47 protein-coding genes (1 of these 47 running past the window's edge) are annotated in these 57,671 nt (G+C 71.0%); 30 read left to right on the forward strand and 17 right to left on the reverse strand.

Annotated elements, in window-relative coordinates; all coding sequences use genetic code 11:
* Positions 1–280: 280 nt before the first annotated feature.
* Positions 281–1,033, reverse strand: coding sequence for an AMIN domain-containing protein (locus DRB06_RS00645; protein ID WP_111818876.1), 753 nt, complete (start codon positions 1,031–1,033; stop codon positions 281–283).
* A gap of 162 nt (positions 1,034–1,195) precedes the next feature.
* On the opposite strand from DRB06_RS00645, the gene DRB06_RS00650 reads away from it, so the two are divergent.
* Together DRB06_RS00650 and DRB06_RS00655 are read left to right on the forward strand one after the other, a co-directional pair.
* Positions 1,196–2,428, forward strand: a complete 1,233-nt coding sequence (locus tag DRB06_RS00650; protein WP_111818877.1) for a D-alanine--D-alanine ligase family protein — start codon at positions 1,196–1,198, stop codon at positions 2,426–2,428.
* On the forward strand, positions 2,415–3,632 hold the full coding sequence (locus DRB06_RS00655; RefSeq protein WP_111818878.1) for a thiamine-phosphate kinase: 1,218 nt from the start codon (positions 2,415–2,417) through the stop codon (positions 3,630–3,632). Before DRB06_RS00650 ends, DRB06_RS00655 begins: the two co-directional genes overlap by 14 nt.
* Here DRB06_RS00655 and DRB06_RS00660 read toward each other — a convergent pair.
* The gene (locus tag DRB06_RS00660; protein WP_159097644.1) at positions 3,622–4,779 is read right to left on the reverse strand and encodes a LacI family DNA-binding transcriptional regulator; all 1,158 of its coding nucleotides are present in this window, start codon (positions 4,777–4,779) and stop codon (positions 3,622–3,624) included. The genes DRB06_RS00655 and DRB06_RS00660 overlap by 11 nt on opposite strands.
* Positions 4,780–4,973: 194 nt before the next feature.
* Here DRB06_RS00660 and DRB06_RS00665 point away from each other — a divergent pair, with 194 nt between their 5' ends.
* Genes DRB06_RS00665 through DRB06_RS00675 form a run of 3 tightly spaced genes read left to right on the forward strand, consistent with a single transcriptional unit; the run spans position 4,974 to position 8,033 of the window.
* Positions 4,974–6,191 (forward strand): MFS transporter, encoded by a 1,218-nt coding sequence (locus tag DRB06_RS00665; RefSeq protein WP_111818899.1) that lies wholly within the window; start codon positions 4,974–4,976, stop codon positions 6,189–6,191.
* Complete coding sequence (locus tag DRB06_RS00670; protein WP_159097645.1) at positions 6,184–7,026, forward strand: S9 family peptidase; 843 nt, start codon at positions 6,184–6,186, stop codon at positions 7,024–7,026. The genes DRB06_RS00665 and DRB06_RS00670 overlap by 8 nt, the downstream gene beginning before the upstream one ends.
* On the forward strand, positions 7,023–8,033 hold the full coding sequence (locus tag DRB06_RS00675; protein WP_108966479.1) for an alpha/beta hydrolase: 1,011 nt from the start codon (positions 7,023–7,025) through the stop codon (positions 8,031–8,033). Before DRB06_RS00670 ends, DRB06_RS00675 begins: the two co-directional genes overlap by 4 nt.
* Before the next feature lie 118 nt (positions 8,034–8,151).
* Here the strand turns inward: DRB06_RS00675 and rpmB are convergent, their stop codons facing one another.
* Complete coding sequence (gene rpmB, locus DRB06_RS00680; RefSeq protein ID WP_073327266.1) at positions 8,152–8,343, reverse strand: 50S ribosomal protein L28; 192 nt, start codon at positions 8,341–8,343, stop codon at positions 8,152–8,154.
* A 299-nt stretch (positions 8,344–8,642) separates the two neighbouring features.
* On the opposite strand from rpmB, the gene DRB06_RS00685 reads away from it, so the two are divergent.
* Both DRB06_RS00685 and DRB06_RS00690 read left to right on the forward strand, forming a co-directional pair.
* Positions 8,643–10,514 (forward strand): DAK2 domain-containing protein, encoded by a 1,872-nt coding sequence (locus DRB06_RS00685; RefSeq protein ID WP_108966481.1) that lies wholly within the window; start codon positions 8,643–8,645, stop codon positions 10,512–10,514.
* Between the two features lie 6 nt (positions 10,515–10,520).
* On the forward strand, positions 10,521–12,821 hold the full coding sequence (locus DRB06_RS00690) for an ATP-dependent DNA helicase RecG (RefSeq protein ID WP_258522096.1): 2,301 nt from the start codon (positions 10,521–10,523) through the stop codon (positions 12,819–12,821).
* Between the two features lie 70 nt (positions 12,822–12,891).
* Here the strand turns inward: DRB06_RS00690 and rsmD are convergent, their stop codons facing one another.
* Complete coding sequence (rsmD, locus tag DRB06_RS00695) at positions 12,892–13,506, reverse strand: 16S rRNA (guanine(966)-N(2))-methyltransferase RsmD (RefSeq protein ID WP_108966483.1); 615 nt, start codon at positions 13,504–13,506, stop codon at positions 12,892–12,894.
* A 791-nt stretch (positions 13,507–14,297) separates the two neighbouring features.
* Between rsmD and DRB06_RS00705 the strand changes: the two genes are divergently transcribed.
* The 14 genes from DRB06_RS00705 to DRB06_RS00770 all read left to right on the forward strand — a co-directional run bounded on the left by DRB06_RS00705 (position 14,298) and on the right by DRB06_RS00770 (position 27,178).
* Positions 14,298–17,771, forward strand: a complete 3,474-nt coding sequence (locus tag DRB06_RS00705) for a glycoside hydrolase family 2 TIM barrel-domain containing protein (protein WP_181575144.1) — start codon at positions 14,298–14,300, stop codon at positions 17,769–17,771.
* A 150-nt stretch (positions 17,772–17,921) separates the two neighbouring features.
* A complete protein-coding gene (gene coaD / locus DRB06_RS00710; protein ID WP_108966487.1) occupies positions 17,922–18,509 on the forward strand; it encodes a pantetheine-phosphate adenylyltransferase in 588 nt (195 codons plus the stop codon).
* Complete coding sequence (locus DRB06_RS00715) at positions 18,506–19,093, forward strand: ATPase (protein WP_108966489.1); 588 nt, start codon at positions 18,506–18,508, stop codon at positions 19,091–19,093. Before coaD ends, DRB06_RS00715 begins: the two co-directional genes overlap by 4 nt.
* 181 nt (positions 19,094–19,274) lie before the next feature.
* Positions 19,275–19,889 (forward strand): DUF177 domain-containing protein, encoded by a 615-nt coding sequence (locus tag DRB06_RS00720; RefSeq protein ID WP_111818880.1) that lies wholly within the window; start codon positions 19,275–19,277, stop codon positions 19,887–19,889.
* Positions 19,889–20,764 carry a ribonuclease III gene (gene rnc, locus DRB06_RS00725; RefSeq protein WP_111818881.1) on the forward strand — a complete coding sequence of 292 codons (876 nt, stop codon included), beginning with the start codon at positions 19,889–19,891 and terminating at the stop codon, positions 20,762–20,764. The genes DRB06_RS00720 and rnc overlap by 1 nt, the downstream gene beginning before the upstream one ends.
* 4 nt (positions 20,765–20,768) lie before the next feature.
* Entirely contained in the window at positions 20,769–21,797 is a 1,029-nt protein-coding gene (gene mutM, locus DRB06_RS00730; RefSeq protein ID WP_111818882.1) for a bifunctional DNA-formamidopyrimidine glycosylase/DNA-(apurinic or apyrimidinic site) lyase, read from the forward strand.
* Positions 21,798–21,962: 165 nt separating this feature from the next.
* Positions 21,963–22,547, forward strand: a complete 585-nt coding sequence (locus DRB06_RS00735) for a TetR/AcrR family transcriptional regulator (protein WP_111818883.1) — start codon at positions 21,963–21,965, stop codon at positions 22,545–22,547.
* Complete coding sequence (locus DRB06_RS00740) at positions 22,544–23,779, forward strand: glycosyltransferase (RefSeq protein ID WP_146750761.1); 1,236 nt, start codon at positions 22,544–22,546, stop codon at positions 23,777–23,779. The genes DRB06_RS00735 and DRB06_RS00740 overlap by 4 nt, the downstream gene beginning before the upstream one ends.
* Positions 23,780–23,847: 68 nt before the next feature.
* A complete protein-coding gene (locus DRB06_RS00745; RefSeq protein ID WP_073327252.1) occupies positions 23,848–24,501 on the forward strand; it encodes a response regulator transcription factor in 654 nt (217 codons plus the stop codon).
* 573 nt (positions 24,502–25,074) lie between these two features.
* Complete coding sequence (locus tag DRB06_RS00750) at positions 25,075–25,311, forward strand: hypothetical protein (RefSeq protein ID WP_108966499.1); 237 nt, start codon at positions 25,075–25,077, stop codon at positions 25,309–25,311.
* A 54-nt stretch (positions 25,312–25,365) separates the two neighbouring features.
* Entirely contained in the window at positions 25,366–25,842 is a 477-nt protein-coding gene (locus DRB06_RS00755) for a hypothetical protein (RefSeq protein ID WP_108966502.1), read from the forward strand.
* Positions 25,839–26,243 carry a hypothetical protein gene (locus DRB06_RS00760; protein ID WP_111818885.1) on the forward strand — a complete coding sequence of 135 codons (405 nt, stop codon included), beginning with the start codon at positions 25,839–25,841 and terminating at the stop codon, positions 26,241–26,243. The genes DRB06_RS00755 and DRB06_RS00760 overlap by 4 nt, the downstream gene beginning before the upstream one ends.
* A 12-nt stretch (positions 26,244–26,255) precedes the next feature.
* The gene (locus tag DRB06_RS00765; protein ID WP_111818886.1) at positions 26,256–26,546 is read left to right on the forward strand and encodes a WXG100 family type VII secretion target; all 291 of its coding nucleotides are present in this window, start codon (positions 26,256–26,258) and stop codon (positions 26,544–26,546) included.
* A 77-nt stretch (positions 26,547–26,623) separates the two neighbouring features.
* A complete protein-coding gene (locus DRB06_RS00770; protein WP_146750762.1) occupies positions 26,624–27,178 on the forward strand; it encodes a hypothetical protein in 555 nt (184 codons plus the stop codon).
* Here DRB06_RS00770 and DRB06_RS00775 read toward each other — a convergent pair.
* The 5 genes from DRB06_RS00775 to DRB06_RS00795 all read right to left on the reverse strand — a co-directional run bounded on the left by DRB06_RS00775 (position 27,138) and on the right by DRB06_RS00795 (position 36,093).
* Positions 27,138–29,000, reverse strand: coding sequence for a GAF domain-containing sensor histidine kinase (locus DRB06_RS00775; RefSeq protein WP_108966512.1), 1,863 nt, complete (start codon positions 28,998–29,000; stop codon positions 27,138–27,140). The genes DRB06_RS00770 and DRB06_RS00775 overlap by 41 nt on opposite strands.
* Positions 28,993–30,897 (reverse strand): thiol reductant ABC exporter subunit CydC, encoded by a 1,905-nt coding sequence (gene cydC, locus DRB06_RS00780; RefSeq protein WP_111818888.1) that lies wholly within the window; start codon positions 30,895–30,897, stop codon positions 28,993–28,995. The genes DRB06_RS00775 and cydC overlap by 8 nt, the downstream gene beginning before the upstream one ends.
* Positions 30,894–32,645, reverse strand: coding sequence for a thiol reductant ABC exporter subunit CydD (gene cydD, locus DRB06_RS00785; RefSeq protein WP_181575145.1), 1,752 nt, complete (start codon positions 32,643–32,645; stop codon positions 30,894–30,896). Before cydD ends, cydC begins: the two co-directional genes overlap by 4 nt.
* 715 nt (positions 32,646–33,360) lie before the next feature.
* Positions 33,361–34,488, reverse strand: a complete 1,128-nt coding sequence (gene cydB / locus DRB06_RS00790) for a cytochrome d ubiquinol oxidase subunit II (RefSeq protein WP_073327246.1) — start codon at positions 34,486–34,488, stop codon at positions 33,361–33,363.
* Positions 34,489–34,599: 111 nt separating this feature from the next.
* Complete coding sequence (locus tag DRB06_RS00795; protein WP_108966518.1) at positions 34,600–36,093, reverse strand: cytochrome ubiquinol oxidase subunit I; 1,494 nt, start codon at positions 36,091–36,093, stop codon at positions 34,600–34,602.
* A gap of 607 nt (positions 36,094–36,700) precedes the next feature.
* Here DRB06_RS00795 and DRB06_RS00800 point away from each other — a divergent pair.
* From DRB06_RS00800 to DRB06_RS00830, 7 genes are all read left to right on the forward strand, one after another.
* Positions 36,701–39,661: an Rne/Rng family ribonuclease gene (locus DRB06_RS00800; protein WP_111818890.1), complete on the forward strand. Its 2,961-nt coding sequence runs from the start codon at positions 36,701–36,703 to the stop codon at positions 39,659–39,661.
* A 234-nt stretch (positions 39,662–39,895) separates the two neighbouring features.
* Positions 39,896–40,216, forward strand: coding sequence for a 50S ribosomal protein L21 (gene rplU, locus DRB06_RS00805; protein ID WP_073327243.1), 321 nt, complete (start codon positions 39,896–39,898; stop codon positions 40,214–40,216).
* Positions 40,217–40,275: 59 nt separating this feature from the next.
* Complete coding sequence (gene rpmA / locus DRB06_RS00810; RefSeq protein ID WP_073327242.1) at positions 40,276–40,533, forward strand: 50S ribosomal protein L27; 258 nt, start codon at positions 40,276–40,278, stop codon at positions 40,531–40,533.
* Positions 40,534–40,644: 111 nt separating this feature from the next.
* On the forward strand, positions 40,645–42,207 hold the full coding sequence (obgE, locus tag DRB06_RS00815) for a GTPase ObgE (protein WP_108966523.1): 1,563 nt from the start codon (positions 40,645–40,647) through the stop codon (positions 42,205–42,207).
* Positions 42,204–43,358, forward strand: coding sequence for a glutamate 5-kinase (gene proB / locus DRB06_RS00820; RefSeq protein WP_073327239.1), 1,155 nt, complete (start codon positions 42,204–42,206; stop codon positions 43,356–43,358). The genes obgE and proB overlap by 4 nt, the downstream gene beginning before the upstream one ends.
* 123 nt (positions 43,359–43,481) lie before the next feature.
* Positions 43,482–44,807, forward strand: a complete 1,326-nt coding sequence (locus DRB06_RS00825; protein WP_111818891.1) for a glutamate-5-semialdehyde dehydrogenase — start codon at positions 43,482–43,484, stop codon at positions 44,805–44,807.
* Between the two features lie 60 nt (positions 44,808–44,867).
* Positions 44,868–45,287 (forward strand): hypothetical protein, encoded by a 420-nt coding sequence (locus DRB06_RS00830; protein WP_073327236.1) that lies wholly within the window; start codon positions 44,868–44,870, stop codon positions 45,285–45,287.
* A 65-nt stretch (positions 45,288–45,352) separates the two neighbouring features.
* On the opposite strand, the gene DRB06_RS00835 is transcribed toward DRB06_RS00830, so the two are convergent.
* Genes DRB06_RS00835 through DRB06_RS00870 form a run of 8 tightly spaced genes read right to left on the reverse strand, consistent with a single transcriptional unit; the run spans position 45,353 to position 55,359 of the window.
* On the reverse strand, positions 45,353–46,015 hold the full coding sequence (locus DRB06_RS00835) for a response regulator transcription factor (protein ID WP_073327234.1): 663 nt from the start codon (positions 46,013–46,015) through the stop codon (positions 45,353–45,355).
* Between the two features lie 3 nt (positions 46,016–46,018).
* Complete coding sequence (locus DRB06_RS00840; RefSeq protein WP_108966525.1) at positions 46,019–47,584, reverse strand: cell wall metabolism sensor histidine kinase WalK; 1,566 nt, start codon at positions 47,582–47,584, stop codon at positions 46,019–46,021.
* Positions 47,585–48,670: a phosphotransferase family protein gene (locus tag DRB06_RS00845; RefSeq protein WP_111818892.1), complete on the reverse strand. Its 1,086-nt coding sequence runs from the start codon at positions 48,668–48,670 to the stop codon at positions 47,585–47,587.
* A complete protein-coding gene (locus DRB06_RS00850) occupies positions 48,667–49,869 on the reverse strand; it encodes a phosphotransferase family protein (protein WP_073327231.1) in 1,203 nt (400 codons plus the stop codon). Before DRB06_RS00850 ends, DRB06_RS00845 begins: the two co-directional genes overlap by 4 nt.
* Positions 49,856–51,721: an ABC transporter ATP-binding protein gene (locus DRB06_RS00855; protein ID WP_181575146.1), complete on the reverse strand. Its 1,866-nt coding sequence runs from the start codon at positions 51,719–51,721 to the stop codon at positions 49,856–49,858. Before DRB06_RS00855 ends, DRB06_RS00850 begins: the two co-directional genes overlap by 14 nt.
* Positions 51,714–52,835, reverse strand: a complete 1,122-nt coding sequence (locus DRB06_RS00860; RefSeq protein WP_111818893.1) for a glycosyltransferase family 4 protein — start codon at positions 52,833–52,835, stop codon at positions 51,714–51,716. The genes DRB06_RS00855 and DRB06_RS00860 overlap by 8 nt, the downstream gene beginning before the upstream one ends.
* Complete coding sequence (locus tag DRB06_RS00865) at positions 52,835–54,052, reverse strand: glycosyltransferase (protein ID WP_108966532.1); 1,218 nt, start codon at positions 54,050–54,052, stop codon at positions 52,835–52,837. Before DRB06_RS00865 ends, DRB06_RS00860 begins: the two co-directional genes overlap by 1 nt.
* Positions 54,049–55,359 carry a glycosyltransferase family protein gene (locus DRB06_RS00870; protein WP_111818894.1) on the reverse strand — a complete coding sequence of 437 codons (1,311 nt, stop codon included), beginning with the start codon at positions 55,357–55,359 and terminating at the stop codon, positions 54,049–54,051. Before DRB06_RS00870 ends, DRB06_RS00865 begins: the two co-directional genes overlap by 4 nt.
* Positions 55,360–55,621: 262 nt before the next feature.
* On the opposite strand from DRB06_RS00870, the gene DRB06_RS15690 reads away from it, so the two are divergent.
* Both DRB06_RS15690 and DRB06_RS00875 read left to right on the forward strand, forming a co-directional pair.
* Positions 55,622–55,849, forward strand: a complete 228-nt coding sequence (locus DRB06_RS15690; protein WP_146750763.1) for a hypothetical protein — start codon at positions 55,622–55,624, stop codon at positions 55,847–55,849.
* Between the two features lie 94 nt (positions 55,850–55,943).
* Positions 55,944–57,671 carry the 5' portion of an alpha-isopropylmalate synthase regulatory domain-containing protein gene (locus DRB06_RS00875; RefSeq protein WP_111818895.1) on the forward strand. The gene runs 30 nt beyond the window's last position, so the window shows 1,728 of its 1,758 coding nt (coding positions 1–1,728); the start codon lies at positions 55,944–55,946; the stop codon falls past the right edge of the window.

A 57,671-nucleotide genomic window follows, 5' to 3' on the forward strand; every position in this document is an offset into this window, starting at 1 on the left:
CCCAGAAGTCATGAGACTCAACCGTCCCAGAAGTCATGAGACTCAACCGTCCCAGAAGTGTGGAGACAGCACAGTACCCCCACCGTACGAACCGTCACAAGAAGGTGCGAATCGCTGACCAGAACATACGAACCCTGATGCGAAGATACGAACCGTCGTTCGCCGCGAACCGGGGGAGTGGCGTCTGAACACGCTCGTGCTATATGCCCTCATTGCCGACCACGAGCCGGCCGATCGGGCCTCGCTGTTGCGGCACCTCGGCGACGCGACGGAGCCGCCGTCAGTCGTCGTTGGTGTCATCGTCGGCGACGTCGATCACCAGACGGGTGGGGTTGGTGAGCGCGAAGATCCGGTAGGTCTGCGAGTCGGTGCCGAGCACCACCTGGAACTGGTCTTCGAAGGCGAGATCCAGGTAGGCCTCCTCAATGCCCTCGTCGTCGTCGCGCCCGACGGCGTCGAAGTCGAAGCGTACCGGCTCGGTGTAGGCCACGGCCTGCTGCTCCTCGCTGATCGGCATGGTCACGCCGGTGCCGATGACTACCAGGGTGAAGTCGCCCTTCACGGTGATGGGGTCGCCCTTGCCCTGGGTGTGAGCCTGATCGGTCCACTGTACCGACCAGCCCGGCGTGCCTTCACCGGAGAACTCGACCACGAAGCGGGAGTAGTCCTCATCGTCGTGGGAGCCGATACGCACGTCGGAGATGACCAGTGCCGAGCCGTCGGACGCCGCCTGGCCGTCGGCGCCGGTGCCCCAGGCGGGCGCTCCGGACGGGTTGGTCTCCTGCTGGGTGAGCGAGCCGGTGCTGGTGGGTGCCTGCGAGGCACCGGAGGGCTCCGGTGCCGAGGCGTCATCGGTGGACGCGGCGGAGGCAGTGCTGTCGGCAGACTCGGCGGATGTGGCCGGCGCAGACGCCTCCTCGGATGCGGCGCCGCCGCCGGAGCCCGAGCCGCAGGCGCCCAGTGTGAGTGTGCCGGTCAGCAGCAGGGCCAGGGCGGGGACGAGTGTGCGGGGGAGTGGGCTTGGGCGTGTCATGACGGCTCCTGACCTTGAGTGAACCACGCGTGTGACGTCAATCATACGGGGGAGGGGCTGGTGGTGCATAGGAACAGATATTTCGGTACTGGCCGACGGCGCGCCCGACGCCGAGCGGTGACTTGATACTCGATCCGCCCGGGTAGCGGTAGCGTTGCCACCATGTCGGCCCCTCATGCCTCAAACGCAGTAAGCACCGGCGCAAGCACGGATTCCAGCCTCTTCACCTCGTCGGCCCCGGCCGCCTCAACGCAGACCCCGGCCGCCACGCGGCCGCACAAGCCCAGGGTCGCTGTCGTCTTCGGGGGCCGCAGCGGCGAGCACACCATTTCCTGTGCCACCGCCGCCGGCGTGCTGGACGCCATTGACCGGGACCGCTATGACGTCGTGCCCATCGGCATCACCCGTCAGGGCCAGTGGGTGCTGGTGGACGACGATCCCGACGCCCTGCGCCTGGACGACGCCCGTCCCCCGGTGGAAATCACCACCGACGGGCTCGGTCGCGGCGAACTGGCCATGCGGCTGGGGGGCGGGAATCTGACCGCGATCACCCCCGCCGGCCCCGAGGTTCTCGGCACCGTCGACGTCGTCCTGCCGCTGCTGCACGGGCCCTACGGCGAGGACGGCACCATCCAAGGGATGCTGGAGATGCTGGGCCTGCCCTACGTAGGCTGCGGCGTGCTCGCCTCCGCCGCCGGCATGGACAAGCAGGTCACCAAGGTGCTGCTGCAGGCCGCCGGCATTCCCACCGCCCCGCATGTGCTCGTCGAGCCGCACCGTTGGCGCCGTGACAAGGCCGCCATCCTCGCCCAGTGCGCCGACCTGGCCCGCCCCCTGTTCGTCAAGCCCGCCCGCGCCGGCTCCTCCCTGGGCATCAGCCGGGTCGAGGATCTTTCCGACCTGGACGCGGCCATTGAGGCTGCCCGCGAGGTGGATCCGAAGGTGCTGGTCGAGTCCGGCGTCGTCGGCCGCGAGATCGAGGTGGCGGTGCTCGCCGGACACGGCGACGCCGCCCCGCGCGTGGCCGAGCCCGGCGAGATCGTCATGGACGCCGCAAACGGCGCCGGCGAGTTCTACGACTACGAGACCAAGTACCTGGCCCACGACGCCGTCGCCATGGTCTGCCCCGCCCACATCGCCCCGGCCGAACGCGAACTGCTCATGCGCCGGGCCGCGGAGGCCTTCATCGCCATCGGCGGGGAGGGCCTGACCCGCGTCGACTTCTTCCTCACCCCGGACGGCGAGGCGATCGTCAACGAGGTCAACACCATGCCCGGCTTCACGCCCTTCTCCATGTACCCCTACATGTGGCAGGTATCCGGGCTGGCCTACCGCGACCTGGTCACCGAGCTGATCGAGCTGGCGCTCGAGCGCCCCAGAGATGTCAACCGCTGAGGCCGACGACGTCGGGACGCCCCCGGCCGGCCGCGGCGCCGAAACCGTCGATTCCGATGGTGCTGCCGCCGTCGACTCCGTTGCCGGCAGTGGTGCCGCAACCACCGTCGCCGACCTGGGGGAGGAGGCGCTGCTGGCCGCCTTCACCCCGCTGCTGCCGCAGGCGGCCCGCGTGCTGGTGCCCAGTGGGGACGACAGCGCCGTGGTCGCCGCCCCGGACGGGCGTTACTGCGTGAGTACCGACGTGCTCGTCCAGGGCGAGCACTTCCGCACCGACTGGTCCACCGCCCGCGACGTCGGGGCCCGCGCCGCCGCCCAGAACCTCGCCGACATCGCCGCCATGGGGGCGCGCCCGACGGCGCTGGTGGTCAGCCTGGTGCTGCCGCGCACCACCTCGGTCGCCTGGGTGCAGGACCTGGCTCGCGGCTTCGCCGACGCATGTGCGGGCACGGACGCGGGCGTGGTCGGCGGTGATCTGAGTGTCGGGGATCGGGTGGTCATCGCCGTCACCGTCCACGGCGACCTGGATGGCCGCCGCCCGGTGCGGCGCTCGGGCGCGCGTCCCGGCGACATCGTCGTCCACTGCGGCACGCTGGGACGCTCGGCGGCCGGGCTCGCACTGCTGCAGGCCGGTCTGGATGGCCGCTCGGACGGGTGGGATGACGCCGTCGCTGGCGCCCACGCCGGTGCGCGGGGCGACGCGGGCGGAGACGGTGTGACGATCAACGACGACGGTGCCGCGGCCGCCGCGCAATGCCTGCGCATCTACCGGGCGCCGGAGCCTCCCCTGGCGGCTGGACCCGCGCTCGCCGACGCCGGAGCCACCGCCATGATGGACGTCTCCGACGGGCTGCTGCGCGACGCGGACCGGATCGCCCGGGCCAGCGGCGTCGTCGTCGAGATCGCCGACCCGGACGGCGACCCGGAGGCCGGGCTGACGCATGACCTCGCCGCGTTGGCGCCGGTCGCCGGCTTGCTTCGCCCCGACGCCGTGGCCGCGCGTGACCTGGCGCGGGCCTGGGTGTTGACCGGGGGAGAGGACCACGGCCTGCTGGCCACGCTGCCGCCGTCGGCGGTCGAACGGCTGCCGGAGGGCGCCCGGGTGATCGGAGCCGTGCGCGCCCGGCGCGTGGGCGAGTCGGCGGCCGTACTGATCGGCGGGCGCGTACCCGAGCGTCTCGGCTGGGACCACTTCAAAGAGTGATTGGCTCCCGGACCTGGATCGAGCCGCCTGCAATCAGCGGCATCGGGACCAGCAGTTCGCCGGCTTCCAGCGAATCCTCGCCCAGCAGGGTGTCAATAGCCGTGCGTCCCATCTGCTCGTGCGGAAGGGCGAAAGAGGTGAGAGGCGGAATGAACCACTGGCCCATCTGCGTACCGTCGAAGGAGACGATCGCGACATCCTCGGGAACTCGCAGGCCGAGTGCCGCCAGGGCCTGATAAACGCCTAGCGCGAGCGCATCGTTAGCGCACACTACGGCGGTGGGCGGACCATCCTGACGTAGCAGGCGCGCCATTGTGGTCCGGCCGGTGGGAGCATCCCAGAGCGGTGCGTCGAGCTCGGGCGCATGGAGACTTCCCTTTGCGGCGAGCACCCCTTGCAGTCCGGATAGGCGACGTTGAAGTGCGAGCGGACGGGTGTTCGGCCAGTTTGCGGTCGCCGAGGCGTTGCCGGGGAGACGTCCGAGGAAGACTACGTGCCCTTCGCTGCCCGCCTTGAGGATCAGTCTTCCCGCGTCGGCTCCCGCGGCGTGGTCGTCGGGAAGGATGCTCGTGGTTGTCCTGGATGGATCCTTGCAGTTGAGTAACACAACGCGCTCACCGGTGAGAGAAGGAGGAAGTGACACCTCACGACTGAACATCGTGGCATAGACGATGCCATCGGCACGACGGTCTAGGAGGTTGGTAATGAGCTGCTCCTCGAGCTCGGGCTCACCCAGAGTCTCCGCGGTGAATAGCAGCATTCCGTGTGATCGGGCTCCCTCAAGCACGCCGCGCACCATCGCGTGTGCGGCGGCCGTTGTTGTGACCAGGTCGGAGACGAGCGCGATGGTGCCGGACTCGCCTGTGCGCAGGATGTCGGCAATCTTGTTGGGACGATAGCCGAGTTCCTCAGCGGCCTGTTTCACGCGTTGCGCAGTCCGTGCGGCAACGCGCTGATCTGTGCGTCCGTTGAGGACGAACGACGCAACGGTTCGCGAGACCCCGGCACGGGCGGCAACCTGCGCCTGGGTGACACGCGCCGGGTGTGTCGCTTTCGGCTCTGTTTGGCGCGATGCGTCGTTCGACTTCGGGTGTGTTGATGCACGGGGGGATCCAGCGGTCTCCGCTGATGCTGCCGGTTTCGCCACGTTATGCCCCGATCCTGCGCCTGATCTTCGTGCCAACAGGTGTTGACATGCCTCGTTCGCCAGTCTAACGTAGAGGCTGCTAACAGCAGTTAGCTACTTCTGGCCCGCGGGCCTCTATCGCAAGGAAGCGAGAATTCATGAGTACTTGGCGTGGTCATGCCAGCAGTCCGTGGTGGGTCGCCTTCGCTGCCGGTATGGCAACCTTTGTTGACCAGGTTGCCATCGTTGGTTTCGGTACGGCGCTCGTCCTCTATCAGACGTCGGGCGCCCTCAGTCCCGAGCACGTGGGTGTGCTCACCTCTCTGTCGACGATTTCTCTGGCTGTGGGCGCCCTAAGCGGCGGGCGCCTGGGTGACCGATACGGCCGGCGCCGCGTCTTCCTCGTGACGATGGTGCTCATCGTCATCGGGACCGGGCTCTCGGCGGCCTTCACTAGTTTCCCCGTGCTGCTCGTAGCCTTCGTTCTCTTCGGCGTCGGAACCGGGGCGGATATTCCAGTCTCGCTTGCCACGATTTCGGAGTCCGCCGACGACTCGAACCGTGCCAAGCTCGTCATCTTCTCCAACCTCATGGGCACTGCGGGCATCACCACGGCCATGCTGTGCGGAATCGGCTTCGGCGGAATGGGGGTCGCCGGAGGGCGTCTGATCTTCATGGTCGCATGTGCCTCGGGCGTAGTAGGGTTCCTGCTGCGGTTGACAGTTCCGGAGTCACGGTCCTGGCAGGAGGCTCGCGCTGAAGTGGAGCAGGGGACGGCGACAGTACGCGCGACTCGTCGTAATATCGGTGATCTGCTCACCGGTGCCTATGCCAGGCCCCTGTGGACGCTTCTGGCGTACTACACGCTCACCACCGTGGCGGTGCTCGTTTCCGGCCAGTTCGGCACCTACACGGCCGTAAACGTGGCCGGGATGACCGTGAGTTCGTACTCGGCGATCTCAATGCTGGCGCTACCGGCTGCTCTCATCGGAGGTCTGTGGTTCATGAAGGTCGCGGACACACCCAGAAGAATGCCCTACTACGTCGTCGGTGCCATTGGTGTGGTGCTCTCCTACCTCATTCCCGCCGTGTTCGGCTTCACTCCGTTCACCGTCATCCTCGCGCTCGTTGTTGTTACGATCGCGGGCGCATTCTGCTATGAGACGATGATGAAGGTGTGGACACAGGAGTCCTTCCCGGTGCTCCTGCGATCTACGGCTCAGGGCACGGTCTACGCCGTCTCCCGTGTTGCCGCGGCATTGTTGGCCGTTTTCACGCCCTCTCTCCTCGGGGTCAACCCCCGCGGCCTGTACGGTGTGCTCGGGGCTGTTGCCGCTACGGGTCTCGTTATCGGGTACCTGGGTTTCCACCGGACGAGTTCGACGGCCTTCGACGTCGAACGGGATGAGGTCTCCGAGGTGGCTCATGCATGACAACGTTTCGTTCGCTGCTGGAAGCGAACAAGAAGTGGCTCGAGACGTGGTGTTGGAGTCCGTGGAGTTTACGGGGGCGCGGGGAGTCTTGCGAGGGACCCTCTACCGCCCGGACTGCGTAGCGCTCGATGCAAAAGGGATTCCGGCGGTCCTGTTGTCGCACGGATTCGGCTCGAATCGGCTTGAGTCGGGGATTTTCGTCTCGCTGGGGCGCGCCTTAGCCTCTTCTGGAGTTGCTGCGTTCGCCGTCGACCGGACTGGTCAGGGTGAGTCCGATGGCTCGTTCTTCGACGACACTGTCGAGCGCGACGTCGATGATGTCGAGCGCGTCCTCGCAGGTGTGCGTAACCGCGAGGATGTAGATGCCGATGACGTCCACCTCGTTGGGGTAAGCCTGGGCGCCGTTGTGACGACTATTGTCGCGGCGCGGAACCCTTCCGCGATAGCGAGCATAAGCCTGCTGTCGACAGCCTGCTCATTCGCCGACGAGATCCGTTCCGGGTACCTCCAGGGCAAGCCGCTCAGCGTCATCGATGAGCAGGGTTACCTCGACTTCTACGGATGCCGGTTGGGGTCTGCAATCATAGATTCCGCCAACCGCATCGACCCCTTCGGTGCCGCCCGGGGCTACGCCGGGCCAGTGCGGATACTTCATGGCGGGCGAGATTTCATTCCCGTGGAGTATGTCCGCCGGTACGAGTCGGTATACGGGCGGCAGGCTCAATTGACGATCAGACCGACCGCCGACCACGGATGGGCGAACGTGACGGATCGTGAGTTCGCCATCGCCGAAGTCGTCCGCTTCATTGTCGAGCGCAGCAGGAGGAGCGCGTGAGCACCTGGCGTCGTTCCGTCACTGCCGAAGCCTGGTTTGATGAACGGCTCAATCCTGACTATGCCGATGCGCTGACGGCCTTTGAAGAGGGCATGCCTGATAACTACCTCGACCTCGACGCGGCATCCAGGCGTGCGATTCAGGAGCGGTCGCCCGTTCCGGAGCCAGACTGGGTGGCCAGGTATGTCAATTGGCATGAGGTATTCGTTCCTGTGGAAGGTACGGATCGGCAGGTGCGTGTGCGCGTGTATACGCCGCGAACCGGAGAGCATATGCGTCCGTGTGTGCTGTGTATACACGGTGGTGGAATGTGGGCGGGCACCCTGGACTCCGAGCACCACGTCTTCGCGAGAATCGCGGCCATCCAGGACGCGGTCTGTGTCTCGGTCGACTACCGGCTTGCGCCCGAGCATCCGTTCCCCGCGGGGCTGGATGACGTTATGGTCGCGCTGCGTTGGGCGGCGAGTTGCGAGGACTTGGGCGCAGACCGATCAAGGATCGCTTTGTATGGCGGCAGTGCCGGCGGAGGAATCGCCCTCGGTGCCGCGCTGCGTGCTCGTGATGAAGGAGGTCCGGCTTTGTGCTTCGTTCAGGCAATATACCCGATGGTCGATCCATGGTCGGATACTCCGTCGGCGTACCAGCTTGTTCGCTCTGGGTGCGGCACCTGGAACCGAGACAACAACATCGAGGGCTGGCGCTGGTACTTGGCGGGGCAGCCGCCGACGATCTACTCTGCTCCGGGCACCGCTTCTGTCGAAGAGCTTCGGGGACTGCCTCCGGTTTACATGGATGTAGGCGAACTTGACCTGTTCCGCGATGAGAATCTGGTCCTGGCGGCGCGTCTGTGTGCGGCCGGTGTGTCGACAGAGCTCCACTTGACTCCGGGGCTATTCCACGGCGCTGAAAACGTCGTTCCGGAGGCGTCTGCGAGCAGGAGGCTGTTGTCGAGTCGGGAGGCCGCAATGCGGCGACATATTCACCCTGAGCTTCGTCCGCAGTGGTGACTTGCTGCGCTGCATGCTGCGGATAGATAGTCTGAGGGCCGCCCCCTAGGGGGCGGCCCTCAACCGCCAGCGCCCTCAACTAAGGGTCGTGGGTCACGCCGACGGCAAACGAACGCGCTCAGATGTTGCGCGTCACCTTGCCGGCCTTGAGGCAGGACGTGCACACGTTGAGGCGCTTGGGGGTGCCGTTCACGAGAGCACGTACACGCTGAATGTTCGGGTTCCACCGGCGGCTGGTCCGCACATGGGAGTGCGAGACGCTCTTGCCGAAGACGGGGCCCTTGCCGCAGACGTCGCACACAGCAGCCACGGTTCCACTCCTGAATCTTCTTGGTGTAAGCGCGCGGGCCTTTTGCCCGGCGCCGGGTCTACCGCCCGGCGACACGGGTCGCGGGCAACCCCAGCACCTTATCGGAAACGGCCCGCCACCCCAAGTGGAGCGGGTATGGGCTCGCGCACACGCCGCACCGTCCGCGGCAGCACAAAACCCCGTAAACCACTAGTCTGAGGTTAAGTTCGCAGTCGCCGGTGCGCCAGCCCCGGCGGGCGGCCCGCCGACGCGATTCGGCATCGCGTGAGCACAGGCAACGAGCACAGGAAGGGAGCGGCGTGGCAGATCGCACAGACGCCCCCGGCGTCCCCGTCATCACCGCCCCGCTGCTGCACGCCTGGCTGAATGCGGCCCGGGCGGTCTCCGAGTCCACCCGCGAGCTGGTCAACTTCCTCAACGTCTTCCCGGTCCCCGACGCCGACACCGGCACCAACGTCCTGCTTACCGTCCGCTCCGCCTGCGACGCCCTGGCTCTCCTCCCTCCCGGCGCGGACCTCGCCCAGACCGCCCGTGCCGCCGCCGACGGGGCCGTCCGCGGCGCCCGCGGCAACTCCGGACTGCTCATCTCCCAGGTGTTGGCCGCCCTGGCGGACGTGTGCGCCGAGGCTCCCGACCCCACGGCGCTGCGGCCGGTCGAACTGGTCCACGCCTATGAGCGGATCGCCACCACCACCTGGGCTGCCGTCTCCCGGCCGGTTGCGGGCACCCTGCTCACCGTCGCCCAGGACGCCGCCACCGGCGCGCGCACCGCCTTCGAGGAATCCACCGCCTCCGCACCGCCGAGTGTCTCCACCGTCGCCGCCTCCGCCGCCTTCGGCGCCCAGGAGTCCGTGGTGGAGACCGCGGGGCTGGGCCATGGCGCCGTCGACGCCGGCGGGGCCGCCCTCATGCTCATGTACACCAGCCTGTCCGACACCATCGACGCTGGTCATGCAGACGCCGCCCCGGGGGCACTGCCCGCCTCCCCGAGCGCGACCGCCACGTCGATGCCGTCCACCCTGCCCTGCACGGACGTCGCGCGGCAGATGCTCGACGATCTGGTCGCCGCCGCCACCCACGGCGCCGGCGCGCGCGAGAACGCCGGCCCCTTCTCCACCGGTGAGTTCGAGGTCATGTACCTGCTGGAGGCCACCGCCGCCCAGGCCGCCGCCCTGCGCCGCGATCTGGAGGCGATCGGCGACTCCGTGGGTGTGGTCGGCACCCCCGACGCGCTCGGCGTGGGCATGTTCCAGGTCCACGTCCACACCGACACCCCGCGCGCCGCCCTGCCCCGCAGCGGCCGCGCCCGCCAGGTATGCATCCACCATCTGCACCCGACGGCGCTCGCGCTCGCTCCCGCATGGGAGGCCGACGAGCCGCCGCTGCCCACCTCCGCCCCCGCCGACGGCCGCGTCGTCTCCTTTGAGCGCCTCGCCGCCCGCCGCGCCCAGCACGACTCGCAGGCCGCCCCTGCGGCCGCCGGCAACGGTTCGCACGCCGCCGCGAACTCCGCCCCCCGCCGCGTCGGCGTCATCGCCTGCACCCGCGCTCCCGGCCTGATCGAGCAGTTCGCCCGCACCGGCGCCGTCGTGGTGCTGGACCCCGAACGCGACGGCATCGTCCGCGCCGCCGGCGACCTCGGCGCCGCCCAGGCCGTCGTCCTGCCCTGTGACCCGCAGGCCGCCGCCAGCGCCCACGCGGCGGCCCGCTTCCTCGCCGCCCGTTCCGCCGTCTCCTCCGTGCGCGGCGCCGGGACCGGCGAGGCCGCGCGCACCATCCCCGAGGGGGTACGCCTGCTCGTATGCGACACCGATGACGAGGCCGGCGTCCTGGCGGCCGCCGTCGCCGTGGCCGGGCAGGGCGAGCACGCCGAACTCGGCGAGCTGGCCACCCGGGCGGGCAGTGTCGCCGCGGCCGTGCGCACCACCGCCCTGACCGGCCCGGACGCCGAAACCGACGCCGTCGCCGCCGCCCTGACCGCCGCGCTGCGCCCCGACGACGAACTCGTCACCGTCATCCTCGGCCGCGACGCCCTGCCCGACGTCGGCGCCGTCGCGGCCGCCACCGTCGCCCGCTACGCCGAGCAGCAACTCGATAGCCCCGACGCCATCGAGGTCGTCATTCACGCGGGCGCCCAGCCGACCCCCGACGTCCTGCTCGCCATCGGGTGAGCCCCCATGACCACCCCCAGTAGCGCCCGCCGCCCGCGCGGAGCCGTGCCCCTACTCGACCGGCCCCTGGACCGGCTGATCGGCAAGACGACCGCCACCCAGCTCGCCAAGCAGGGCATCACCACCCCGCGCGGGCTGCTGCGCCTGTTCCCGCGTCGCTACGACACCTGGGGGGACCTGACCGACCTGCGCACCCTCAAGGATGGTGAGCAGGCCACCATCCAGGCGCAGGTGGTGCGCGCCGCCGCCCGCCGTACCCGCTCCGGCCGGCCACCGGCCCTGATGGAGGCGACCGTCACCGACGGGGCGACCACCATGGGCCTGGTGATGTTCGGCAATCCCGGCCAGATGCACCACCACGCCGAACAGCTCGCCCCCGGCACCACCGTGCTGCTGTACGGCAAGGTCGGGCTGCGCCACGGCCGCCTGCAGCTGGCCAGCACCCGCTTCCAGGTGCTCGACGAACTCGACGACGCCGAGCGCGAGGCGCTCCTGGCCCGCCCCATGCCCATCTACCCGGGCACCGAGTCCCTGCCCTCCTGGCTGGTGGGGCGAGCCGTGCGCACCATCCTGGACCAGATCGGCCCCGCGGACGTCCCCGAGCCGCTGCCAGAGCCGGTGCGCACCACCGAGCGCCTGGTGGATGCCTACACCGCCTACCGGTGGGTACACACCCCCGAGGACGCCACCCAGTGGCGTGAGGCCCGCCGTCGCCTGCGTCACGAGGAGGCCTTCGTGCTGCAGGCCGCCCTGGTGCAGCGGCGTGTCCAGCACGCCGCCGAGCACACCGCCGTCGCCTGGCCCATCCCCGGCAAGGAGTCCCTCCTGGCGGACCTGGACGCCGCCCTGCCGTACCCCCTCACCGCCGGGCAGGTGCGCGTGGGCGGCCAGATCGCCGACGCGCTGAACTCCACCGTCCCCATGCAGCTGCTGCTCCAAGGCGACGTCGGTTCCGGCAAGACCCTGGTCGCCCTGCGCGCCATGCTGCAGGTGGTCGATGCCGGTGGACAGGCCGCCCTGCTCGCGCCCACCGAGATCCTGGCGGCCCAGCACCGCGCCTCACTAGAGGCCCTGCTGGGTCCGCTCGCGCACGCGGGCATGCTCGACGGCGCCCAGCGCGCCACCCGCGTGCGGCTGCTGACTGGCTCCACCCCGCCCGCGCAGCGCCGCCAACTGCTGGCCGACCTGGCCGCCGGGGAGCCGACCATCGTGGTGGGCACCCACGCCCTGCTGTCCCAGACCGTGCAGATCCCCTTCCTCGGGCTGGTCGTGGTGGACGAGCAACACCGCTTCGGCGTCGCCCAGCGCGACGCCCTGCGCGAGCGCGGTGGCGTCACCGACCCGGCCACCGGCGCCCAGCGCACCCCACACCTGCTGGTCATGACCGCCACCCCCATCCCGCGCACCATCGCCATGACCATCTTCGGGGACCTGGACACGGCCGTGCTCGACGAGCTGCCCGGCGGTCGCCGCCCGGTCGCCACCAGCCTGGTGCCCTGGGCGCGCGAGCCCTGGGTGGAGCGCATCTGGAAGCGCGCCGCCGAGGAGGTGGCCGCCGGCGGACGCGTGTACGTGGTATGCCCGCGCATTGACGCCGATGACGCCGCCGGAGCCGATCAGGAGGAGCCGGAGCTGCCGGGCGCGCTCCTCGACGAGGGCGGGGAACTGCCCCAGGAGGCGGCCCCGACCCGGCCGCCGGCCGCCGTCGTCGACTGGGCGCAGCAGCTGGCCGCCGAGCCGGCGCTCGCGGGCGTGGGGGTCGGCACCCTGACCGGCCGGATGAGCGCCGCGGAGAAGGACGCCGCCATGGTGGACTTCATCTCCGGGCGCACCCCCGTGCTGGTGTGCACCACCGTGGTGGAGGTGGGCGTGGACGTGCCGTCCGCTTCCATGATGGTGATCCTGGACGCCGACCGCTTCGGCCTGTCCCAGCTGCATCAGCTGCGCGGACGCGTCGGGCGCGGTGAGCGGGAGTCGGTGTGCGTGGCGGTGACCGGCGTGGAGGTCGGGTCGCCCGCCTACCACCGGCTCAAGGCCTTCGGGGATATCAGCGACGGCTTTAAACTGGCGGAGGCCGACCTGGAACTGCGCAGCGAGGGCAATGTGCTCGGCGCCGCCCAGTCGGGTCGGCGCAGCGACCTGGATCTGCTGCGCGTGAGCCGTGACGGCGCGCTCATCGCCCGGGCGCGGAAGCAGGCGGAGACGGTCATTGCCGCCGACCCGACCCTGGCCGAGCACCGGGACCTGGCCGCCGCCATCGCCGACCGTCTGGATGAGGAGGCCGGCGCCTACCTGGAGCGGTCATGACGCGTCGGGCGCGCACCGATGCGGGTCGGGCGGGCCGGATCCGCCAGGCCCACGGCTCGGGAGGGCCGATTCAGTGCGCGGCGGGTTCTGCGTCGGCCGCAGCGCCGTCGTTGGAGGGCGCGCCGTCGTCGGGCTCGGCGAACCAGAGCGTGGTCTCCCCGTACTTGCGCATGGAGAACCGGCGCAGGCCCGCGGGCCAGGACGGCTCGGGGGAGCGCGAGGAGCGCTCGACCACGACCACCGCGCCCGGCGCCAGCCACGGGTCTTGGCGGCGGGGGAGCGGGGCCAGCATGGCCGCCAGGGTGGTCTCGTCGACGTCGTAGGGCGGATCGAGCATGACCAGGTCCACGGGCGCACCCGCCGGCCCGGCCAGGAAGGCTTCCACCTTCGCGGTGGCGCTGCGCACCCCGCGCAGACCGAGGGCGCGAATGTTGGCATCGCACACGCGGGTGGCGCGGCGGGAGGCGTCCACCAGGGTCACGTCGGTGGCGCCGCGGCTGGCCGCCTCCAGACCGAGTGCGCCCGAGCCCGCGCACAGGTCCAGCACGCGCGCGTCGGCGATGACGCCGTAGTGCTCGAGCCGGCCGAACAGGGCTTCGCGCACCCGCTCGGAGGTGGGGCGGGTGCCGGCCGCGGGCACGTCGATCCGGCGCCCGCCGGCGCTCCCGGCCACGATCCTGGTCATGGGACGAGCCTACAGGGGCGAGGAATGTCCATCGGTGACCACTTTGGCGGAAAGGAGTGGTTAGTACCTAGAAGAAACTTCCTCAAACCCTTGCAACTACGCCAACGTCGATTCGGACAATACGCGGGTGAAGGTCAAAGTGGTCACCGATGGACACTTCTCCGCTGAAATTTGGCTGGCGAACACGGTCTTCCACTCCTGGGCCGAGGAACTGGACTGCTGGGCGGCCTCAGGTGAGTGGTGGGTGCCCCGGCCGCACTGGACCTCGTTGGCGGCCGGTAGGTGGCCTGAAGGACGTCGTGGCATGTTGCCTCCAGCAGTGGCAGGTACTCTTCTGATTCCAGTCCGTGCGTTAGTGCGTAGAAGCCGGCTTGGCGGCCATCGGTACTCCGTCGATCTGATGTGGTTGAGGTTGCGGGACTCCGCATCCAGAATCAGCACCAACAGACCTGCCGTGCCAAGACAAGTCCCGACAGTCGTTGGAATCACGCGGTTGTGCTGTCGGGCCGGAGCGCCGACTCCGGCGTTTGTGCCGATTCCGGACATGCGTCGAATCGGCCCTGTCTGAATGGTGACGACCGACCTCGAAGCGTTACTGGTGCCCGCCTCGATGAGGGGCGGCGGGCAGCTACGCCACTGCATGACGCTGCCAGTAGGCTTGGCGCTACGCCAGGGAGCAACGAGTGACCGGCGGCGCGGCACCGCGGCCGCCAGCCGAGGTCGGGAGGGACACACACATGCCGAATACGTCAGCGACCACTGCCGGGGCGTCAGGAGCGCAATCAGATGCTGTGTCGGACTCACGGCCGGATGGAGCGCCTCGCGGCCCACTGCCCGGCCCCAACCCCGCGCAGAGTCGGCAGTCAAGCAGTACGCGCGAACCCTCCTACGAGTGGCTGCTCCCCACCGCGCCCGGACCCGGCCGTGGGCGCCACCTGCCACCGCGCGCCTGGGTCGCCCCCGAAAACACCAGCGCCCCCAGCCTGAGCCTGAACGGCACCTGGGCCTTCCGCCTGTATCCGCAGGCGCACCCCGAAGGGTTGGATGAGTGCGGCGAACCCATTGCCCCGGTCTTCGACACCGCCGACGCCTCCCTCGGCCCCTGGGGCGAGATCGACCTGCCCGCCCACTGGGTGCTCACCGGCGACGGCCGGCGCGGCCTGCCCTGGTACACCAACGTCCAGTACCCGATCCCCGTAGACCCGCCGTACGTGCCCGACGAGAACCCCACCGCGGACCACGTGCGCACCTTCACCCTCCCGACCGACTGGCCGCTGGACCAGGCCGGCGCCCGCCAGGTGCTGCGCCTGGACGGGGTGGAGTCCTTCGCCTCCGTGTGGGTCAACGGCACCTGGATCGGCACCACCCAGGGCTCGCGCCTGCCCTCCGAGTTGGACGTGACTGGCCTGCTGCGAATGGGGGAGAACACCGTGGCCGTGCGCGTGTCCCAGTGGTCGCCCGGCACCTACGTGGAGGACCAGGACCAGTGGTGGCTGCCCGGTATCTTCCGTGACATCACCCTGCTGCAGCGGCCCGCCGGCCGGATCGGCGACGTGTTCGTCCGCACCGACTACGACCCCGCCACCGGCGCGGGCGCCCTCGAGGTCGACCTGGACGCACCGGCCGCCGCCTTCCCGGTGCGGGTCGAACTGCCCGAACTGGGCCTGAGCGCCGAGCTGGCCGGCCCCGGCACGGCCCGCCTGGCTGTGCCCGCGGTCGAGCCCTGGAGTGCCGAGGTGCCGCGCTTGTACGAACTCGTGGTCACCGCCAGGGAGGAGACCGTGCGCCTGCGCACCGGCTTCCGCCGCCTGGAGGTCGTCGACGGTCAGGTGCGCGTCAACGGCACCCGCCTGATCATCGCCGGCGTCAACCGTCACGAGGTCAACGCCCACCGCGGCCGCGTATTCGACGCGGACTGGGCCCGCGCCGACCTGGCCGCCATGAAGGCCCACAACGTCAATGCCATCCGCACCTCCCACTACCCACCCCACCCGCGCCTGTTGGACCTGGCCGACGAGATCGGCCTGTGGGTCATGGACGAGTGCGACCTGGAGACCCACGGCTTCGAGGCCCACGGCTGGCGGGGCAACCCCACCGAGGACCCCGCCTGGCGCGACGCCCTGGTGGATCGTGCCCGCCGCATGGTCGAGCGCGACAAGAACCACCCGGCGATCCTCTTCTGGTCCCTGGGCAACGAGTCCGGCACCGGCCGCAACCTGGCCGCCATGAGCCAGTGGATCAAGCACCGCGACCCCGGCCGCCTGATCCACTATGAGGCCGACTTCGCCGGCGCCTACACCGACGTCCACTCACGCATGTACCCGACCCTGGAGGAGGTCGAGGCCGTCGTCGGGCGCGGCGCGGAAGCCACCGCCGTCGACGGCGCTGCCGCCGCCGCTCCCGTCAGCACGCCGGTGGCGGTGGCCGGGCACGCCGCCGCCCGGCTCACCCCCGCCCAGAACGCGCATGTGCGCACCCTGCCGTTCATCATGTGCGAGTACCTGCACGCCATGGGCACCGGCCCCGGCGGCATCGAGGACTACACCGCGCAGGTCGAGCCCAATCCCCGCCACCTGGGCGGATTCGTCTGGGAGTGGCGCGACCATGCCCTGGTCGACCCCCGCCCCGAGGCGGCCGGCGCCCTGCGCTACGGCGGCGACTTCGGCGAGAGCGTTCACGACGGCAACTTCGTGTGCGACGGGCTCGTCTCCGCCGACACCACCCCCAGCGCCGGCACCACCGCCTGGGCCAACGCGGTCGCCCCGGTCCTGGCCACCTGGGTCGGCGACGCCGCGAGCCCCGGCCGGGGCGACGGCACGGTGCGGGTGCGCAACCGCTTCCACACGCGCACCACCGCCGGACTCACGCTCGCCTGGCAGGTGACTCTGGAAGCCTCCACCGCCGACGGCGATACGGCCACCGCCGGGACCGACCCCGCCGCAGCCGCTGGCGCCGCTACCTCGCCCGGGATCACGCGCCTGGGTGCCGCCGACTCCGGTGAGTACCCGCTGCCCGAGCTCGCCGCGGGGGAGGAGAGCCTGCTCGACGTGCCCGGACTGGCCGACGCCGTCGCCCGCGCCCGCGCCGCCGGCCGCGCCGTCCACGTGCTCACCGCCGTGCTGGACCCGCTCATCCTCGGACTGGCCGACGCCGGCCCCCGCCAGATCAACCCGGCCGACGGCGCCCCGCTGCTGCCCCAGGTCGCCTGCGCCGACGCCTCCGGGCGCCGGGTCATGTCCACCCGGGAGGTGGCGGCTGCGGCCCCATGGGTTATGCCCACTCCGACCGGGCCGGCACTCGGGAATGCGCCTGCGGGCGGCCACGCCGAGGCCGCGAGCGCCGCGGGCCGGGAAACGGCCACTCATGGCGGGGCGCCGGTGCGCGTGCGCGGCGGCATCCAACTGGGTCCCGCCCGGCTGTACGAGCGGGGCCGGCTCGTCGACCTGGGCGGGATCCGCGTCGTCGGCCCGCTGACCACGATCTGGCGTGCCCCCACCGACAACGACGAGGGGCACGGGCCCATCGACTACTGGCACGTGCCCCCGAGCCGCGCCAACCTCGGTGCGGGCGCCGGACGTCCCGGCCCCTCCGCGGCCGACCGCTGGCGCGAGGCCCGCCTGCACCTGATGAGCGAGCGCCATGTGGCCACCGCCGTCACGGGTGATGCCGTCGTGGTGCGCACCCATTGCGGCGCGCCGGAGATGGCCTGGGCGCTGGAGACCACCACCACGCTGACCGCCGAAGCCGGCGGGCTGCGGCTGCGCACCGAAATCATCCCCACCGGGGACCTGCCCGCCGTCCTGCCCCGGCTGGGCGTACGGCTGGGACTGCCCACGGGGCTGACCCGTGCGGTCTGGGCCGGCACCGGCCCCGCCCCCGCCTACGCGGACCTGTCCGGGGCCATGCGTCACGGCGTCTTCACCGGCGACGTGCCCGCGCTGTGGCAGCAGCCAGTCCGGCCCCAGGAGGGCGGTACCCGCCCCGGCCTGCGCCGGCTGCACCTCGACGGCGACGCCGGCCGTCTGAGCGTCGTGATCCCGCCCGCGGTCCCGGCGGCCTTCTCACTGAGCCCATGGAGCCTGGAGAATCTCACCGCCGCCGAGCACGTGGAGGAACTGCGCCCGGACACCCGCCTGTGGCTGCACCTGGACGCCCTGCACCACGGCATCGGCACGCGCTCCTGCGGCCCGGACGTGCGCCCGGAGGCCGCCGCCGCACCCCGGCCGGTCGTCGTGGAGGCCTGGCTGGGCGTGCAGCCCGCCTGATGTCGGTTCCCGGTCGCCGGCCGAGCGCTGCGGCGTCCCGGCTGCCGACGCTTCGGCTGCGGTCTCCGGCTGTCGGCGGCGCGCTCGTGTCGGCGTCCCGGCCGCGGCGCGCGTCCCCACCCGCCGGGGTCGTTCCGCTAGCCTCACAGCGTGACGCTCGCCGTATACCCCGGAACCTTCGACCCGATTACCCTCGGGCACGTCGACGTCGTGCGCCGCGCCGCCACCCTGTTCGACCGCGTCATCCTCGGCGTCGCCCACAACGCCGCCAAGGACTCTTCCCGCCTGTTCACCATTGACGAGCGGGTCGCGCTGGCCCGCGCCGCACTGGCGCACATCCCGGGGGCGGAGGTCGCCGTCGTCCCCGGTCTGCTCGCCGACTTCTGCGCTCAGCGGGGCGCCGACGCCATCGTCAAGGGCCTGCGCAACGGCACCGACTTTGACGCCGAGGTCCCCATGGCGCTGCTCAACCGGGAGTTGGGCGCCCCCGAGACCTTCTTCCTGGCCGCCGCCCCCACGCACGCACACGTATCCTCCTCGCTGGTCAAGGACGTCGCCCGCCACGGCGGGGACGTCTCCGCGCTCGTGCCCGCGAGCGTCGCGGCCGCGCTCGCCCGCGTCTTCGCCACCCCGGCACCCGGCACGGCGAGCGCCCCGGCCCCCGCGGCGACCACCGCGCCGGCGGCCGACCCCAGCACCGCAACCCCTTACCCGCAGAACCGAAGGACGAACCCGTGACCACCCGCGCCGACGCTGGAGACGACCTGCTACGCATCCTCGATGAGCTGGACGAACTCGTCTCCACCGCCCGTTCCCTGCCCATGAGCTCCTCCGCGATCGTGGGCCGTCAGGAGGCCCTCGACCTGATCGACCGCGCCCGCGAGGCGGTCCCCACCGCCGTGCACCGGGCCGAGGAGATCGTCGCCGACGCCGACGCCGTCCTCGCTCAGGGCCGGGAGGAGTCTCAGCGCATCCTCAACCATGCGCAGGAGGAGGCCGAGCGGCTCGTCGCCGGGGAGAACATCGTGCGCATGGCCAACGATCGCGCCGACGCCATCATCTCCACCGCCGAGGAGCGCGCCGCCCGGCTGCGCCACGGGGCCGACGACTACTCCGACCGCTCCCTGGCCGCCCTGCAGGCCGAGATCGACAAGCTCGCCGAGCAGGTGCAGGCCGGCCGCGACGCGCTGGCCGCCCGTCTGGAGACCGCTGCCAACGATGCCGCGGCCGCGGAGCGGGAGCAGCAGGAGGCCAACCGCCACTTCGCCGGCTGGTCCGTGGACCCGGCCGCCACGCGCAACTGGTCCAAGGGCGGCCGGTAGGGCCGACGGTTGAGCTCCGTACGCTCCCCATGAGTGGGTGGTGGGCCCTTCTCATAGCGGCCGGTGGGCCGGTCGCCGGGGCCGCCGCTAGGTTGAAGTGCCCGCCCGCGAGTAGATTCGCCTGCGCTGCGCCGCTTCGGGTGCGCGGCTCTGCGACTTCAGACCATCCAGGAGGAATGCCATGGCTCCCACGGCCGGACTCGTCGTCGACATCATCGACCTGCCCCAGCAGGTCGGGTCGATCAAGAACATCCATCTGGAGACCCCCGCCCCCGCCGACCTCGGCGCCGAAATGATCGGCGCCCGCGAGGGCAGCCCGCTGGTGCTGGACGCCGAGCTGACCAGTCTGGACAACGGCGTCCTGGTGCGCGGACACGCCGACGTCCACCTGACCGGCCAGTGCGTGCGCTGCCTGCGCGACCTCGAGGATGACACCACCATCTCCTTCGACGAGCTCTACTTCACCCCCGAGGCCGCCCGCGCCCAGGCCGCCGAGGGCGATGAAGAGGCCGACGAACTGTTCATCCTCGGCGAGTCCACCCTCGACCTCGAGCCCGCCCTGCGCGACGCCCTCGTGCTCGCCCTGCCATTCCAGCCGCTGTGCCGCGAGGACTGCGCGGGGCTGTGCCCGCAGTGCGGCGAGCGCCTGGATGATCTGCCCGCCGACCACCACCACGAGCAGCTCGACCCGCGCTGGTCCGCTCTGGCGAGCCTGCTGCCCGACGGCGCGGACACCGATGCGGCCGACTCCGAGGCCGCCGGATCCGCCGTCGACGACGAGGAGGCGCAGCGCTGATGAGCTCGCGGCGCAAGCACAAGCAGAAGCGTGCCGTATCCGCGGCGCGTGAGGACGTGGACACGCTCGTCTTCCGCTGGGGCGAACGCATCGACGCCGACCTGCTCGATCTGGCGCTGACCCACCGCTCCTGGGCGCACGAGCACGGCGGCCTGCCCACCAATGAGCGCCTGGAGTTCCTGGGGGACTCGGTGCTCGGCATCATCGTCACCGAGAACCTGTACCGCACCCACCCGGATCTGCCCGAGGGGCAGCTGGCCAAGATGCGTGCCGCCACCGTCTCCGAGCCGGCCCTGGCCGCCGTCGCCCGCGACTTGGGGCTGGGCGAATTCATCAAACTCGGTCGCGGCGAGTCGCTGTACGGCGGCCGCGACAAGGACTCCATCCTGTCTGACACCGTTGAGGCCCTCATCGGCGCCACCTACCTGACCACGGGCCTGGAACCGGTGCGCGTGGTGGTGGAGCGCCTGGTGTCCCGGTTCCTCAACGACGCCTCCATGCGCGGGGCGGGCCTGGACTGGAAGACCAGCCTGCAGGAGCTGACCGCCGTGCACGGCCTGGGCAACCCCAGCTACGAGGTGGAGAGCACGGGCCCCGACCACCAGCGCGTGTTCTCCGCGCGCGCCCACGTGGACGGCCGCGTGTACGGGGAGGGCTCCGGCTCCTCCAAGAAGATCGCCGAGCACGCCGCGGCCGAGGCCGCCTACGCCGCCATCCTGGCCGAGCGCGGCGACGGCGGACTGAGCCTGCCCGGGGTCAACGACGCCCTGCGCGCCGACCTCGGCGCCGCCGCCGGTGTCCCCGGAGCGGAGGCCGCCGGGGACACCGCGGACTCCGCGGCGACCGGTTCCGCCGACGCCGCGACGAGGGCCTGAAACCTTGCCGGAACTGCCCGAGGTCGAGACCGTCCGCGCCGGCCTGGCCCGCCACCTGACCGGCCGCATGGTGGAGCGTGTGGAGATCTTCGATCCGCGGCCGCTGCGTCGGCAGGAGGGCGGCGCGGACGCCTTCGTGCAGCGGCTGACCGGCCGCACCTTCACCGCCGCGGTGCGCCGCGGCAAGTTCTTGTGGCTGCCGCTCGACGACGGGGCCGCCCTGGTTGCCCACCTGGGCATGAGTGGGCAGCTGCTGGTGCACGGCACCCCCGGCGCGCTCGCCGCGCGTGAGTCCGGCGACGACGCCCACGCCTTTCTGGGCGACCCCGACGCGCCCCGCGTGGACCTGACCGCCACGCGCGCCCCGCTCCCGGCGGAGGACCCCGACGCCCGCCCACGGCACCTGCGCGTGCGCCTGCACCTGAGTCCCATCGCCGGTGACGCGCCCGGAGGCGCGGTCCTGGACCTGGTGGACCAGCGCATGTTCGGCGGCCTGCGGGTGACCGACATGGTGCCCACCGCCGACGGCGCCCCCGGGGGCGCCGGCAGCCTCGCGCCACTGATACCGGCCGACGTCACGCACATCGCCCGCGACCTGCTCGACCCGCACCTGGACCGTCCCGCCGTCATTGCCAAAATGCGCCACTCCAACCGGGCGGTCAAGACCCTGCTCCTGGACCAGGGCATCGTCTCCGGCGTCGGCAACATCTACGCCGACGAGGGGCTGTGGGCCGCCCGCGTCCACGGCCTGCGCCGCGGCAGTGCGCTGGGACCGCGGGTGACCGCCCGCCTGCTGGATGCCACCGGGGAGGTCATGGAGCGGGCCCTGGCCGCGGGCGGCACCAGCTTCGACGCCCTGTACGTGGACGCCGACGGCGCCGCCGGCTTCTTCGCCCGCTCCCTGGCGGTCTACGGGCGGGCCGGACAGGAGTGCCGACGCTGCGGCGCGCTCCTGCGCGCCGAGACGATCGGGGGCCGCAGTCACGTGTTTTGCCCCCGCTGCCAGACCCGGCCGCGGTCGGCGCACGCCTGAAGTCCCGACCTCGCCGTCCACTCGTAGAGCGCGATTTCCGTTGCGAGTCGATGGGGTCGGCGTCACTCGGCCGAACCCCCGACCCTTGCCAGGCGCGGGATATTCACATATTCTGAACGTGTTCAGAAGTGAACGTGTTCAGAAGTGGGTTGGAGGATCCGAGGGATGCAACGACGTATCGCCACTGAAGCCGCAGTCCGCCGCCATGCGCGGCGTCTGTTCCTCAAACAGGGGTATGCCGACACCTCGGTGCGGCAGATCGCCGCCGCCGCACGAGTCTCCGCGGGCACCGTCGTCTCAGTGGGGACTAAGGATCAGTTGTTCGTTACCTGCATGGAGGAGGTGGCGACCGAGGCGGCGCTGAGCGCGCTCGCCGCTGAACAGGATCCTCGCGCGGCGCTGCGCGCTTTCGTCGTCGCCACCCCCGGCCTGACCGCCGAGGGGACGGAGCTATCGCGCGACTATCTACGCGCCCTCATCGCAATTGGCTCGGACCCCGGCAATGAGGAGCGCCTGGGACGTGTCCTGGCGCTCATCACCTCCCGCTGGGCGGAGCTGCTAGGCCTACCGGACGAGCATTCCCGGGTGGTCCTGTGCGCCGGAAACTTCTACATGAGCCTAATCGGCTGCGTTTACGCCGTCGCCGCGGGACAACTACGGGCGGATGATGCGGTCGTGCTTCTGCACGGCATGATCGACGGCGCCACGGCGGAGAACGCCGTGAACGCCCCGAGCGGGTGCGACCAATGAGATTCGTGCATATCGCCATCGGATCCATGGGGGATCTGCGGCCTCAGCTGACACTCGCCGCCGCCCTGAAGGAGCGGGGCGACGACGTGCTCGTGGTGGGACTGGAGGAGTACGCGGACACCGCCACCGAGGCGGATGTACCCTTCCGTGGCCTGGGCGCCCACACCATCGGACCAATACGGCCGGCGCCGCTGGGACGCCTGGTGGCGGGCAGCCAGACGGCCGGAGCGCTGCTCATACGCCGGTGGATGGCCCGATCCGCCGAACCGATCGCACGCACCCTCCTTGACGTCGTCCGGCCGGGGGACCGGATCGTGACCGGCGTGCTCGGGCTGGCCGCAAGCCGACTCCTGGCGGCGCAGCGCGGCTGCAAGACCTTCGAACTCATGCTGGCGCCCACCCTGCCCACCGCCTACGGGCAGTGCCTGGTCGGTGCCGTGCGGCCCGACCGCTCCGCACTCAACCTGTGGGCATCGACCCTGGTGCGCCGGGGCTCGGTTTCCATGGGACGCCCTATCGCCCGGGCGATGCACCGCCTGAACACGGCCTCCTCCGCCACCTGCGCGCCGTCCACGTCGGAACACGTCATTCTGGCCTGCTCATCACTTCTGGTCCCACAGGCCCCCGACTGGCCGGAAACCGTTGCCTGTACCGGACATTTGGCGGCGGCGTCGCCGCAGTGGGAGCCTCCCGCCCGCCTGCAACGCTTCCTGGACGCCGGCGCGCCGCCGGTGTACATCGGCTTCGGCTCGGTCCCCTTGCGCGATCCCGTCGGCGCGGTCGCCATACAGGCGGAGGCGGCGCGGCGCGCCAAGGTACGCGCAGTCCTGCACCCGGCCGCGGGTTTCCAGGAATGGGACCGCGACTTCGGTCCACACGTACACCTCATACGGGACACCCCCTTCGACTGGCTGCTGCCCCGCATGGCCGCCGCGGTCCACCACGGCGGAGCCGGCACCACCCAGGCGGCCCTAGCGGCGGGCGTGCCGCAGGGCATCATCCCCTACACCCTCGATCAGCCCTACTTCGCGCGCCGCGTGGCCGCGCTCGGCCTGGGGCCGGAGGCCCTCAGCACGCGTGACCTGACGCCGCAGCGCCTGGCCCGCGTTATACGCCGGCTCACAGCGGGGGAATCCGCCGACGCGTATCGCGCCCGGGCCGCACAGCTGGCCGAGTCCTATCACGATCGTGGAGGCCTCACCGAGACCGTTGAGTTCGTCCACGGTTGGTGAGTGAGGTGTTCCCGAACGGCCGGCACCTAACTGTGACGTAGGTCCCCGCTGCTGATAGTCTCCGGTCTATGCAGAGTGCTCCCGCGCCCGAAACGGTCCGCGTCATGATCGTGGACGACCATGAGATCGTCCGCCGCGGCATCGCCGAGATCATTGAGCGCGCCGACGGGCTCGATGTGGTCGCCGAGGCCGGCTCCAAGGCGGAGGCCATCCGCCGGGCAGAGCTCATGCGCCCCGACGTGGTACTCGTAGACCTGCAGTTGCCCGACGGCACCGGTATCGAGCTCATGCAGGCACTGCGCGAGTCCGTGCCCGAGGCACTGCCGATCGTGCTGACCTCCTTCGACGACGACGAGGCACTGGCCGAGTCCCTCGACGCCGGCGCCAGGGCATACCTGCTCAAGACCGTTCACGGCGCCGAGATCAGTGACGTGGTGCGGGCGGTCGCCTCCGGGCGGGTGCTGCTGGACGAGCGCACCGTCACACGCCGTCGCGCGGATCACGACGATCCCACCGCAGACCTGACCAATGCCGAACGCAAGGTGCTCGAACTCATCGGCGACGGCCTGTCCAACCGGGAGATCGGCGAGCGGCTCGGGGTCGCTGAGAAGACCGTCAAGAACCACATCACCTCCCTGCTGGCCAAGATGGGCCTGCAGCGGCGCACCCAGGTTGCCGCCTGGGTGGCCGGCCAGCGCGCCTCCGGCTGGCGACGCTCCTGAGGCGTGGCTGTCACAGCAAGCCTGTGGCCTTGGGATATACGTCTCTTTTCGGGATGTACTCTTTCTCTAACGCTCTGGTGGCGGTTAAGTTACGGAAGTTGTGGTCAAGGCGTAACTGAAGGGAGTCACGCTGACGCAGGTAGACTACGAGGATCTGTCCCTCGCGGGAGCTACGCTGTCCAGGCAGGGCACAGAGCACCTGTCCACCATGGAGCAGTTCATTGAGCAGTGGGCGCGGATAGATTCTGCCGACTTGGGAGACCTCCTCAAAGCGCTCAAGCCGATCAACGACGCGGTGGTGGAGTTGGGCAAGCTCACCGTGCGCCAGCTGGGCGAGGCCCACGAATGGACGGGCAAGAAGCTAGACGCCACTCTGGACACCTACGTCGAGACCGACCGGCAGGTCTATGAAGAGGCCGCCCGCATCCTCCGGGAGCGCGGCCACACCGTCCCTCCTTTCACGGACCCGAGAATATATCTTCCCGGGCTGGGCACGGCGGCGCGGGCGGCAGGCCCCGACTACGGTGGGGAAAACCATCGGTCATCGAGCAGGTCTACGGTTCTGGTGAAGCCTTGCGAAGGTATGACGAGGACCAGTTCTATCGAGCCGAGAACCGTTACGCCCAGGCGAAGTCGGCCAACCGGGGGATTGAGGAGGCCCAGGACGCGAGTTCCTACCTCGTGCCGCCGGAGCCTCCTACCTCTGAGATTGATAATATGCGCTGGAGCGCTGGCGTCCTGCTCGGCTCTGTGGACTGGGTGTTTGAGCAGCTCTTCGGCTGGTCGCTGCTCAATGACCTCATCTATTAGCCGTTCGCCGGTGATTGGCGGGTCGTCGATGGCGCCTCGACCGCCTGGTCCTATGTGGACAAGGCGCTTGTTGCTATCGGCGAGAACGACTCCGCAGTGCTGCCCGCCCTCTCGGAGTGGACGGGGGATGGCTCCGAGGCCTGCAACGCCTTCATCACCGCCCTCAGTGGAGCCACGACGGCGCTCAGCTACGCGGCAGGCTACGTGAGCGGGATCGTTGGCAAGGTGGCCACGGTGGCGAAGCTCGCTGCTTGGGCGGTAGGTGAAGCGCTTAAGTTCATCAGCGAACTATTATGTGAATTAGCTCTTGATGCTACCGTCCCGGTGGCCGGCTGGATTAAGGCAGGCGCTGCGATAGCGCTAAAGCTTGACAAAGTCCTCGCGCTCGTCCGAGCAATCAACCTCGTCCTCAATCTGATATATGAGGCGATCGCCGGGGCGGTGCAGGCCAAGGCCAAGATTGTCGAGGTCTCCTACACCGTAATCAACATTGGCGAAGCTGCTGTGCGCGGGACGAGGGCGCGGGTATGAGTTATGAATTCGGCTCGGAGCCGCAGCGTCGGGCCGGGCAGGACGTCGATCTGGACGCGATCATCGGCAGGCTTCGTTCATTAGGAAAAGACTTTGAGCGCCAGCGGGAGGCCGAACAGGAACGGGTCGACCAGCAGGAGGAGGAGCGTGCGAGGATGGCGCGCTCAGGCGAGTTGGGCGAGGACTGGCGCAGGATCCAGAACCGGATTGATGCCGGCCGGACGACTGTCATGGATGTCCTCTCCGGTGCCGACCGCTCCCCGGAGGCCCGCCATCTGCGCGAACAAGCGGAACGCAACATGCGATCCCTACGCTCCCAGTGGCGCGAGCAACAGCGCTCGGGGAGAGCTGATACACCCCTTGACCAGATGGACGAGATTCGTGACAGCCAAGGAAGATAAGGAGTAAGAGTAATGAGCGACCTGGTGGTGAAGGATGGTGTGCTGGACTGGCTGGCCCAGGATCTTTCCCGTGCGCAGGGGGAGTGGGAGTACTCCTGGAGCCAGCTCGATGGAGGCATGGGTGCGGCACAGGCCGAGTGGAGCGGCCAGGCTGCCAGTGCGGCGGACTCGACTTATAGCTCAGCGTCCCAGTCGGGGCAGGATTTGAGCTTGATGCTGATGGAGCTCATCGCCGCCGTACGTTATGCCGATGATCTCTATGCGACGGCCGAGCGTCAGGTTGCCAGCATGTGGTCGCTGTGAGAAGCAGCGGGAGTTAGTGGGCTTGCTGCCTGTGATACGGAACGGCTGCGCGGTCAACGGGTGGGGAGGAGTGGGCTGTGAGTTCGATTGGTAGCACGTATCCGGCTCGCCGGTTTGTTGTGGCACTGCCTGCTCGGGAGGCGGTGCGGGTGGCGGTTGATGTGCTGGGGCGGGAGGGCTTCTCCCTGGAGGCGTGGGATGTTGATCCCTTCTTGCGCGAGTACGGTCCCTGGACCGGGGCCGCGCTGCGGCGGGGGCATGCGATCAAACTCATTCTGCTCACCCCCGTCGTGTATATGGTTGCTCCACTGGCTCTGCTGTTCCCATGGGTCAGGCGGAGCCTCGGCGTGGTGAAGATGGTGGCAATGGCGCGGGATATCGGCCAGGGCAGGTCCGAGTTGCTGGTTGGAGCCTATCGCATCGAAAGCGAATGGATTAGTTCTGGAGCCGTGGCCGCTGCCAAGATGCTGATTGCGACCAGAGAGCGCATGGGCGATCTGGGCGTGCTGTTGGTGGCGGACCCGGAACAAGTTGACAGGTATGAAGGTCTTCCTGACGACCACCCGTTCCAGATGCAGCAGTGGTGGCGTATCAGGAGGGCGGCGCAGAAGGCTGCCCGGTCACGCCACTGAGCATGAAATCAGGCAGCCCGCTTCGGCTACCCCGATGGAGCGGCACCCGCCAGGTGAAGCAGGTGCCCCGCCGCTCGCCGTCGGAACGGGCCCGCGGGCCGATCACGAAGCTGCCGGCGTGGCGGCGGGCCCGCTCGGCCATGTTCGCGGTCCCCGAGCGGCGTGTCACCCGCGGGTCCACACCCACGCCGTCGTCCCGGCACACCACCTCCACCACCGGCGCGCCCCGGAAGGGCTCGGCATCCCCGGACGCCGCCCCGTCCTGCCCGGCGGGCGGCTGGGAGGTGAGCAGCCCCTCCACCTTCACGTCCACCGTCACCGAGGAGGCCTTGGCGTGGCGGGCAACATTCGACAGGCCCTCCCGCACCACGGCCACGATGTCGTCGGCCAGGTCCGGCTCCACCGCCGCGTCGATGACGCCGATCAGCTCGTCCTCCCGGTCCCGTTCCGCCTGCGCCAGGCCGTGGCCGTCGACGGTGAGGATCAGGGACGGCGCGAAGCCGAGCGAGGTGCGGGCCAGAGAGGCCTCCCGCCGCAGCCGCTCCACCAGGCTGACGTCCTCATCCCGGTCGCGCAGCGAACGCACGATCGAGCGGATCTGCCGCACCGAGTCGTCCACCGCCGCCAGGGAGGCGTCCAGCGCCTGGCAGGCCACGGACATGTCGGTGCCGGAGGCGGTGCCCTCGGCCTGCAGCCGGTCGCGGGCGGCGGACAGCTGCATCCCGGTGGCGAACAGCTGCTGGATCGCCAGGTCGTGCAGGTCGCGGCCGATGCGGGCCCGCTCATCCAGGAGCGTGGCCATCTCCTCGGCGTGCTGGGCGTCGGCCAGCTCGAAGGCCATGGTCGCCTGCCCGGCCACCAGCTCCGCGATCTCCAGATCCTGCTGGGTGAAGCGCTCCGCCCCCTGTTCACGCAGCAGCAGCATCACGCCGACGCCACGGCCGCGGTGAATCATGGGGGCGTACAGGGCCGGGCCGAACTGGGACAGCTCCTCAACCAGCAGGTCGGAGGCACCCCAGGCGTCGGCCAGCGAGTCCTCAATCAGCCCGGTGCGGCGCGCCAGCGTCTTCAGGGCGCGGCCCTCGGGCGGGAAGAACGTGCCGATCAGCTCGTCGGCGTGCTCCCCGTCCGCAATCTCGCAGATCCAGGTGTCGCCCACGCTGGGCAGCACCAGGGCGGAGGTGTCCGCGTGGGCGACCTCGCGCACGCGGCGGGCGATCAGGGTCAGCGCGTCGCCCTCGTCGGCCCCGGACAGCAGCATGGTGGTCAACTCCTGGGACACCGCCATCCACTGCTCACGGTCGCGGGCCTCCCGGTACAGGCGGGCATTCTCCAGCGCGACGGCGGCGGCCTCCGCGAGCGTGAGCACGGCGGTGACGTCTGCGTCGGTGAACCCGCCCTGCTTGTCGCACAGGAACAGCCGGCCGTAGACCTGCCCGTGCACCCGCAGCGGGGCGGACAGGATCGAGCCGCAGCGCTGCCCATCGCCGGCGGGCGTGTTGCGGACGACGACGCCGCAGTCCTCCGGTCCGGCCTCCGGCGCGCCGGCGACCATGGTGGCCAGCTCGTCGGTGGAGACGGTGGCGGTGCCGGTGGTCAGCGCGGCGGCGGTGGCGGGGTCGGCGGCCCCGGGGGCGGCGATCGTCCCCCAGGCCGCCCCGGTCAGGGCGCAGGCGGAGTCGACCAACCGGTTCAGTGCCTCCGGGACCTTCAGCGAGCTCGTCAGCCGCAGGGCGGCGCGGAACAGCCCGACGGTGCTTCCCGTCGGCGCGGAGACGGCGCTGTGGCCGGGGCTGCCGGGGTAGGACGGCGTGTTAGACATGAGTCTCCTGCTCCTGCTGAAGGGACCAGCGGTAATCGGGGTCGACGGCGGTCAGGTGCGCGTGGGTGCCGCGCCGGGTCACGACGGCGGTGGTGCCTGCCGGGGAATCGTCGGTGCCGTCGAAGCTGCCCGTTTCGTCTGGGCGCGCGGCGGCGTGCGGGCGGCCCAGGATGAGTACTTCGTCGGCGTCGGCCAGGGCCGACAGGCGGTGAGTCACCAGCAGTACGCCGCGGGCCTCGGCGGCAGGGCCGGTCGCGTCAGCGTTCGAGGCTTCCGGACCGGCGGCGGGCGCGGGCGCGGTGCCGGCGTGCAACAGGTCCCCGACCAGGCGATCGGCGGTAGCGGCGTCCAAGTGCTCGCCGGGCTCGTCCAGCAGCATCAGCGGTGCGGGCGCGGCCAGGGCGCGGGCCAGCAGCAGGCGGCGCCGCTCCCCGCCGGACACGGCCGTCGCACCCGCCCCCAGGCGCGTGTCCAGTCCGTCGGGCAGTCGGGCCAGCCAGTCGCCCAGGCCGGCACGTGCCAGCAGGGCGGCGGCCCGCTCGCGGGTGAGCGCGCCGTCGGCCACGCGCAGGTTCTCCAGCACGGTGGTGTCGAAGACGTGGGCGTCCTCCGCGGTCAGGCTCACCCGCGCGGCAGTCTCCGCCCGTTCGGCCCCCCATGGCGGCGCCCCATCCAGGGTGAGTTCACCGGCGCGCGGCTCCAACAGTCCGGCCAGGGTCAGCAGCAGCGTGGTCTTGCCGATGCCGGAGGGACCCACCACGGCCAGGCGCCGCCCCGGCGCCAGGTCCAGGTCCACGCCGTCGACCAGGACCGGTCCGCCCGGCCAGCCCACCGCCAGCCCCCGGGCGCGCAACCGCGGCCCGGAGGCGCTCGCGGCCGGCAGCGGACGCGGCGTGGGCACGCGGGCGGCGGAGGCGGCGGCGTCGTCGAGCAGGTCCACGATGCGCACGGCCGCGCCGGCCGACGTGACCAGCTGGACGGAGGCCGGCCCCAGGGCGGCGGAGGCCTCGAAGGCGCTCAGCGGCACCAACACGATCACCGCCAGCCACACCGGCGCCAGGCGCCCATCCGCCACGGCCGGGGCACCCACGAGTATGTTGCCGAGTACGGCCAGTCCCATGGCGGTGGTGTCGATGACGGCGGCCAGTGCGGCGGGCCGGGCCGCCCGGTCGCGGGTGGCGGCCAGGTGCGCCTCCAAGCCCGCCAGGTCGCTCATGGCGCGCGGCATGCGGCCGGACACGCGCAGCTCGTCGGCGCCGTCGAGCAGGTTCATGACGGCGGCCGACAGGTCGGTGGCCTGCTCCTGACGGGCCAGCTCGGCGGCACGGGCCGAGCGGATCGTCACCAGCGGGCCGGCCACGCCCGAGAGCAGCAGGCAGACCGCCAGGATCGCGCCGGCCGGGGGAAACACGAGGGCCACCCCCAGGCTGGTGGACAGCCCCAGCACGGCCGCCACCGCGATCGGCAGCAGTGAGCGCACCACCAGGTCGCCGACCGCATCCACGTCGGCCCCCACCCGCGCCAGGACGTCGCCGCGCCGCAGTCCGGCGACCGTGTCGGTGCGGGCGGCGGCCAGGATTTCGTACAGGCGGGTGCGCAGGGAAGTCATGCCGCGCAGCGCTGTGTCGTGGGACAGCAGACGCTCGCAGTAACGCATCACGGAGCGGGAGATGCCGAACAGGCGTACCGCGACGGGGGCCACGCCGAGTGCGGCCACCTCCGAGGCCTGGGCGGCGCGGGCGATCATCCAGGCGGCCACGGCGGACAGGCCGACCGCGCTGGCCAGTCCCAGGGAGCCGACGATCACGGAGGCGGCGAAGCGGGTGCCGTCCAGGTCGAGCAGGGTCACGGCGCGGCGCAGGGCGCGGCGTTCGGCGGTGGTAAGCGCGGCGCTCATCGGTTGTCCTCGGAGAATACGAGCGCGTCCATGGCTTCGGCGGGGCTCGCAGCGGGGGTGGCGCCGCTCGAGTCCGCCGCGGGGGTGGGGCGCGAGGCCACCTCGACGACGTCGTCCGCCAGGGCCACCAGTGCCGCCCGGTGAGCGATTACCACGACCGTGCGGCCGGCCGCGCGCAGGGCGTTCACGGCGTTCAGCACCTGCGCCTGGCTGGCCGCGTCCAGGTGGGCGGTGGGCTCGTCCAACAGCACCAGGGGCGCGTCGGTGACCAGGGCGCGGGTCAGGGCCAGGCGCTGACGCTGCCCGACCGACAGACCCACGCCGCCCTGACCCACGCGCGTGCGCCAACCGTCCGGCAGGGCGGCGACCACGGCGTCGAAGCCGGTGGCCGCGGCGGCATCCGCCAGGGCGGGCGGGACCTGGGCGGTGGCGTCGGTAGGGGTCTGGCCGATGGTGTTCTCCAGCAGCGTGCCGGGCACGATCACGGGGCGCTGCGGCACCCAGGCGATCTGCTCCCACCAGGAGGCGGGGTCGACGTCGGCCAGGTCCATTGCCGGCCCGTCGGCGGCGATGACCCGCACCCGACCCCGGTCGGGGGGTAGCAGGCCGAGCAGCAGCTGCGCGGCGGTGGTCTTGCCGGTGCCGGACGCGCCGGTCAGTGCCACCACCCGGCCCGGGCGAATCGTGGCCGTAAGGTCGGCGGGCGCCCAGGCGCCACGGGCGGACACGGACACCTGCGCGAGCTCGATGCGGGCCGTGCGCAGGTCGGGGGCGGGGGCGGTGCCCGGCGTCGGCGCGGGCTCCTGAAGCACCGCGAAGACGGCCTCGGCGGCGGCCACCCCGTTGGCGGAGGCGTGGAACTGGAGGCCGACCTGGCGCAGCGGCTGGTAGACCTCCGGGGTGATCATGATGACCAGCAGGCCGGTGGCCAGGTCCATGCGGCCGTACAGCAGCCGGAAGCCCACCTCGACGGCGACGATTGCCACCGACAGGGTGGTGATGAACTCCAGCACCGCCCCGGACAGGAAGGCCACTCGTAGCGTGGACATGGTCGTGGCGTTGTAGGCGCGGCCGAGCTCGCGCACCCGCCGGGCGGGGCCGGCCTGGCGTCCCAGCGCCTTGAGGGTGGGCAGGCCCGCCAGCAGGTCCAGCAGTTGACTACCCAGGCGTTCCATGGTGCGCAGTCGGGCCTCGGAGTGGGCCTGGGTGAGGCGGCCGATCAGGATCATGAAGATCGGGATCAGCGGGATTGTGCAGGCCACCGCGATCGCGGACGGCAGGTCCTGGGTGAGTAGCACCAGACCGGTGGCGGGGGTGACGGTGGCGGCCAGCAGCAGCTGGGGCAGGTAGCGGGTGAAGTAGGGCTCGAGGTCGTCCAGGCCGCGGGTGAGCAGGGTGGCGGTGTCGGCGCCGTGGACGGCCCGCCAGCGTGGCCCCAGGGCGGCGGCGCGCAGCAGTACTTGGCGGCGCAGGTCGATGGTGACGTCGGTGGCGGCCCGGTGGGCGCGCGACTCCTGCACGTACAGCACCAGCGCCCGGGCCGTCACCACTCCGGCCAACGCCGCGATCGCGGGCCGCACGGTGCTGGGGGCGGCGCCCCCGGTGATGACCGGGGAGATGGCCCGGGAGATCAGCCAGGCCTGGGCGACGACGAGCAGCGCGGTGAGCGCGCCCGTGACCGCCGTCGTGGCGATGTAGCGCCGGGCCGCGGCTGCGTAGCGCATGAGTCGGGGGTCCAACGGCTTCACCCAAACAGCATAGTGCCGGATTGGGACCGTAGTCCCGGGAGCGGGCTCTCGGCGGGGTGGCAGGCATCCACAAGGACACCAATGGGCCGGATCAGATGAGCGGTCGACTCAATCACTTCGCTCACCTGCCGGGCCATTCCCTTGCCCTTGCGGACTTTGGCATGTCGGCCCTTAGAGGGTTATCGGCGTGAACGTGGGTTATCGGCGTGAAGGTGTGTGCGTGATCGGGGCTATTCGTTGAGATAGTGGGGGAAAGTCAGGGGTTATCAGGGGTGGGCATGATTCAACGCGCCTCCCCGCGACGCGCTGGTCTAGTGCATGACGTTCGTGTCGGTAACCCGTTACGCGTGGGGTGGCGATGATGCTCACCCCACCCCGTGTATGTACTGCACGACCCCGGGCCGCGTTCCACGACCCCGGGCCGCGTTCCACGACCCCGGGCCGCGTTCCACGACCCTGGTGTGCGTTGCACGACCACCCCGGGGTCGTGGAATGTGCACCAAGGTCGTGCAGTGTCGCCCAGGGTCGTGCAACAACACCGCCCCCGCACGCCGCCGGGCCAAAACACACGTTCGCGCCGATAGTGCGGCCTAAAACAACGCGTTCTAGCTGCGTGCAGACACTCTCGACTTCGACATGTACGACGAGCTCATGGAGGCCCAGGAGGAGGCCACAGGGCTGCGGGCCCGCCAACGTCGGAGGGGTGAGCGCGCCTTCAGTGATCGACGGGCGCGGGCTGGGCGTTGTCGCGCACTCGCGTGGGGTGCAGCCCACCGGCGGCGGGGTCGATCCGCTCGGCGCTGATGCGCGCGGAGAAGGTCCGGTAACCCCAGATCGTGTAGAAGAGCACGACCGGCAGGAAGACGACGGCGGCAACCGTCATGATCGCCAGGGTGGCGTCGGCGGAGGTGGCCTGCGCGATGGTCAGGGAATACGCGGGATCGATCGAGGAACGCATGACGTCGGGCGTCATGGCCGTGAAGATGAGCGCCCCGACTCCGGCGATACCGGCGAAGTGCAGGCCGAAGGCGAGCCCCTGCCGACCGCGGAACGAGGCCACCAGGGAACCGACGAGCGCCAACGCCGCCACCACCAGTGGCAACCAGACCCAGGCGGTGGCCGAGAAACTGGTCGCCCACAAGCCCCAGACGGCGGCAATCGCCGTCGAGGCGACCCCGCAGCGACGGGCGAAGGTTCCCGCCCGCACGGACAGATCGCCGGCCGTCTTCAACGCGGTGAACAGGGCCCCGTGCGTGAGGAACAGCAGGCAGGTGGCCGCGCCGCCCAGCAGCGTGAAGGGCGTAAGCAGACTGAAGAACCCTCCGGTGAGCAGGTGGGAAGCACCTACGACAAGCGCGTCTGCGGGTACTTCGGCGGCCGGCACGGGCGCGCCGCTGGCGGTGTCTACCACCTCGATCTCCATGCCCTGCACCATGTTCGCGAAGGCCGCCCCCCACAGGATCGAGGGCACCCAGGCGGCGATGGCGTGTGCCCAGTCCCACCGGTCGCGCCAGGCCTGGTCGTTGATCCGGCCACGCCACTCGATGGCGCATACGCGCACGATCAGGCACAGCAGGATGAGGAACAGCACCAGGTAGGCGCCGGAGAACAGGGTGCCGTACCACTCGGGGAAGGCGGCGAAGGTGGCGCCGCCGGCGGTCAGCAGCCACACCTCGTTGCCGTCCCAGTGGGGGCCGATGGTGCGCACCATGGCGCGCCGTTCCCGCTCGTCCCGGCCGAGGATCTTCAGCAGCATGCCCACGCCGAAGTCGAAGCCCTCCAGGGTCAGATAACCGACCCAGAGGATCGCAATGAGGATGAACCAGAGGACGGAGAGTGTCACGGCGGGCTCCACGGGCTAGTCGAGTTGGGCGGTGGTTGGTGGCAGTGTCGGCGGGCGACGGCGTCGGCCGGTGTGGGCCTCGGCGGCTGCTTCGGTGGGCATCGGGTGCGGCTAGTACTGGAAGGACAGCGGCGCCTCGGCGTCGTCACTCGGGCGCCGGGCAGCGTCGACGACGTCGGGCACCTGGGCGCGCACGCCCTCGCGGACGTAGCGGCGCAGCAGCAGGAACCACACGACGCCGAGGGCGGCGTACAGCAGCGTGAAGCCGATCAGCGACGCCAGCACGGTGCCGGAGGCGACGGTGGGGGAGACGCCGTCGGCGGTGAGCATGTAGACCTGGGAGACGGGGTCGGCGAGGTTGGGCACCACCACCCAGGGCTGGCGGCCGATCTCGGTCATGATCCAGCCGAAGGAGCAGGCCACGAAGGGCAGCCACATGCTCCACAGGGCGATCTTGCCCAGCAACGGGGAGTCGACCAGGCGGCCGCGGCGCGTCAGCCACAGGGCGACGACGCCGATGCCTATGGCGAGCATGCCCAGGCCGATCATCAGGCGGAAGGACCAGAAGGTGACCATCTCGTTGGGGGTGTAGTCCACGCCGTCGCCGTAGCGCTCCGCGTAGAGCTCTTGGGCGTCGTTCAGGCCCATGATCTCGGCGGTGGGATCGTTGGTGGCCATGAAGGAGTACACGTAGGGGACGGTGATCAGGTGCTTGGCGGTGCCGTCGGCGCAGGAGCCGAAGGCGGCCACGGTGAAGCCCGCGCCCGACTCGGTCTCGCACAGCATCTCGGCGGCCGCCATCTTGGCGGGCTGCTCCTCGGCGACCAGCTGCCCCTGGATGTGGCCGGAGCCGGCGGTGAAGATACCGGCGATGATCATCGTGACCGCGCCGAAGCGAGTCATGCGGCGCCACAGTCGGCGCGCCTCGAAGTCCTGCCCGGCGCGGGCGGCCTTGATCATCCACCACGCGGACACCCCTAGGATGAGCGTGCCCGCCACCAGGAAGGCGGAGGCGATCACGTGGGCCACGGTGACCCACAGGATCTTGTTGCCGAGCACATCGAAGAATCCGCCGACCCCGTCCAGCTCCGCCCGGCCGGTGTCCGGGTTGACGACGGCGCCGACCGGGTGCTGCATCCAGGAGTTGGCGGCGAGGATGAAGAAGGCGGAGAGGTTGGTACCCAGGGCGACCATCCAGATGCACAGGTTGTGCAACTTGGGGGACAGGCGGTCGCGCCCGAAGATCCACAGGCCCAGGAAGGTGGACTCCATGAAGAAGGCCAGCAGGGCCTCGAAGGCCAGTGGCGCCCCGAAGATGTTGCCGACGAACCGGGAGTACTCCGACCAGTTCATGCCGAACTGGAACTCCTGCACGATGCCGGTGGCGACGCCGAGCGCGAAGTTGATCAGCAGAAGGTTGCCGAAGAACCTGGTGGCCGTCCGCCACTGCTCGTTGCCGGTGCGCAGGTGAAGGGTCTCCATCAGTGCGACCAGTGGGGACAGGCCGATCGTGAGCGGTACCAGGATGAAGTGGTAGACCGTGGTGATGCCGAACTGCCATCGAGCCACGTCGAGGGAGTCGAGCGCCATGGGTGCGAGGCTCATCTGCGCCGCCTTTCGCGAGGGCCACGGGAAATATAAGAGGAACCTTATAGGGGCTCCCCGGGAGATAGGCCAAGTATAGGCGGCGGGTGACGGTGTGTCGTGAAAAGGTGTGACTTGTTATGCGGCTGTGTGGGGCTGTGGGGGCGGTTGGTTGTCAGAATTGGTGACAAACGCGCCTCCCGACGTCCCGGCTCGATTCTGAAATCGCGTGATTTCAACGTTTTGGTGATGGCAGGTTGGTGTCGCGGGCGCGTTTGTCACCATTTGTGACAGTACTGGTCGGCGGGCCGCCGGTCGGCCTGTCCGCCGTTGGCGAGACGACGGCGCCACCAGCCCGACTGCCACCCGGTGGGGCTACACCTGTGGGATACTGCCCCTGGCACCGGCGGTCCCGTACCGGCAGTCGGTGTCCGACCCTCGGCCGAGACCGCCCGGAAGAATTGCGCCGCCCAGAGCGCCGCCGCACTTCCGCAACGTGCGAGTTCCGCCGCAGGCCGGCGCCGCAAGGCGCACACGTAGGCTTTTAGCTCCCCGCCAGGGGAGCGCGACCGCGCCATGGCGCCGCGGGTACGGCGGAGCTATAGCGTCCGAAAGTGCAGATAGACCCATGTCCCCCTCGTCATCGCGCTCACACGACTCCCACGCTCAGGGCTCCGAGGAGACAGGCGTCCCCAAGCGGCCTGCCCGTCGGCACCGCCGAGTCACCGCCGCTGTAACTACGCCCGAGTCCGCTCCCGACGCGCCGAGCAAGGTTCCCGACGCCGCAGACGCCGAGGCACAAGAGGCTGCGGCCCAGGCCGAGGGCATCGCCGCGCCTGACAGTGCCGCTTCCGCGGAAACGCCCGAGGAAACCGACGCCGCGGCGGTCGACGCCGCCGACGACGCTGCGCAGGCTGAAGCCTCCGATGCTGCGGAGAGCGAAGACGCCGAGGACGCAGCTGATGCGGAGACCTTGGAGGCCGAGGACGTCGAGGACGCAGAAGCCGCCGACGCCGAGGCCGGCGAGTCTGAGGCCGGTGAGCCGGAGGCTGCCGAGGCTCAAGATGGCGACGCCGAGGCCGACGCCACGGCAGACGCTGAACCCGAGCCCGAGTCAGGCGCCGACGCCGACGCCGACGCGTCCACGCCGGAGCTGGAGGAGGACCTGCCGGAGCCGGAGGAGCCGCAGCTGCCCGCCGCGTCGCTCCTGTTCCAGGCCCCCGATCCGGCGTTGGCCCGGCGGCGGCGCCGCAAGGTGAAGGTCGCCGCCACCACCCCCGCCCAGGCCCAGCCGGCCGAGTCGAGCCCCGAGTCCGCCTCACGCCGGGACCGGGATGCCCCGGCCGCCAAGCCCGATGCGGCTGTGTCCGTTGGCACCGGCTCCGGCGGTACCGACGCCTCCACCGACTCCGACGAGGCCGCTACCGGCACCCGCGGTGGTCGCCGGCGCCGTCGTCGCGCGACCGCCGCCTCCACCGCGCCCGAGCACGTGGAGGAGGCCGCCCCCGCCAAGCGCCGCGGCCGCAACGCCGCCCCGGCCCGGGACGCCGACGAGACCGCCTCCGCCCAGTCGGCCCCGACGGAGGACGCTGAGGGAGCAGAAGACGCCGAGGGCACTGAGACCAACAAGGAGGCCGCCACCGGCCGCCGCAAGCGCCGCCGCGGCGGACGCGGGCGGCGTGCCCGCTCCCGCGCCGAGGGCCGTGGCGCCACGGTCGAGAGCGCCGACGACGCCGACGAGGCCAACGAGACGCCCGCCGACGCCGCGGACAGTGTGCAGACGGACCGGACCTCCGCCGAGACGCCGGAGGAGAGCGCCGGCAGTTCTCGTCGTCGCCGTCGTCGTTCTCGCAGCCGCTCCGACGCCTCCCGGGACGAGATCACCGCGCTCAAGGGCTCCACCCGCCTGGAGGCCAAGCGCCAGCGCCGTCGCGAGGGGCGCGCCGCGGGTCGACGCCGGCCCATCATCACCGAGGCCGAGTTCCTGGCCCGCCGCGAGAGCGTCGACCGGCAGATGGTGGTGCGCGAGCAGGACGGCCTGAACCAGATCGCCGTCCTGGAGGACGGGCTGCTGGTGGAGCACTACGTCGCTCGGCACACCCAGACCTCACTGGTCGGCAACGTGTACGTCGGCCGTGTGCAGAACGTGCTGCCGTCCATGGAGGCGGCCTTCGTGGACATCGGCAAGGGACGCAACGCCGTCCTGTACGCCGGCGAGGTCAATTGGGACGCCGCCGGCATGGAGGGCAAGCCGCGCCGCATCGAGGACGCCCTGGCCAGCGGCGACACCGTGCTGGTGCAGGTCACCAAGGACCCCATCGGTCACAAGGGCGCCCGCCTGACCAGCCAGATCACCCTGGCGGGCCGCTACCTGGTGCTGGTGCCCGGCGGCACCATGACCGGCATCTCCCGCAAGCTCCCGGACACCGAGCGCAACCGGCTGAAGAAGATCCTCAAGCGGATCGTCCCCGACGACGCCGGCGTGATCGTGCGCACGGCCGCGGAGGGCGCCGGCGAGGAGCAGCTCGCCGACGACATCAAGCGGCTGGTGGCGCAGTGGGAGTCCATCGAGAAGAAGTCCTCCCAGGTGCTCAAGGGCTCCGGGAAGGCGCCAGTGCTGCTGAAGGAGGAGCCCGAGCTGGCCGTGCGCGTGGTGCGCGACGTGTTCAACGAGGACTTCCGCAAGCTCATCGTGCAGGGCCCCGACGCCTGGAAGACCATCTCCAACTACGTGTCCGACCTCAGCCCCGAGCTGACCGACCGGCTGGAGCACTGGGTCAGCCCCGAGGACGTGTTCACCGCCCACCGCATCGACGAGCAACTCGCCAAGGGCTTCGACCGCAAGGTCTGGCTGCCCAGCGGCGGCACGCTCATCATCGACCGCACCGAGGCCATGACCGTCATCGACGTCAACACCGGGCGCTTCACCGGCGGCGCGGACGGCACCCTGGAGGAGACCATCACCCGCAACAACCTCGAGGCCGCCGAGGAGATCGTCCGCCAGCTGCGGCTGCGCGACATCGGCGGCATGGTGGTGATCGACTTCGTGGACATGGTGCTGGAATCCAACCGCGACCTCGTGCTGCGCCGTCTGGTGGAGTGCCTGGGCCGCGACCGCACCCGCCACCAGGTCACGGAGGTCACCTCGCTGGGCCTGGTGCAGATGACCCGCAAGCGCGTCGGTCAGGGGCTGGTGGAGGCCTTCTCCACGCCCTGCGAGTGCTGCGGCGGGCGCGGCTTCATCGTTCACGAGCACCCGGTGGAGAACCAGGCGGTGGACATGTCCGCCTCCGCCGCGCGCAGCGCCGGCTCCGGCCGGGGTCGCCGCGGTCGCGACGACGACGGCGCCAAGGCCGAGGGGAAGTCCGCCAAGGGTTCGGGCAGGTCGGGCAAGTCCTCCGGCAGGTCCGGTCGCTCCGGCGGGCGCGGCAAGTCCGCCCAGGGGGACGAGGACCGGGACGACGCCGCCCGCTCGGCCGTGCGCGGAGCCCTGGCACAGATTGCGGCGGCCGCCGAGCACGCTCACGAGCACGCCCAGGCCGAGGAGAGCAGCACGGCCGCCCCGGCGGGCGCCGTCACCGAGGAGTAAGCGGCCCCGGCGGGCGCCACCGCCCCGACGTGGGCGCCCGCCGTCGCCCCGGAGCATCCCCTCCGAGCGGTGGGGTGCGGAAGAACACAGGTCCGGTGGGCCTTCACAGGTTGGTGTCGCCCGCCGGATCGCATAAAGTAATCCGGCGGTGCCTTCCGCACCATTGCCCAAGTAGTCGCCCGCCAGCGGTGGAGCAGCGCTCCCGGGAACGAGCGACTAGAAGATACGACAGAGATGAGCAGTCAAGTGGTCTACGCGATCGTCAAGGCCGGCGGCCGTCAGGAGAAGGTCTCCGTCGGTGACGTCGTGGTTGTCGACAAGCTTGCCGGTGAGGTCGGCGACGAGGTAACTCTCGCCCCCGTCATGCTGGTGGATGGAGACAAGGTGACCGCTTCCGCCGCGGACCTGGCCAAGTCCTCCGTCAAGGCCGAGATCGTCGGCGACGAGAAGGGCCCCAAGATCAACATCCTCAAGTTCAAGAACAAGACGGGCTACCGCAAGCGCCAGGGTCACCGCGCCAAGCTCACTGCCATCAAGGTCACCGCGATCGGCTGAGCGGGCCGCCCCGCCGCAGTATCCTTTCAGGCAACAGCGAAACAGAAAGAAGCCCCGACATGGCACACAAGAAGGGTCTTGGTTCCTCCCGCAACGGCCGCGACTCCAACGCCCAGCGCCTCGGCGTGAAGCGCTTCGGCGGCCAGTTCGTCAAGGCCGGCGAGATCATCGTCCGCCAGCGCGGCACCCACTTCCACCCCGGCAACAACGTTGGCCGCGGCAAGGACGACACACTGTTCGCCCTGACCGCCGGCAACGTCGACTTCGGCACCTTCCGCGACCGCAAGGTCGTCAACGTCGTCGCATCCGAAGGCTGACACAGCCTCCATCACCATGACGGTATCCGCGAGGGCGGGCGGCTTCGGCCGTCCGCCCTTGCGCATGCCGGCCCCCGGGGCCACCGCCCCGCAGCGCCCGAGGAGACGCCCATGCCCAGCTTCATCGACCGGGTGGTCCTGCACGTCGCCGGCGGCGACGGCGGCCACGGCTGCACGTCGATCCACCGTGAGAAGTACAAGCCGCTGGCCGGCCCCGACGGCGGCGACGGCGGCCACGGCGGCAGCGTCATCCTGACCGCCGACCCGCGCGTGACCACCCTGCTGACCTACCACCGCTCCCCGCACCGCACCGCCGGCTCCGGCGCCCCCGGTGAGGGTGGCTGGCGCCGCGGCGCCGACGGTGAGGACATGGTGCTGCCGGTGCCGCTGGGCACCGTGGTAAAGGACTCCGACGGCGGCGTGCTGGCGGACCTGACCGCAGCCGGTGAGCGCGTCGTCGTCGCCGAGGGCGGAAGCGGCGGCCGCGGCAACTTCTCCCTGGCGTCCCCCAAGCGCAAGGCCCCGGGCTTCCACCTGCTGGGCGAGCCCGGCGAAGCCCGTGACGTCACCCTGGAACTGAAGACCGTCGCCGACGTCGCCCTGGTCGGCTACCCCAGCGCCGGCAAGTCCTCCCTGATCGCCGCCATGAGCGCTGCCCGCCCCAAGATCGCCGACTACCCCTTCACCACACTCACCCCCAACCTGGGCGTGGTGGAGGCCGGGGAGACGCGCTTCACCATGGCGGACGTGCCCGGGCTGATCCCGGGGGCGAGCGAGGGCAAGGGCCTGGGCCTGGAGTTCCTGCGCCACATCGAGCGCTGCGCCGTGGTGGTGCACGTGCTGGACTGCGCCACCCTGGAGCCGGGCCGCGACCCGCTCAGCGACTTCGACACCATTGAGGCCGAGCTGGCCGCCTACGCCGACCGGCTGGGCGCCGACGAGGCCGACCCGGCGCTGACCGGGCTGGCGCCGCTGATGGAGCGCCCGCGCGTGGTGGTACTCAACAAGGTCGACGTCCCCGAGGCGGCCGAACTGGCCGAACTGGTGGAGGCGGACCTGAAGGCCCGCGGCCTGCCCACCTTCACCGTCTCCGCCGTCTCCCATGCGGGACTGTCCCGGCTGGCCTTCGCCCTGGCGGAGCTGGTGCAGCAGGCCCGCGCCCAGGCCCCGGCCCTCGCCGAGCCCGCGCGGCCCATCATCCGCCCCGCCGCCGTGGGCCGCCGCGGCGGGCAGGCGACCGCCACCGTGGCCGTCATCCAGCACCCCGCCGAGGGCACCGTCTACCAGGTGCGCGGGGACAAGCCGGAGCGCTGGGTGCGTCAGACCGACTTCTCCAACGACGAGGCGGTCGGCTACCTGGCCGACCGCCTGGCCGCCGGCGGCGTCGAGGACGAGCTGGCCAAGGCCGGCGCCCACGCGGGAGACACCGTGCTGATCGGCGATGTCAAGGGCGGCGTCATCTTCACCTGGGAGCCGGCCATGACCACCGGTGCGGAGCTGCTGGGCGCCCGCGGCACCGACGCCCGCCTGGAGGACCACCACCGCCGCACCAACGCCGAGCGGCGCGCGCAGTACCACGACTGGATGGACGCCAAGGAGGCGGCCCGCCAGCAGCTGCGCGACGAGGCCGCCGAGGGACTGTGGACCGACGCCGCCGACTGGGAGGACGCATGAGCGCCGCAGATGCCGTGGGCCTGCGCCCCGACGCCCTGCCGGAGGGGGCGCGCGTCGTGCTCAAGGTCGGCTCCTCCTCGCTGACCCGCCCCGACGGCGGACTGGACCTGAACCGCATCGACATCATCTCCGGGCTGCTGGCAGGCATGCGCCGCCGCGGCCACGACGTCGTGCTGGTCTCCTCCGGCGCGGTGGCCGCCGGCCTGGTCCCGCTGGGCCTGGAGTCGCGTCCCGGAGAGCTGCGCCTGCTGCAGGCCGCCGCCTCCGTGGGGCAGGGGCGCCTGGTCTCCCGCTGGCAGACCGCGTTGAGCGCCTACGGGGCGGTCACCGCGCAGGTGCTGCTGACCGCCCAGGACGTGGCCGTGCGCAGCCACTACCGGACCGTGCGCGCCACCTTCGACACGCTGCTGTCCATGGGGGCGGTGCCGGTGGTCAACGAGAACGACGCCGTGGCCACCACCGAGTTCAACCTGGGCGACAACGACCACCTGGCCGCCCTGGTGTCCCACCTGGTCACCGCCGATGTGCTCATCTTGTTCACCGACGTGGACGGCATGTGGACGGCCCGCCCGGGTACGCCCGGCGCCCGCCCGGTGCGCTACGTCGGCGGCACCGGCGAGCTGGCCGGGGTCCGGGTCGACGGCGACGCCGGCGCCTTGGGCACCGGTGGCATGGCCACCAAGGTGCAGGCCGCCACGATCGCCTGCGCGTCCGGCACGGCCACCATCATCGCCGACGCCGACGATGCCCCCCGGCTGCTGGGCGGGCGCACGATTCCCGCCGACCTGGGCACCTGGTTCGCCCCCACCGGGCCGCACCGCTCCAGCCGGCGGCTGTGGATGGCGCACGCCTCCATGCCGGAGGGCCGGGTACTGGTCGACGCCGGGGCGGCCCGGGCGGTCACCGAGGGCAAGAAGTCGCTGCTGCTGCCCGGCGTGGTCGGCGTGGACGGGGACTTCGAGTCCGGCTCCGTGGTGGAGATCGTGGGGCCGCAGCGGGTGCTGGCCCGCGGCATCTGCCGCTATGCGGCCGCCGAGATCGAGGAGGTGCTGGAGGCCCGCGGCCGCGGCGCCCCCGCCCCCGGAGACCACGTGGCCCCGGTGGTGCACCGCGACGACCTGGCCGAGCTGCCCCGCACCGCCGGCGACTGACGCCTACCCCTCCTCGCGCTCCGCTTAACGAGACCGAGGGGAGACCAGCACCCGCGTGGGAGTGACGCCGAGTACCGCATCACGCCTACCCGCACGGCGCGGCGGGGACTACAGTCTGGTGTCATGACGACTTCACCCGTAGATGCCGCCAACGATTCCGTCAACGATGCCGAAGCCCTGGTCGCCACCACTGCCCGCGCCGCCCGCCAGGCCCAGCGTGCCCTGGCCGGCGTCAACCGGGAGCGCAAGGACGCCGCCCTGCACGCCCTGGCCGACGCCCTGACCGCCCGCGCCGAGTTCATCCTCGCCGCCAATGCCCGGGACCTCGAACGCGCCCGCGCCGCCGGCATGAAGCCGGGACTGATAGACCGCCTCGCCCTGGACGGCGACCGCATCGCCGCCATTGCCGACTCACTGCGCGAGATCGCCGCCCTGCCCGACCCGGTGGGTCAGATCGTCGACGGGCAGACCCTGCCCAACGGGCTGCGGGTGCGGCGCGTGCGCGTGCCGCTCGGCGTGGTCGGCATGATCTACGAGGCCCGCCCCAACGTCACCGTGGACGTGGCCGCGCTGACCCTGAAATCCGGTAACGCCGTCGTACTGCGTGGCGGCAGCGCGGCCGCGGACACCAACGCCGCCATCATCACCGTGCTGCGCGACGCCCTGACGGCGGCGGGCCTGCCCGCCGACCTGGTCACCACCATCGACCCGGCCGGCCGCGCCGGAGCCACCGCCCTCATGCATGCGCGCGGCCTGATCGACGTGCTCGTGCCGCGCGGCGGGGCGGGATTGATCCGCACCGTGGTGGAGGAGTCGAGCGTGCCCGTGATCGAGACCGGCTCGGGCAACTGCCACGTGTACGTGGATGCCGCCGCCGACCTGGCCGCCGCCGTCGACATCATCGTCAACGCCAAGACCCAGCGGGTCGGGGTGTGCAACGCCGCCGAGACGCTGCTCGTGCACCGCTCCGCCGCCTCCGCCTACCTGCCGGCCGCCGCGGACGCCCTGTGGGAGCGCGGCGTCACCCTCCACGCCGACGCCGCCGCCCGCGCCTGCGTGGAGGAGCAGGCCTCCGCCCAGGGCCGCGCGGAGCTGCTGGTGGACGCCACCGAGGCGGACTGGGAGACCGAATACGGTAGCCTGGACCTGGCGGTGCGAGTGGTCGACACCATCGACGACGCGATCGCCCACATCACCGCATACTCGACCGGACACACCGAGGCGATCCTGACGCAGGACGTGGCCGCCATGAACCAGTTCGTCAGCCAGGTCGACTCGGCGGCCATCATGGTTAACGCCTCCACCCGCTTCACCGACGGCGGGCAACTGGGACTGGGCGCTGAACTGGGCATCTCCACCCAGAAGCTCCACGCCCGCGGCCCCATGGGCCTGGCGGCGCTGACCACCACCAAGTGGGTCGTCGAGGGGGCGGGGCACGTGCGCCCCTGACCCGATATTCACCCCGCCGCTTCCCGGCGCCGGGGGGTCAAGCACCAGGAGGCAATAGCCATGAACCCCGACCGAGGCAGACCGCTGGCGGTGCTCGTCGCCGCCGCGGCCACCGTTCTGCTCGTATGCGTGGCCATCCTGATTCTGCGTCGTCCCGCCGGCCTCGACGACGAACCCGGCATCGCCATGACCCCGGCAGCCACCACGACCGCCCAGGTCGGCCGCAGCGCCGGACCCCTGATGACGCCGCCTCCGGACTCCGACGACGACGCCAATGACAGCGGCTCGGACGGCGTTGACGATGGCACCCCCGAGGTGGTGCAGCAGGCGCCGCCCCAGAACGTCTCGCCCCAGGGAGGCTCCGGATCTGGCTACGGCACTGGCACCACGAGCAACAGCGGCAGCTCGAACAGCAGCTCTGACACCGACTCCGACGACGATGACAGAGACGACGATGACGGCGACGAGGACGACGACTGACCGGTCGGCCTCCGATCGCGCCTACTGCCGGGGCGGGGCGGCGGCCCGACGCAGGGCCGCGGGCTTCAGGTGAGCCGGTAGCCGACGCCGCGCACTGTCTCCAGCCGGCCCTTACCGAGCTTGCCGCGCAGGTAGGAGACGTACACGTCCACCACGTTGGAGCCCGGATCGAAATCCAATCCCCACACATTCGCCAGCAGTTGCTCCCGGCTGAGCACCTGCCCGGGGTGCCGCATGAACATCTCGGCGAGCGCGAACTCCCGGGCCGACAGGTCCACCCACTCCCCGTCCACCCGCACCCGGCGCGTGTGAATGTCCAGTGCCAGGTCCTTGTGCTCCAGCACCCCCCGCTCGGTCGGTGCCGCCTCGCGGGGGCGCAGCCGCAGCCGGATCCGGGCGACGAGCTCGTCGAAGGAGAAGGGCTTGGGCAGGTAGTCGTCGGCGCCGCCCTCGAGCCCGGCCACCCGGTCGGCCACGGAGGAGCGGGCGGTGAGCATGATGACCGGAGTGGTCACTCCCTGGCCGCGCAGCTGCTCGAGCACCTCGAAGCCGTCGATGTCCGGAAGACCCACATCCAACAGGATTATGTCCACGTCGCCCAGCAGAGCCATCTCGACGGCGTCCGCACCGTTGTTGACGGCTTTGGGGACGAAGCCGGCGGCCTTGAGCCCCTTGGTCAGGAACGAGGTGATGCGCTCCTCGTCCTCCACAATCAGTACAGTGGCCATGTCTTAATCCGACTCCTTCTGCTGCGCCGACCGTGTCTCGCCAACGGTTGTCAGGGGAATGCGCAGCGTAAACACAGATCCTCTCCCAACCTCGGAGGAGATTGCGAGTCGGCCGTCGTGCGCGTCAACGATGCTCTCCACGATGCTCAGGCCGAGGCCGGCCCCGGAGGCGTGGCGCGTGGCCTCAGCGGTCCGGGCGAACCTGAGCCGGATGCGCTCCACATCCTCCGGGGCTATCCCGATGCCCTCGTCCTCGACCCAAAGGAACAGCTCACTCCCATTGATCTCCGAGCCGATGGCGACCCGCGAATCCTCCTCGGAGTACTTCACCGCATTCGCCGCGAGCTGCAACCAGGCCTGGGTGATGCGCGCCGGGTCGAGCACGGCCGTCCCGGAGGCACACCCTCCCAGCTGCCAATCCCGGTCTCCCAGAGCGCAGGCCTTGTCGAATACTTGCAGCGTCAGTGCCTCGATGTCGGTGGGCTCGGGGGTGACGAAGTCGCTCTGCGAACTGCGTGCCAGATCCAGTAGATCGTCGATCAGCGTGCCCATCCGGTCCAGCTCGTCCAGGGCCAGCTCGGAGGTCTGCCGCACGTCATCCGGATCGTCGGGGTCGATGAGTTCAAGGTGACCGCGCACCACCGTTATCGGGGTGCGCAGTTCATGGCCGACGTCGTCGAGCAGCTCCCGCTGGGCCTCCACCGCGCGCTGCACCCGGTCCAGCATGCGGTTGACCGCGGCCGCCAGCGCCGACAGGTCGTCATGACCGCGCACCCGCACCCGGGTGGTCAGATCGCGTTCGTCGATCGACTCGGTGGCGTTGCGCAGCTCCCAGATGGGACGCAGCAGCCGTCCGATGCCCAACCAAGCCAGCGCCGCCACCAGCATCATGGTCACGGCCGCCGCGGAGGCGTACATGCGCATGGTGCGCCACAGGCCGGCCTCGGCGGCGTTCAGGTCGACGACGCGTGCCAGGACGGCCGTTGTGTTTCCGTCCGTCACCGGCACGGTGAGCACCTGGTAGCGTCCGTCGGCGGTCTCGATGGTGAAGATTGAGGAGACGTCCGCGTCCGCTCCGGCCAGTAGCCGATCCACCAGTTCGGGATCGTCCTCCGGGCGCAGCCGGACGCCCTCGGCCGACACCCACTGCACGGCGCCGTCGACAATGCCGAGCTGCCCCTCCCCGGAGCCCAGGACGGAGCGCTCCATGTAGACGCGCAGCGTCTGGGCCGGGTCGCTCAGCGGCTCCCCGCTGGTCGGGTCGATGCCATCATCCGCCAGGCGTCGCAGTTCCTGGCGGGTGAGCACGAGCCGGTCGTCGATGTCCGCATGGGTGGAGCGCAGATCCAGCATCCACACGGCGGCGCCGGAGGTCGCCAGAGCGACCGAGGCGACCAGGATGATCGTCCAGATGATCCGGGTGCGTATGGTCGCCCGGGAGAACGGGGCGGTGACCTTCACGCGTCCATTGTGCCCGCCGCGGCCCTGTTCGCGCTCCTCGTTCGGCTCCCGCCCATGCTCTGCGCCGCCGGTGTGGCCGCGCCCGCCGTCGGCGAACGGGGCATACATTCATCCTCCCGGGGTGCGGGCCGCCCAGGCCCGGTCGGGTGCGGCGGCCAGGCACAGGGACTCGCGCGTCCAGGCAGGCAGCCACGACTGTGCGCCGGGGCGGAAGGCGTGTACGAAGCTCAACCGCAGTCGCGAAGCCAGGTAGTAGACCGACAGCCTGGATGCAGATGCGAGGTCTCGCCCCAGGTGTTCCAGGAGCCGACGGATGTGCGTGTGCGCCACCGTGCCGAGGCGCCCCTGGGCGCGGGCGAGGTCCACGTGCGCGGCCAGGTTTCCCAGGTCGAGGGCGGGTTCCGCCAGAGCGGCGGTGTCCAGGTCGAGCAGTGACAGGGTGGTGCCGTCCCACAGCAGCTGACCGTCGTGCAAGTCCCGGTGGGAGGCGGCCGGCGGGTCTCCCGGCTGCCGCAGCAGGGCGGAGATCCGGTCGACAGCCGCGCCGACTCCATCCGGGGCTCCGATGACGTCGATCACGCCCAGGTTGCGCGCGTGGCGGTGCCAGCGTTGCAGCACCGCCGCCTCATCGGTTCCGGTGTGCTCCGGCAGCGTCTCGGGACGGATGACCCCGGGCCACAGCTGTGCCAGCCGCTCCCACCCGGGCGACCCGGCGTCTGCCAAGTCATGGAGGGAACGGCCAGGCAACAGTTCCAGGTCCACGCTGGAGGCGGAGCGGTCCAGAACTTCGGCGGTGCGCAGGCCGGCCCGCAGGAACGGACGCGCGGAACGCGGGTCGGCCAGTCTCGCGGCCTTCCCGGCGCGCACCAGTTTGTGCACCCGGTCAGCGCCCATGACGACGGCGCGGCGCCCCGCACGGTGGACCACCAGGCGCCCTTCGGCGTGCGGGGCCACCAGCAGTGGGGACAGGCTTGGCAGGGCCGGATCCTGGGCGTAGGCGAGTGTCTCCACTTCTCCGGTCACATGGATCCTTCCAGCCCGCAAACGCCCCGAGGAGTCCCGGCACTCGAAAACCAGGCCCCGGTCCTTGTCCGGCCAGGCGCGCTCCCACCCGGCGAGCCCCCGGAGCGCGGCAATGACGGGCTGCGGGTTCTCCTGGGCGGATGTGGTACGGGTTTCCCCACCGGTGCTCATGATGCCTCCTGCGATTGCCGGCAGTGCAGGTTCTTCCCGAACCCCCACCCGGCGCGACCGGGCGACGCGTCGAGCAGAGCCTCGATACGGTCGATTTCTGCGGCGATTCGGCGGCGCCAGTGGGGGTCGCCATGGCGCAGCGGATCCTGGAGGCGCTCCAACCGGGCTCGGGCGACGGCCTGCCGCAGCTGGTCGTCGCCAGGGACCCGGCCGCCGGCGTCGGCGTAGCCCTCAAGCAGGGCGAGGGCGGTGGAGGAGTCGGCCATGGCCAGGTAGGAGCCCAGGTCGACGACGGCCGGCGCCAGCCGGGCCCGGTCGAAGTCGGTGAGCCAGATCCGGCCGGTGCTCCGGTCCAGGAGCACCTGATCGGGAGAGGCATCCCCATGGATGAACACCGGTTCTTCCCACGGCTGCCGGGGCATGACCTCGCCCAGGCGGTGTACCCGGGCGGCGAGCGTCGGGTCCAGGTGGTTCAGTATGCGGGTATGCACCAGCGCCGGGTTCTCGGCGTCCGGGACCAGACTCTCCAGGTTCCGCCGCAGTGCCTCGGGTAGCGCGGTGGTGGCCGCGTGCAAGGCGGCTAGGGCGGCGCCGGCGCGGGCGGTGGCCGTCTGATCGTGGTGGCGGCTCAGGTCGGTATCGCCGACGAAGCGTTGAATACTCACGTGCCCGGTGCCCGGTGGATCCGGGACGGGCAACTGCGGGGGGACCGGCACATGCCGGGACGCGAAGTCCTGCAGGGCGTTGACCCGTCGCTGGGAGGCCGCGGTGACCCGCACCACCCCACCGGGTGTGCGGACCACCAGGCGGCGCAGCGGGTTGTAACGCAGCAGATTCCCCTCCAGGGCTCCCAGGAGATCGGCGTCGCGGGCCGCGGCGGTGTGCTTCACCAGTGCCGGGTCGGCGGCCACTTCTCCGCTTTGGAACAGCAGGCCGTCGCCGGTGTCCCGCTGCGTTGTGCGCATTCCCAGCCGGTCGGCGCGGCGGGCGGCCTTGGCCGCCTTCACCCGGCTGCCCGGCCACAGCAGTCGGGCCCAGCCCGCGCTGCGCCCGGTGTCGGCCCGAAGCAGGGACACCGTCACCGATACTCCCGGTTTAATGCGCATTCGTGCGGCCCGTACCGGTGCTCCGACGAGCTCGCTGAGCCGGTCAGGGGCGAGCACCATGTCGACGGCGCTGCGCGTGCTACTGACGTACATGAGTCCTCCCGTTCAGGTCGTCGGCCCGGTTGTTGTCCCGGGCTGTTTCCCGTTTGACGCTGGTGAGCAGTTCCTGCTGGGCGGCGCCGGCGGCGGCCCACGCCTTGAATAGCGGCGACTCGTCGAGCAGCTGCTGCGGGGTGCCGTCGAGCCGGACCCGGCCGTCCTCGATCCAAATGACCCGGTCGGAGCGCATGGCCACCTCGGTCTCGTGGGTGACCGCCAACAGGGTGCGGCCGCGGGAGAGCCGGTCGACGGCGTCCAGTACGGCCGCCGATGACGTCGGGTCCAGGCCGGTGGTCGCCTCGTCCAGGATCACGACGGGCGCGTCGCGCAGCAGCGCCCGCACGATGGCGACGCGTTGGCGCTGGCCGCCGGATAGCGTGCCGCCGCGTTCGCCGACGATGGTGTCGTAGCCGTCGGGCAGGGAGGTGATGAACTCGTGCGCCCCGGCCGCCACCGCGGCGGCCTCCACCTCGACGTCGGTGGCCTCGGGACGGCCCATGCGGATGTTCTCCCGGATGGTGTCGGCGAACAGGACCGCCTCCTGATGCAGCACCGATATATGCGAGCGCAGCTCGGTCAGGTCCAGACTGGTCAGGTCGTGTCCGTCCAGGCGCACTCTGCCGTTCACCGGGTCGATCGCTCGTACAACCAGGGAGGTCAGGGTGGACTTGCCGGAGCCGGACGGACCGATGATGGCCACATGTTCGCCCGCCTTGATCTGCAGGTTGATGCCGTGCAGGATCTCGTGGCCGTCGTACTCGGTGACCACGTCCTCAAAGGTCAAGGAGCCGCGCACGTGCCCGAGCGGCACCGGGTCAATCGGGGAGACGATGTCCGGGCTCACGTCCATGAGGTTGGCCACCCGCTCCCCGGAGGCAGCGGCGCGGGCGATGCGGCCGGTGTACTTGGCCATGTCGCGCAGCGGCTTCATGGTGGTGCGCAGGTAGGTGTTGAACAGGACCAGGTCGCCGGGGGTCATTGCCCCGGCCAGCACCCGCAGACCACCGCCCACCAGCACCACCGCGGAGGCCAGGCCCACGATCACGTCGGTGGTCCGCTCCAGGCGCGCCGCCAGGCGCAGTGAGCGCACACCGGCGTGCAGGGAGGTCTGGTTGGCGTTGACGAAGCGGTCCTCCACGATCGGCTCCAGGCCATATGCCTGCACCACCTTGATGGTGCTCAGCGCCTCCTGGGCGGTGTTGGCCAGGTGCCCCTCGGACTTGCGGGTGCGGCGGGCCGCGGAGGTGATCTTCTTCGAACTGCCCGAGGAGGTCAGGAAGAACAGGATGATCGCGCCCACCACCACCAGCGACAGCAGCGGGTCCAGCCACACCATCACCCCCAGCATGACCGTCAGGGTGAGCACGTTGGCGGCCAGCGGCAGCCCCGCAGTCACCGCCACGTCCTGCATGCGGGCCACGTCCGAGACGAGGCGCTGCACCGTGTCCGCGGAGCGATTGCGGGAGTGGAACTGCTGGGAGAGGGTCTGCACGTGGTGGAAGGCGCGGCGTCGCAGCGCGATCGCGGTGCGGGAGCCGGCCAGTGCGAAGGAGACGGTGGCCAGGTAGTTGCACAGCGCCCGCATGGCGACGATCGCGATGAGCGCCGCCCCCAGCCCGAGCAGGCGGGCGAGGTTGGCGGGCGCATAGCCGGTTTCGGCACCCAGCGAGGACAGCACCGAGTCGATGACGATCTTCATGGGCCACGGCTCGGCCACCCGGAAGACCACCTCGGCCAGCAGCGCCACCGTGCCGCCGGCCACCAGCCGGACCTGCGGGCGCAGGTCCGGGGCGACCAGGCGCAGGGTGCGGCTCAGCGCGGAGCGGGAGATCTGGGGTTCAGACATGCTGCACCTCCGCCTGGTTGAGGATCTGGGCGACGACGGCGTCCCAGCCGTGGTGCTTCTCCGCCCGGCGCCGTCCCAGCTCGCCGCGGCGGGCACGCAGCTGCGGGGTGATCGCGAGCGCGTCCAGGGCGGCGGCCAGGGCGGCCGGGTCCGACGGCGGCACCAGGACGCCGATGCCGTCGAGCAGCCGCGGCAGCTGGCCGACGGCGGAGGCGACCACCGGCAGTCCGGCCGCCAGGTACTCCAGCACCTTCAGTGGGGAGAAGTACTGCTCATCCTCCCCGCCCAGGTCCGGGTAGGGGGCCACGCCGATGGCGCTGCCCGCCAGTGCCGCGGGTACGTCGTCCGGCGCCAGCGCCCCCCGGAAGTCAACCTCCAGGCCGAGTTCCTCCGCCTGGGCGTGCAGGGCCTCGCGCTCGGGGCCGTCCCCGATGATGCGCAGACGCCAGTCCTCCCGGGCCAGGGCGGCGGCCCGCAGCAGGTCCGCCACGCCGTGCCACGGTTTGAGCGTGCCCACGAAGGTGACGATCACGGCGTCCGGGTCCTCCGGGGAGGGGCGCAGCCGGTTCAGGTTGACGCCGTTGGGAATGGTGACGGCGCGCGGGGCGTCCACGAGCCCGCACACCCAGCGGCGCACCGGTTCCGAGACGCATACGGTGGTGCGGGCGGCACGCACCTGGGCGCGCAGGGCGGACCGGGCCCGCGCCTCATCCACCAGGGTGCGGTGGTGGCGCTGTTCGTCGATCAGTGGTGAGTTGACCTCCAGGACTCCGGGAATGCCGGCGCCAGCCAGGTCGGCCAGGGCGGTGGAGAACAGGGAGTAGCGCTCGTAGACCAGGTCCGCGCCGTCCTCGCGCACCTGCTGGGCGAGCAGGGCGGCGGCCTCGGCCTGGGCGCGCTCGCGGGCGGCGGCGTCGGCCGCATCGATCCGGACGATGCGCACGGGCAGGTCGGCCAGCTCAGCGGGCACCAGGTTGCCGCGGCGCACCGCGTAGACGGTCACCTCGTGGCCGGCGCGGCGCAGGGCGCGCACCACCTCCTGAATGTGGACGGAGGCGCCCTTGGCGCCGAAGATCGGCACGCCCGGGTCGGTGCAGATGTAGGCGATACGCATCAGTGAACCTCCTGAAGTTCGGGGGTGGACTCCCAGGCGGACAGCACGGCCGCCTGGGCGCGGGAGTCGAAGTCCCGCTCGATCAGGGCGCGGGCATTGCGGGCCAGCGGGGCGGCGTCGACGGTGCCCTCGGCCAACTCGCGCAGAGCCCGGGCGAGTGCTTGCGGGTCGCTGTGCGGCAGCAGGATTCCGGTGTCGCCGTCGCGGATGACCTCTGGTAGGCCGGTGACGTCGGTGGCGATCACGGGCGTGCCGCAGGCCATCGCCTCCAGCACCACCGTGGGCAGGCCGTCGATGTTGCCGTCCTCGGCGGGCTTGCTCGGCGCGGCAAACACCTGGGCGCGGCCCAGCAGGGCGCGCACCTCCGCCTGGGTGAGCGGCCCGAGCAGGTTGACTCGGTCTTCCAGCCCCAGAGCGGTGATTTGCCCGGCCAGGCAGTCGCGTTCCTCGCCCTCGCCGGCGATGTCAGCCACGACCGGAATGCCGGCCTTGGTGAGGATGCCGACGGCGTCGATGAGGTCGTCGAAGCCCTTCTTGGCCACCAGCCGGCCGACCGCTACGACGTGCAGCGGGCCGTCGGCGGGGGCGGGCGGGCGGAATGGGAAGCGATCTAGTTCGAGGGCGTTGTAGCGCAACTCGATGCGCGCCCCGGTGCCGGCGAGCACCGAGTACAGGTAGCGCTCGTTGTAGCGGCTGATGGCGATCACCCGGTCGGCGTCGGCGCAGATGCGGCGCAGCCACAGCGGGTCCACCGACTCGTGGTAGATGTCCTTGGCGTGGGTGGTGACCGTGTAGGGGATGCCGCTCAGCTGGGAGGCGATCCAGGCGGTGCGGCCCGCCAGGGAGGCGAAGTGGGCGTGCAGGTGGGTGATGCCGGCGTCGCGGGCGGCGCGGGCCAGGGCCGCCCCCTGCGCGACCTCGTCGCCCGGCAGGTCGGCCACGGCGGGCAGGATCTCCGCCAGGTGCGTGCGCATGTCCGGCTCGTTCACCGAGTTCGCGAGCAGCTCCCACATGTCGATGGCTCGACGTGGGCGCGGCACCCAGTTGACTTGGGCGCGGATGCGGGCGATCTCCGGGTGGAAGCGGGAGTCGGTGGTGGGGCGCAGGGCGTAGATGGTCAGGTCGTCGCCCAGCGCCTCGCGGGCGAGCATTTCGGTGACCACGAAGGTCTCCGAGAAGCGGGGGTAGACCTTGAGCACGTATCCGATGCGAGTCATGAGGCTATCTCCTGTAGTGCGTGGGTGGTGGCCAGTTGTGCGCGCAGCAGGGCGGCGGCGCGGCGGGCGGTGGCGGGCAGCCCGTCGGTGTTCAAGTCGGTGCGGGGCATGCGCCGGGTGACGGCCCCGGCGGCCCAGGCGGTGAGTCCCTCGGGGGTGAGCTCGGTGGTACGCATGACGTCCACGGCGTCGACCGCCTGGAGGGCGCGGGCGCGGATGAGCTGCTCCAGGCGCGGTTGCTCACGCGGGACGATCAGGGCCGGGGTGGAGGTGGCCAGGATCTCGCAGGCGGTGTTGTAGCCGCCCATGGCGATCACCGCCGCGGCCCGTTCGATCCACCGGGTCAGCCCGGGTAGGGAGCGGTGCACCTCGGTGGTCGGGCCGGCGGCCGCCTGCACGGCGTCGAAACCGGCGTCATCCAACTGTGGGCCGGTGACCAGTACGTGCCGGTGGCCGGTGGGCGGGGTCATACGGACGGCGCTGCGCAGCAGCTCGAGGCCGTCGGAGCCGCCGCCGACCGTGGTCAGGACAAACGGGTCCTCCGGCGCCCGGACGCCCCGCTCCAGCAGGCTGCGGCCCTTGGCCAGGTAGCCGGTGAACACGGCGCGGTCGCGCAGGCACATGGGGACCTCGCCGGTGGTGACGGGGTTGTGCACGGTGGGGTCGCCGTACACCCAGACCTCGTCGATCAGGCGCCGCAGGTTGGCGGGGGTGTCCAGGTTGCGCCATTCGGCTGCGGCGACCTCGGGGGCGTCCAGCACCTCGCGCAGGCCCAGCACGATCCGGGTCTGGGGTGAAGTGGCGCGCAGGTGCTTCAGTGGTGCGCGCAACTCCTTGCGCACCCCGTAGATGTGGCGGTCGACGATCACCAGGTGCGGGGCGAAGCGCTGGAGTGTGCTGGCGACGAGCCCGGAGCGGAGCGTGGCCAGGGAATCGGGGGTGCCGCGCAGGCCGCGGGGGCGGTATCCGTTGCCACCCTTGGTGAAGCCCGGCAGCACCAGCCAGTCGAAGCCGGCGGGCAGGGGGAAGCCGGGGGAGGGAGACACTCCGGCCACCAGCAGGCCGGTGACCGACGCGCCGGTGAGCGCGGGCAGCTCGTTGGCGAGTTGGTGGGCGAGTGCGAGGTTGCGGCGAAGGTGACCCAGGCCTTGGGCGTCGTGGCTGTAGAGCACGACGCGGATGTTGCGGGGCGCCGACCGGCGGGCCAGGGCCCGTGTAGAAGTGGGGATGGCCGGGCTCGGCGGCTCCGGGGCCGGCCGTGGTGGCGGCACCGTCAGGGTCGGGGTCAGATGCTGTGGGCGGATCATGGGAGTATTCCTTCCGGTCGCCCGGTGGCGACTTCATAAAGAAGACTCCCGCCCGCCCAGAAGGCGACGGTGAGACAACGATGAGAGTTTTCTAAGGTGGCCTTGCGTGCTCTGTGACCCGCGGCCTGCTCCGCGGCCGAAGGCCCGGTGAGGTGCGGGTTGCGGCAGGCGTGGGGCGGCCGGCGGCTAATCGTCTAGGCTGTACGCAACCCGCAGGCCAGTGCCCCGCCGGCCGCGGCACTCGTGGATGCGAAGGACGCGCATGAGCGACTTGGTTAGTACGGCTCGCAAGACGCTGTGGCACGCCCGCCACGGCGGAATCACCGGGGTCAAGGAGTTCCGGCGCCGCCAGCGTGTAGCAGCACAAGCACGTGCCGGTAAACGGTCTCGTGTACGGGCGGACGAGAACAACTTCCCGGCGTGGAACGTGCAACGCGTAGACGTTACCGGGCTCGCACCGGGCATGCCACGGATTGACGCCCGCGGGTGAGCACCCTCTCAGAGCGCGGCGGTCGCGGGAGCAGACAACGTGTCGGAATGTGACAGACTCTCCGGTGAACAGCCACCGCGGAAGGGGACCACATATGCCCGCAGGCACGCTCAACGTCGCCGCCTATGACACCACCCTGCGCGACGGGGCCCAGCAGCAGTCCATCGCCTTCACCGTCGCCGACAAGCTGGCCGTCGCCCGGCTGCTGGACAACCTCGGGGTGGCATACATCGAAGCCGGCTGGCCCGGCGCCATCCCCAAGGACACCGAGTTCTTCGCCCGCGCCCGCACCGAACTGGAGTTGCAGAACGCCCGGCTGGTCGCCTTCGGCTCCACCTGCAAGGCGGGCGTCTCCGCGGCCGACGACCCGCAGGTGCAGGCCCTGTTGGACTCCGGCGCGCCCGTGGTCACGGTGGTCGCCAAGTCCGATCCGGTGCACGTCGAGCGGGCCCTGCGCACCAGCCTGGGGGAGAACCTGCGCATGGTGCGGGACACGGTCACGGTCCTGGCCGCGGCCGGCCGCGAGGTCATGGTCGATCTGGAGCACTTCTTCGACGGCATCGACCACGCCGAGGCGGGCGCGGCCGGTTCCACCGCCGCGTCCTCCGCGACCGGTCCGGCGGAAGGTGCCGTGGGCGGCGAGGCCACGGGCGTCGTCGGCGACCCGGAACTGCCCTACCCGATCGCCGTCGCCCTCGCCGCGGCGCGCTCCGGCGCCACCGCCGTCATCCCCTGCGACACCAACGGTGGCACCCTGCCCAATCGCGTCGGCGAGCGGGTGATCCGCCTGCGGGCGGCACTGCGCCGGGCCGGGTACGCCGACTGCACCATCGGTATCCACACCCACGACGACGCCGGCGTGGCCGTCGCCGGAGCGCTGGCCGCCGTCGAGGCCGGCGCCCGCCAGGTGCAGGGCTGCGTGAACGGGCTGGGCGAGCGCACCGGCAACGCCAACCTGCTCACTCTCATCGCCGATCTGGAGCTGAAGACCGACTTTGCGGTACTGCCCGGCGACCCCGCCGAGCGCGCCCGCCGCCTGGCCGAACTGTCCGCCGTCTCCCGGCACGTCGGTGAGATCGTCAACCGGCCGCCGTCGAGCCGCCTGCCGTATGTGGGCACGAAGGCCTTCGCCCACAAGGCCGGGCTGCACGCCTCCGCGATCCGTGTGGATCCGAACCTGTACCAGCACATTGATCCCGAGCGCGTGGGCAACACCATGACCATGCTGGTCTCGGAGATGGCCGGGCGCGCCTCGATCGAACTCAAGGCCCGCGAGTTCGGCATCGACACCGCCGGCGACCGGGAACTGCTCACCCGGGTGACAGAGACCGTCAAGGCGCGCGAGGCCGCCGGCTACACCTACGACGCCGCCGACGGCTCCTTCGAACTGCTGCTGCGCACCGCCCGCGGCGACCTGCCGGAGTACTTCCGGGTGGAGTCCTGGCGCGCCTCCATCCAGGCCCGCCCCCTGCCCGGGCAGCGGCTGCTGTCCACCGAGGGCGACACGGTCACCGAGACCGAGGCCACCGTGCGCCTGTGGGCCGGCGGGCGGCGCTTCGCGGTCCTGGGGGAGGGCAACGGGCCCGTCAACGCCCTGGACCACGCGCTGTGCGCGGCACTGGAGCAGGTCTACCCCGAGACCGCCGACTTCGAGCTGACCGACTACAAGGTGCGCATCCTGGACACCGAGCGCGGTACCCGCTCGGTGGTGCGCGTGCTCATCGACATCACCGATGGGGAGGAGACCTGGTCAACCGTCGGCGTGGGCACGGACGTGGTCGAGGCCTCTTGGGAGGCGTTGACCGACGGGCACATCGTGGGC

Source organism: Actinomyces sp. Z5 (assembly GCF_003287795.1).
Classification (GTDB): Bacteria; Actinomycetota; Actinomycetes; order Actinomycetales; family Actinomycetaceae; genus Actinomyces; species Actinomyces glycerinitolerans.

What these genes read in the sequence shown, in the direction of transcription:
- DRB06_RS00645 (WP_111818876.1), bottom strand. Translation starts at nt 1,033, where the DNA reads ATGACACGCCCAAGCCCACTCCCCCGCACACTCGTCCCCGCCCTGGCC.
- DRB06_RS00650 (WP_111818877.1), top strand. Translation starts at nt 1,196, where the DNA reads ATGTCGGCCCCTCATGCCTCAAACGCAGTAAGCACCGGCGCAAGCACG.
- DRB06_RS00655 (WP_111818878.1), top strand. Translation starts at nt 2,415, where the DNA reads ATGTCAACCGCTGAGGCCGACGACGTCGGGACGCCCCCGGCCGGCCGC.
- DRB06_RS00665 (WP_111818899.1), top strand. Translation starts at nt 4,974, where the DNA reads ATGGCAACCTTTGTTGACCAGGTTGCCATCGTTGGTTTCGGTACGGCG.
- DRB06_RS00670 (WP_159097645.1), top strand. Translation starts at nt 6,184, where the DNA reads ATGCATGACAACGTTTCGTTCGCTGCTGGAAGCGAACAAGAAGTGGCT.
- DRB06_RS00690 (WP_258522096.1), top strand. Translation starts at nt 10,521, where the DNA reads ATGACCACCCCCAGTAGCGCCCGCCGCCCGCGCGGAGCCGTGCCCCTA.
- rsmD (WP_108966483.1), bottom strand. Translation starts at nt 13,506, where the DNA reads ATGACCAGGATCGTGGCCGGGAGCGCCGGCGGGCGCCGGATCGACGTG.
- DRB06_RS00720 (WP_111818880.1), top strand. Translation starts at nt 19,275, where the DNA reads ATGGCTCCCACGGCCGGACTCGTCGTCGACATCATCGACCTGCCCCAG.
- rnc (WP_111818881.1), top strand. Translation starts at nt 19,889, where the DNA reads ATGAGCTCGCGGCGCAAGCACAAGCAGAAGCGTGCCGTATCCGCGGCG.
- DRB06_RS00735 (WP_111818883.1), top strand. Translation starts at nt 21,963, where the DNA reads ATGCAACGACGTATCGCCACTGAAGCCGCAGTCCGCCGCCATGCGCGG.
- DRB06_RS00740 (WP_146750761.1), top strand. Translation starts at nt 22,544, where the DNA reads ATGAGATTCGTGCATATCGCCATCGGATCCATGGGGGATCTGCGGCCT.
- DRB06_RS00745 (WP_073327252.1), top strand. Translation starts at nt 23,848, where the DNA reads ATGCAGAGTGCTCCCGCGCCCGAAACGGTCCGCGTCATGATCGTGGAC.
- DRB06_RS00760 (WP_111818885.1), top strand. Translation starts at nt 25,839, where the DNA reads ATGAGTTATGAATTCGGCTCGGAGCCGCAGCGTCGGGCCGGGCAGGAC.
- DRB06_RS00765 (WP_111818886.1), top strand. Translation starts at nt 26,256, where the DNA reads ATGAGCGACCTGGTGGTGAAGGATGGTGTGCTGGACTGGCTGGCCCAG.
- DRB06_RS00775 (WP_108966512.1), bottom strand. Translation starts at nt 29,000, where the DNA reads ATGTCTAACACGCCGTCCTACCCCGGCAGCCCCGGCCACAGCGCCGTC.
- cydC (WP_111818888.1), bottom strand. Translation starts at nt 30,897, where the DNA reads ATGAGCGCCGCGCTTACCACCGCCGAACGCCGCGCCCTGCGCCGCGCC.
- DRB06_RS00795 (WP_108966518.1), bottom strand. Translation starts at nt 36,093, where the DNA reads ATGAGCCTCGCACCCATGGCGCTCGACTCCCTCGACGTGGCTCGATGG.
- DRB06_RS00800 (WP_111818890.1), top strand. Translation starts at nt 36,701, where the DNA reads ATGTCCCCCTCGTCATCGCGCTCACACGACTCCCACGCTCAGGGCTCC.
- rplU (WP_073327243.1), top strand. Translation starts at nt 39,896, where the DNA reads ATGAGCAGTCAAGTGGTCTACGCGATCGTCAAGGCCGGCGGCCGTCAG.
- rpmA (WP_073327242.1), top strand. Translation starts at nt 40,276, where the DNA reads ATGGCACACAAGAAGGGTCTTGGTTCCTCCCGCAACGGCCGCGACTCC.
- obgE (WP_108966523.1), top strand. Translation starts at nt 40,645, where the DNA reads ATGCCCAGCTTCATCGACCGGGTGGTCCTGCACGTCGCCGGCGGCGAC.
- proB (WP_073327239.1), top strand. Translation starts at nt 42,204, where the DNA reads ATGAGCGCCGCAGATGCCGTGGGCCTGCGCCCCGACGCCCTGCCGGAG.
- DRB06_RS00825 (WP_111818891.1), top strand. Translation starts at nt 43,482, where the DNA reads ATGACGACTTCACCCGTAGATGCCGCCAACGATTCCGTCAACGATGCC.
- DRB06_RS00830 (WP_073327236.1), top strand. Translation starts at nt 44,868, where the DNA reads ATGAACCCCGACCGAGGCAGACCGCTGGCGGTGCTCGTCGCCGCCGCG.
- DRB06_RS00835 (WP_073327234.1), bottom strand. Translation starts at nt 46,015, where the DNA reads ATGGCCACTGTACTGATTGTGGAGGACGAGGAGCGCATCACCTCGTTC.
- DRB06_RS00840 (WP_108966525.1), bottom strand. Translation starts at nt 47,584, where the DNA reads ATGTATGCCCCGTTCGCCGACGGCGGGCGCGGCCACACCGGCGGCGCA.
- DRB06_RS00845 (WP_111818892.1), bottom strand. Translation starts at nt 48,670, where the DNA reads ATGAGCACCGGTGGGGAAACCCGTACCACATCCGCCCAGGAGAACCCG.
- DRB06_RS00850 (WP_073327231.1), bottom strand. Translation starts at nt 49,869, where the DNA reads ATGTACGTCAGTAGCACGCGCAGCGCCGTCGACATGGTGCTCGCCCCT.
- DRB06_RS00855 (WP_181575146.1), bottom strand. Translation starts at nt 51,721, where the DNA reads ATGTCTGAACCCCAGATCTCCCGCTCCGCGCTGAGCCGCACCCTGCGC.
- DRB06_RS00860 (WP_111818893.1), bottom strand. Translation starts at nt 52,835, where the DNA reads ATGCGTATCGCCTACATCTGCACCGACCCGGGCGTGCCGATCTTCGGC.
- DRB06_RS00865 (WP_108966532.1), bottom strand. Translation starts at nt 54,052, where the DNA reads ATGACTCGCATCGGATACGTGCTCAAGGTCTACCCCCGCTTCTCGGAG.
- DRB06_RS00870 (WP_111818894.1), bottom strand. Translation starts at nt 55,359, where the DNA reads ATGATCCGCCCACAGCATCTGACCCCGACCCTGACGGTGCCGCCACCA.
- DRB06_RS15690 (WP_146750763.1), top strand. Translation starts at nt 55,622, where the DNA reads ATGAGCGACTTGGTTAGTACGGCTCGCAAGACGCTGTGGCACGCCCGC.